Origin of the sequence: Actinotalea ferrariae, from assembly GCF_019733465.1 — a bacterium.
GTDB classification, from domain to species: domain Bacteria; phylum Actinomycetota; class Actinomycetes; order Actinomycetales; family Cellulomonadaceae; genus Actinotalea; species Actinotalea ferrariae_A.
Window position 1 is genome coordinate 1 of sequence record NZ_JACVQL010000081.1, and the last position, 45,975, is coordinate 45,975.

Below are 45,975 nucleotides of genomic sequence, written 5' to 3' on the forward strand. Positions count from 1 at the left end.
GTCGGGCGGCATGCCGGCCAGGCGCCAGCGGCACAGGTCCGCGACCGGGCACGCGGTGCAGCGCGGCGACCGCGCGGTGCAGACGAGCGCGCCGAGCTCCATGACCGCGGCGTTCCAGCGCGCCGACGTCGCGTCGTCGTCGGGCACGACGGCGCCCGCGCGACGCAGCTCGGCGATCGAGAGGTGCGGGGCGGGCAGGGCGCGGCCCTCGAGCGTGCGCGCGAGCACGCGCCGCACGTTGGTGTCCACGACGACGCTGCGTCGGCCGCGGGCGAAGGCCGTGACCGCCGCCGCGGTGTAGGTGCCGATGCCGGGCAGGGCGAGGAGCTCCGCCTCGTCCGCGGGCAGCTCGCCGCCGTGCCGCTCGACGACGGTCCGGGCACAGGCCTGGAGCCGGAGCGCGCGCCGCGGGTACCCCAGCCGGCCCCAGGCGCACAGGACGTCGTCCGGGCGGGCCGCGGCGAGGTCGGCCGCCGTCGGCCAGCGCGTCATCCACTCGCGCCACACCGGCTCCACGCGCACGACCGGCGTCTGCTGGAGCATGACCTCGCTGACGAGCACGCCCCACGGGGTGCGGTCGGGGGCGCGCCACGGGAGGTCGCGCGCGTGCTCGCCGAACCAGGTGACGACGGGTTCGACGAGGGCGTGCATCGACGCATCATGCCTGACTGTCTGCGACGAGGAGACGTGTCCCGGCGCGCCGACCGGGCCACGGGACGCGCCGGTCGTACCGTGACCGCGTAGGCCCTGATGAGGAGGCGACGAGCGGATGAGCACGATGCTGCACCCCGTCGGCCCACGGCCGCCGCAGGTGTACTGGGTCCGGCGGCTGGTGGTCCTCGCTGTGCTGGTCGGTGTGGTCGCGGTGCTGTGGGCGGTGCTCGGCCGCGGCGCGGCCCCGGCCGACGGCGCGTCCGGCGCCGACACGGACGCGGACGCCTCGCAGGACGCCGGCGCAGGTGACGGTGACGAGGCGACGACCGGCGCGTCCGACGACGCCGCCGATGCCACCGACGCTGCGGTCGACGCGCCGCAGGAGCAGGCGGCCGACCAGGGGCCGGTCGTGTGCGCGCCCGCAGACCTCACGCTCGCGCTCACGACCGACGCGCGTGCGTACGCGGCAGGTGTGCAGCCGACCTTCACCGTGGCCCTGACGAACGCCGGCGGCGCCGCCTGCACGGTCGACGCCGACGCCGCCCAGCGCGAGATCCTCATCACCTCCGGCAGCGACCGGATCTGGTCCTCGCTCGACTGCCCGCCGACGGCGGCCCCGAACCTCCTGCTGCTCGAGCCGGGGGCGAGGACGGACGCTCCCGTGGTCTGGGACCGGACCCGCTCGGCGGTGGGCTGCACGGGCGGCCTGCCGGAGCCGCGCCCCGGCACGTACAGCGCCGTCGTGACGATGCTCGGTGCGACGAGCGCGCCGGTGGTCTTCGAGCTCGGCTGACCCACGCGGAGGCGCCCGTCAGACCTCCGCGGACCCGCGCACCGCGGTACTCGGTGCCTCCGTGCGCTCCGCCTCAGCGCGCTCTGCCTCGGCGCGTTCTGCCGCGACGACGGCCGCCAGCTGAGCCGGGCTGTTGCGCAGCAGGCAGAACTCGTTGCCCTCGGGGTCGGCGAGCACGTGCCACGTCGCGTCGCGCTGCCCGACGTCGACCGTCGTCGCCCCGAGGCGCAGCAGGCGCTCCAGCTCCTCCTCCTGGCTCGACCCGTCCGGGGGACGCAGGTCCAGGTGGAGACGGTTCTTGACCGTCTTGGCGTCGGGCACGGTGATGAACAGGAGGCCGCCCGTGAGGTCGTCAGCGTGCGGCGCGACCCACACCTCGTCCTCGTCGTCGAGCGTCAGCTCCCACCCGAGCACCTCCGCCCACCACCGGCCGAGCCGCTCCGGGTCGGCGCTGTCCACGACGAGCTGGCTGATGATCGATCCCATGCCTCGCACGGTAGACCGACCACGTGGCGGCAGCCCAGGGAATCACGATGACCGACGTGCCCCTCCGGTCGTGCCCCGGCCGGTGGCGCCCCTCCGGTCGTGCCCCGCCGCTCGTGCGGCAACCAGAGAACCGTCGTCGGACGTAGCGCTCGAGGGTGCTCAACTCTCGGCGGGTCCGCTCCACTCGAGACACTCGAGGCGCGGCTCCGCGCGGAGGGCCGCCACGAGGGCGTGGTCGCCGCTCACCTTGGTGGCCTGCAGGTCGTAGTCCGTCGACACGAACCAGGCCCGGTCCGCAGGCCAGAGATTGGTCGGCGAGTAGCCGTACGCGCCGCCGTGCTCCTCGAGAAGGTCGCGGACGGACCCGAGCGGGCCGGTCCACAGATGGACGCTGTCGAAGTCTCCGGCGGGCAGGGACGCGTAGAACGCGAAGCACGGTGTGTCCTCGCCCTGCGGCGATCGGGACGCCAGCACGGCGAGGAGCGCCTCGAGGCTCAGGTCGTCGAGCGACCCCTCGGGCGGCGGCGCGACGGCGGCCGGCCAGTTCCCGGCGGGGAACCACCGGAAGCTCGGCGGGGCGTCCCGGCGCAGGTCACGGTCGGGGAGTCGCCCCAGGTACTCCGCCCACGTCACTCTCGTCCACTCCTCGCCGGGCCGCCCTACGACACCGAGCGGGATGCCGGACACCTCCGTGAGTGCGTCGAGGTCGACCTCGCCGACTAGCTGCGGTGTGGCGTCCCCCGTAGCGAGCCGCGCCCGGTGAAGGTCGTCGTGAGTCGTGGGCGCCATCAGGTCGGCGTGCTCGTACATGGCGTGAAGCACCCACGTCGACGTCGGCCAGCCCCCGGGGTCGAAGCCCGTCGAGGCGCCGCTGATCGGCAGGTGCGCCGACCACGCCATGGGAGCCGACGGGTCGTCGACGCGCGTCATCCCGCGCGAGGTGCTCGACACGTCAGGACGCCCCTCTGCGTCAGACGTAGCGCTCGAGGATGCTCGACTCGGCGAGCCGGGAGAGACCCTCGCGGACCGCCCGGGCGCGCTGCTCGCCGACGCCGTCGACCGCCATGAGCTCGTCGATCCCCGCCGCGAGAAGCTTCTGCAGCCCGCCGAAGTGGCCGACGAGCCGGTCGACGATCGTCCCGGGGAGCCGGGGGACCTTGGAGAGCAGGCGGTAGCCGCGAGGGCCGACCGCGCCGTCGAGCGAGTCCTCGACGCCGGTGAGGCCGAGGATGCGGGAGATGTGCGTGAGGTCCAGCAGCTCGTTGGCGTCGAGCCCGGCGAGCGCCGCCTGCACCTCGGCGAGCGTGCGGCCAGCGCGGCCCGCCTCGACGTAGTCCCGGATGACGAGCTGGCGGTCGGAGCCGATGCCGCCGACGAGCTCGTCGAGCTGCAGGGCCATGAGCCGACCGTCGGTGCCGAGCTCCACCACGTAGCCCGCGATCTCCTCCGAGATGCGCCGGACCATCTCGAGGCGCTGCACCACGGCGGCGACGTCGCGGACGGTGACGAGGTCCTCGATCTCGAGCGCGGACAGAGTGCCGCTCACCTCGTCCAGGCGTGACTTGTAGCGCTCGAGGGTCGCGAGCGCCTGGTTCGCGCGCGACTGGATGACGTCGGAGCCCTCGAGCACGTACCGGCTGCCACCCACGTAGAGCGCGATGATGCGCATGGACTGGCTCACCGACACCACGGGGAAGCCCGACTGCTTGGCGACGCGCTCGGCGGTGCGGTGCCGCGTGCCGGACTCGGTGGTCTCGATGGTCGGGTCCGGGAGGAGCTGCACCGCGGCCCTGAGGATCTTGGTGGCGTCGGCGTTGACCACCACCGCACCGTCCATCTTCGCGAGCTCACGCAGCCGCGTGGCGGAGAAGTCGACGTCGAGCGCGAAGCCGCCCGAGCACATGGACTCCACGACCCTGTCGTGGCCGAGCACGATGAGCGCCCCCGTGCGGCCGCGGAGGATGCGCTCGAGCCCGTCGCGGAGCTCGGTCCCGGGTGCGACCGCGGCGAGGGTGGAGCGCAGCAGGTCCTCGGCGGAGCGCTCGGTGTTGACCACGGGCGAATCCTACGTGACCTGGGGCGACGTCGGCCCTCTCCGGTCGTCGCGCGCGAGCATGAGCGCGCGGCCGAGGTCCGCCGCCTCGAGGAGCTCGAGACCCTCGGGCGCCTGCCCCCGCTCCACCCCGCCGGCCGGGACGAGCGCGCGCGTGAAGCCGAGCCGGCGTGCCTCCGCGAGTCGCTGCGTGAGCCCGACGACGGGCCGGATCTCGCCGGCGAGCCCGACCTCGCCGAGCGCGACCAGGCCCTCGACGAGCGGGACGTTCTCCATGCCGCTCGCCGTGGCGAGCGCGACGGCGAGGTCCGCCGCCGGCTCGACGACGCGGGCGCCGCCGATCGTCGAGACGTACACGTCCTTGTCCGCGAGCGGCACCCCGCCCCGGCGCTGCAGCACGGCGAGGATCATCGCGAGCCTGCTGCCGTCGACCCCGCTCGTGGTGCGCCGCGGGTTGCTCAGCAGCGAGGGCACCACGAGCGCCTGCAGCTCCGTCGCGAGCGGTCGTCGGCCCTCGAGCGTGACGGTCACGCACGTGCCCGGCACGTGGTGCAGCGTGTGCGACAGGAACAGGCCCGACGGGTCCGCGAGCCCGACGATCCCCGCCTCCGTGAGGTCGAAGCAGCCCACCTCGTCCGTGGGCCCGTACCGGTTCTTGGTCGCCCGCACGAGCCGCAGGCGCGAGTGCCGGTCCCCCTCGAACTGGCACACCACGTCGACGAGGTGCTCGAGCGTCCGCGGGCCCGCGACGCTGCCGTCCTTCGTCACGTGCCCCACGAGGACCGCGGGCAGGTCCCGCTCCTTGGCGGCGGCGATGAGCGCCGCCGCGACCTCGCGGACCTGGCCGACGCCGCCCGGTGCGCCGTCGACCTGCGCGGACGCGATGGTCTGCACGGAGTCGACGACGAGCATGGTCGGCGACGTGGCCTCGATGTGCCCGAGGACCGCGCCGAGGTCCGTCTCGGCCGCGAGCAGGAGGCCCGGCGCGAGCGCGCCGATGCGCTCGGCGCGCAGCCGCACCTGACCCGCCGACTCCTCGCCCGTGACGTAGAGCACGCGCTGCCCGGGAGACCGGGCCAGGCGCGCGGCGACGTCCAGCAGCAGGGTCGACTTGCCCACGCCCGGCTCGCCCGCGAGGAGCACGACCGCACCCGGGACGAGGCCGCCGCCGAGCACCCGGTCGAGCTCGTCGACCCCCGTGGGGCGGGCCCGCGCCGTCTCGACGTCGATCTCGGAGATGGGCCGCGCGGGCGTGCGCGACGTCGTGGCGACGGTGCGCGGCCCCGCGCTCGACGCGGCGTCCTCGACGACCGTCCCCCAGGCCTGGCACTCGCCGCAGCGGCCCGCCCACTTGGCCGCCGTCCAGCCGCACTCCAGGCACGTCCAGCCCGGCCGCTGGCTGCGTGCTGACCGGCCGGGGGAGCGCGTCGAGGCGCTGGGCGATGGCATGGCGCGACGGTAGCCGGACCCTCCGACACGACCCTGACCGACACGACTGCCGGACGCCGACGGCGTCACTAGGGTGCGTCCATGAGCGAGCCGAGCGCTGCTGGCGGACGGCGGCAGGACGGCACCCGGCCGCGGGGCCGTCGGGCCGACGGGAGCGCGGTCGAGGACATCCTGGCGGCTGCGCGGGCCGAGTTCGCCGAGCGCGGGTACGGCGGGACGAGCGTGCGCGGTGTCGCGCGCCGGGCCCACGTGGACCCCGGCCTCGTCCGCTACTACTTCGGCGGCGGCAAGCCGGAGCTCTTCGCGATGGCCCTCGCGCGACGGGAGATCGACCCGGCCGGCGTGGTCGCGACGCTCGTCGCGGACGGCCTCGACGGCCTCGGCGCGCGTCTGCTCGACGTCGTGGTCGGCACGTGGGACGCCCCGGGGGGCCGTGAGCGGTTCCGCATGGTGATCGCGGCGACCGCGAGCGGTCAGGACCACCTCGTCCGGGACTTCCTGGCGAGCGAGGTCTTCGGGCGGGTGCGTGCAGCGCTGCCCGCGCCCGACGCCGACCTGCGCGTCGGGCTGGTCGCCTCGCACCTGGTCGGCGTGCTCGTCACCCGGTACGTCCTCGAGCTCGAACCGGTCGCGTCCGCGCCGCGGGAAGAGCTCGTGGCCCTCGTCGGCCCGACGCTGCAGCGCTACCTCACGGGCGAGCTGCCGGGCGCCTGACCGGTCCCTGGCTGTTCGCGTCGGCACCAGACGCGCACCTCGACCGGGCACCTCGACCGGAGGTCGACCGGGCCGCACCCTTGCGCGGCGCCAGGGCGAGGAGCAGTATTCCTCACATGAGGAATAACGCGCCGGCGGCGGTCCGGGTCGCCGGGCTCCGGGTGGTCCGGGGCGGCACCGAGGTGCTCGGCGGTCTGCACCTGGCGGTGCCGGCCGGTCAGGTCGTCGGGCTCCTCGGCCCGAGCGGGAGCGGCAAGACGACGCTCATGCGAGCGGTCGTCGGCGTGCAGGAGACCGCGGGGGGCGAGGTCGAGGTGCTCGGGCTGCCCGCCGGCCACCGGGATCTCCGCCGCCGGGTCGGGTACGTGAGCCAGGCCCCGAGCGTCTACGCCGACCTCACGGTGGCCGAGAACCTCCGCTACTTCGCGACCGTGCTAGGCGCGGGCCGCGCGGACGTGGCCCGCGTGCTCGGCGAGGTGGACCTCGGCCGCATGGCCGGTCGGCGGGTCGGAGCGCTGTCCGGGGGCGAGCGGTCCCGCGTGTCCCTCGGCGTCGCGCTCCTCGCACGGCCGGAGCTCCTCGTGCTCGACGAGCCGACGGTCGGCCTCGACCCTGTCCTCCGGCGCGACCTGTGGCAGCTCTTCCACCGCCTGAGTGCCGACGGGACCTCGCTGCTGATCTCGAGCCACGTGATGGACGAGGCCCAGCGGTGCGACCGGCTCGTGCTGCTGCGCGACGGTCGCGTGCTCGCCGACTCGACGCTGCCCGACCTGCTGGCGTCGACGGGCGCTGCCGACGTGGAGGCGGCGTTCCTCCACCTCGTCGAGGACGGCGCCGCCCCCGCGGCGCACCTGGTCCAGGCGCCGGCGGGCCGGCACGCGGCGGCCCATGGGGAGGGGTCCCGATGAGCGCACGCCTGACGCTCGCGACCGCGGCCCGGGTCCTACGGCAGCTGCGTCACGACCACCGCACGATCGCCCTGCTCGTCGCCCTGCCCTGCGTGGTCCTCGGGCTCGTGGCGTGGATGTTCGAGGGCACGCCGGTGCTCGACAGCGTCGGGCCCCTCCTCCTCGGGCTCTTCCCGCTCGTCGTGATGTTCCTCGTCACGAGCGTGGCGACGCTGCGCGAGCGCCAGTCCGGCACGCTCGAGCGACTCATGACGACACCCGTCGGCAAGGGCGACGTCGTCGTCGGCTACGCGCTCGCCTTCGGGCTCATGGCCGTGCTGCAGGCGCTCGTGCTCACCGCGTTCGCGGTGTGGGTGTGCGGCATGGACGTCGCGGGCGTGCTCTGGGTCGTCGTGCTCGTCGCCGTGCTCGACGCGGTGCTGGGGACCGCCCTCGGGCTGGCCGCGTCGGCTGTCGCGCGCACGGAGTTCCAGGCGGTCCAGCTCATGCCGGTGATCATCTTCCCGCAGCTCGTCACGGCAGGTCTGTTCCTCCCCCGGGACGAGATGCCGGCGGTCCTCGAGGCGGTCTCCCGAGCGATGCCGCTCACGTACGGCCTCGAGGCGCTGCAGGAGCTCGCGGCCGGCGGGGGCCTCGCGGAGGTCCGCGGCGCGCTGGTCGTCGTCGTCGCGTTCATCGTCGGCGCGCTGCTCGTCGGCGCCACGACGCTGCGCCGGCGCACGCCCTGAGGGCCCTAGGCTGGCCGGGCACAGGACCGGCAGGGAGTGGCGATGACGAGCAGTGCAGACGGCCCTCGCGGCGGCGCGGGCGGCGGACGGCAGGACTGGCCGTTCGGTCCCGTCACGGGTGACCCCGCCGGGGCGCCCGGCTCCCAGGCGGCGGGCCGTCCCGGGATCGGGACCGGGTCCACGAGCGAGCGGTCCCAGACGGGCCGCGCGCCGCACGAGGGCTCGGGCGGCACGGGTGCCCGGACCCCGGATGAGCCCCCCGCGGCGCAGAGGCGTCCCCCGCTGTGGGTCCTCATCGGCGCGGCTGTGCTCGTCGTCGGCGGCGTGGTCGCGGGCGTGCTCCTGCTGGGTGACCGGGGCGGCAACCAGACCGTTCCGGAGGCCGACGTCGTGACGCTCCCCGTGCCCACGCCGACGGTCGAGCCGATCGCGCACGAGGGCGGCACGGCGTTCGCGGCCGCGCTGCCCGCGACCGTCCTCGCGCACGCGCTGAGCGAGGCCGGCGAGCACCTGCCCCTGCTCTCCGCGGGTGCGCTCGAGGGCTACCGCCACGTGTACACGGACGGCGCGACGTCGGTGACGCTCCTCGCGGGGCAGTGGGAGACGCCCGAGGAGGCCTCCGCCCGGTACACCGCGATGGTGCAGGAGCAGACGGCGGCGGTGGCCGCGGCGGGCGGCTCCGACGCGGGCGACGGCGCCGAGGAGGCCGAGGGCGACGCCGCGTCCACGGACACGACCGAGGGCCCCGTGACGACGGTCGACGGCACGGAGACCGGGCGGTACACGCTCGTCCCGCGGACCGACGGCACCGGGACGCTGACCTGGTGGAACGGCACCGCCGTGCTCCAGCTCGACGGGCCCACGGAGGAGCTGCTCGACCTGTTCACCGCCTTCCCGCTCTGAACGCGCGGCGACGGCCTGACCACCACCCGGCCCGGTAGCGAGGAGACACCATGTCCGAGGACACGCTGGGGCGGGTCGCCGTCCTGGGCGGCGGCGTCATGGGCGAGGCGATCGTGGGCGCCGTCCTGCGTGCGGGCGTCGACGTCGACGACGTGTCCGTGAGCGAGCGCTATGCCGCCCGCGCGACGGAGCTCTCCGAGCGCTACGGCGTCCGTGCCGCCGACTCGGCGGGCAAGGTCGCGAGCCGCGCGGACACCGTCGTCGTCGCGGTCAAGCCGGTCGACGTCGCCGGGGTCCTCGAGGAGATCGCGCCGCGGCTCCGCGAGGGCACGCTGGTCATGAGCGTCGCCGCGGGGCTGCCGCTGTCCTTCTACGAGTCGCGCCTGCCCGCGGGCACACCGGTCGTCCGCGTCATGCCGAACACACCGGCGACCGTGGGCCAGGGCGCGAGCGCGATCAGCGCGGGGGCGACGGCGACCGACGAGCACCTGGCTCGCACGGAGCGCCTCCTCGCGGCGACGGGCCTCGTGCTCCGCGTGCCCGAGCGCCTCCTGGACGCGGTGACCGCGATCTCGGGCAGTGGTCCCGCCTACGTGTTCTACCTCGTCGACGCGCTCGCGGAGGCCGGCGTGCTCCTCGGCCTCACGCGCGCCCAGTCGCTCGAGCTCGCCGTCGCGACCTTCCGCGGGTCGGCGACCCTGCTCGCCGAGACGGGCGAGCACCCCGTCGTGCTCCGCGAGCGCGTGTCCTCCCCGGGCGGCACGACGGTCGCGGGCCTGCGCGAGCTCGACGCGCACGGCGTCCGGGCGGGCGTGCTGGCCGCGGCCCAGGCGGCGCACGACCGGTCCCGCGCGCTCGCGCAGGAGCTCGGGTGAGCCTGCCCCGGCCACCGGCCATGAGCGACGTCGCCGCGGTCGCGGGGGTGTCGCACCAGACGGTCTCCCGCGTGCTCAACGGGCACCCGAGCGTGCGGCCCGAGACGCGGCAGCGCGTGCTCGACGCCATCGCCGAGCTGGGCTACCGCCGCAACACCGCCGCACGCGCGCTCGTGACCCGCCGGACGGACACCATCGGCGTCGTCGCCTCGGGATCGGCGCTGTTCGGGCCGACGAGCACCCTCATCGCGGTGGAGGGCGCCGCCCGGGACGCGGGCCTCTACGTCAGCGTCGCGACCGTCGCCCGGTGGGAGGCCGAGGGCATGCGCCAGGTGCTCGAGCACTTCATGGCGCAGGGGGTCGAGGGCGTCGTGGTCATCGCCGCCCACGACGAGGCTATCGAGGCCGTGCGGGCGTTCGACGCACCCGTCCCCGTAGTCATGGTCGGGCCCAAGGACCTGCCGGGCGGGCGGCTGCACTCGGTCGCGGTCGACCAGTACGCGGGCGCCCGTCTCGCGACGCGGCACCTGCTCGACCTCGGCCACCGCGACGTCGTGCACCTCGCCGGGCCGGAGGACTGGCTCGACGCGCGTGCGCGCATCCGGGGCTGGCGGGACGAGCTCGTCGCGGCGGGCATCGAGCCCGGCGAGCCGATCCACGGCGACTGGAGCGCCGGCCGCGGGTACGGCGTGGGCCGCGACCTCGTCCGGGCCGGCGTGCCCACCGCGGTCTTCGCCGCCAACGACCAGCTCGCGCTCGGCCTGCTGCGGGCGTTCGCGGAGACCGGCGTCTCCGTCCCCGGGGACGTCTCGGTGGTCGGCTTCGACGACGTGGACGGCTCGGCGCACTTCTACCCGCCCCTGACCACGGTGCGCCAGGAGTTCGGCGCACTCGGCCGGCGGTGCCTCGAGCTGCTGCTCACGGCGCTCGCGGGGGACGACCAGGCGCCCGAGCTCATCCCCCCGCGACTCGTCGTCCGTGCCAGCAGCGGCGCCCCGCGCGGGTGAGCCGCACCATTCTTGACAGAGGTCATGTGAACGCTAACATCGATGCCGTCGCACACGAGGAGACCGGCGGAGGACGCCGGGACGACGGCCTCGACCCCACCGCTGCGGCGCGACGAGGAGATGATCGGATGACGCCCGAGCCCCAGCCCGAGCGTGACGGCAGGGCCGCGATCGCCGACGGCCTGACCTCCCTGGGCATCGAGCTCGGGTCGACGCGCATCAAGGCCTGCCTCGTCGGTCCCGACGGCGAGGTCCTGGCGACGGGCAGCCACGACTGGGAGAACCAGTTCGTCGACCGGATGTGGACGTACGCGCTCGACGACGTCTGGTCCGGCCTCCAGGGATGCGTCGCGGCGCTCCGCGACGACGCCGAGCGACGCCACGGCGTGCGCCCCAGCACGGTCGGCGCCCTGGGCGTCTCCGCGATGATGCACGGCTACCTCGCGTTCGACGCCGACGGCGAGCTGCTCGTGCCCTTCCGCACGTGGCGCAACACCACGACCGAGCGTGCCGCGACCGAGCTGACCGAGGTCCTCGGGTACAACATCCCGCTGCGGTGGTCCGTCGCGCACCTCTACCAGGCGATCCTCGACGACGAGCCGCACGTGCCGCGCATCGCCCACCTCACGACGCTGGCCGGCTACGTCCACTGGCGCCTCACGGGTCGCACGGTGCTCGGGGTCGGCGACGCGTCGGGCATGTTCCCGATCGACCCGGCGACGCGGCGCTACGACGCCGACATGCTGGCGCGGTTCGACGAGCTCGTCGGCGCACGCCGTCCCGGGCTGCGTCTGGAGCCGCTGCTGCCCGAGGTGCTCGTGGCAGGGCAGGAGGCGGGAAGCCTCACCGAGGAGGGTGCGGCACTGCTCGACCCGACCGGCACGCTGCGCGCCGGCGTGCCGCTCTGCCCGCCCGAGGGCGATGCGGGGACCGGCATGGTCGCCACGAACGCGGTGGCACGGCGCACCGGCAACGTGAGCGTCGGCACGAGCATCTTCGCCATGGTCGTGCTCGAGAAGCCGCTCGAGCGGGTGCACCACGAGCTCGACGTCGTCACGACGCCCGCGGGCGACCTCGTCGCGATGGTCCACTGCAACAACGGCGCGAGCGAGCTCGGGGCCTGGGCCGAGGTGTTCGGCCGGTTCGCGGCCGTGCTGGGCCACCCGGCGGAGCCCGACGCCGTGTTCTCCGCCCTCCTGGGCGAGTCGCTCCACGGCGACGCCGACGGCGGCGGCCTGCTCGCCTACAACTACCTCTCCGGCGAGCCGATCACGGGCATGGCGGAGGGTCGGCCGCTCATCGTCCGGACGCCGGGCAGCAGGCTCACGCTCGCGAACGTCGTGCGGACCCAGGTCTACGGTGCCTTCGCCACGCTGAGCCTCGGCATGCGCGTGCTCGCCGGCGAGGGCGTCGAGATCGACACGCTCTTCGCGCACGGCGGCATGTTCCGCACGGCCGGGGTCGCGCAGCGCCTGCTCGCGGCGGCCGTGGGAGCCCCCGTGGCGGTCGCGCGCACGGCGAGCGAGGGCGGGCCGTGGGGCATGGCTGTGCTCGCCGGCTACCTCCGGGCGGCCGACCAGGACCTCGGCGAGTACCTCGACACCCACGTCTTCGCGGACGCCACCGTCGACGTCGCAGAGCCGGACCCCGCGGACGTCGAGGGCTTCACCGCCTTCCTCGAGCGCTACGTCGAGGGCCTCGCGATCGAGCGGGCCGCGACCGAGGCGCTCGGTCACGCGGGCTGAGCGGCGCCCCGCAGCCGGGGTGACCGTTTTCGAGCAGGACATCGACGAGGCAGGAGACAGCACATGACGGCGCGCACCCTGGACGCGTACCCCGGCACGGTCCGCGAGGCGGTCCAGCGCACCCGCGAGGTGGTGGCGGCGCTGCACGCGGAGCTGCCGCGCTGGGAGCTCGTGGTCTGGACCGCGGGGAACGTGTCCCAGCGCGTCGTCGTCGACCCCTCCACCGGCCCGGGCGAGGACGACCTCCTCGTCATCAAGCCGAGCGGCGTGACCTACGACCAGCTGAGCGCCGAGGCCATGGTGGTGTGCGACCTGGACGGCGAGCTCGTCGACGGCGATCGCTCGCCGTCGTCGGACACCGCGGCGCACGCCTACGTGTACCGGCACATGCCCGAGGTGGGCGGCGTCGTGCACACGCACTCGACCTACGCGACCGCCTGGGCGGCGCGCGGCGAGCCCGTGCCCTGCGTGCTCACGATGATGGCCGACGAGTTCGGCGGGGACATCCCCGTCGGCCCGTTCGCGCTCATCGGGGACGACTCGATCGGTCGCGGCATCGTCGAGACGCTGCGCGAGAGCCGCAGCCCGGCGGTGCTCATGCGCAACCACGGCCCCTTCACCATCGGCCGCGACGCGAAGGCGGCCGTCAAGGCCGCGGTGATGTGCGAGGAGGTCGCGCGGACAGTGCACGTCTCGCGCCAGCTGGGCGAGCCCCTGCCCATCGCGCAGGCCGACGTCGACCGCCTCTACGACCGCTACCAGAACGTCTACGGGCGCTGACGCCCACCACCGAGGAGAAGCGATGACCAAGCCCTACGCCGACCGCGAGGTCTGGTTCCTCACCGGGAGCCAGGACCTGTACGGCGAGGAGACCCTGCGGCAGGTCGCCGAGCAGTCCCAGGCGATCGCCCGGGAGCTCGAGGCTGCCGACGCCGTGCCCGTGCGGGTCGTGTGGAAGCCGGTCCTCAAGGACCGCGAGGCCATCCACCGCATGGCGCTCGAGGCGAACGCCGACCCCGCGTGCGTCGGCGTCATCGCGTGGATGCACACGTTCTCGCCCGCGAAGATGTGGATCGTCGGCCTCGACGCGCTGCGCACCCCGCTGCTGCACCTGCACACGCAGGCGAACGTCGAGCTGCCCTGGTCCACGATCGACATGGACTTCATGAACCTCAACCAGGCCGCCCACGGCGACCGGGAGTTCGGCTACATCCAGTCCCGCCTGGGCGTGGCGCGCAAGACGGTCGTCGGCCACGTCTCCAACCCGGCCGTGCAGGCGAAGGTCGGCACGTGGGTGCGCGCCGCCGCCGCGTGGGCCGCGACGCGAGAGCTGCGGCTCGCGCGCTTCGGCGACAACATGCGCAACGTCGCCGTCACCGAGGGCGACAAGACCGAGGCCGAGCTGCGGTTCGGCGTCTCGGTGAACACGTGGGGCGTCAACGACCTGGTCGCCGCGGTCGACGAGGTCACGGACGCCGCCGTCGACACGCTGGTCGCGGAGTACGAGGACACCTACGACGTCGCCGCGGAGCTGCGTCGCGGGGGTGAGCGCCACGACTCGCTGCGGTACGGGGCCAGGCAGGAGCTCGCGCTCCTCGCCCTGCTGGGCGAGATCGGGGCGACGGCCTTCACCACGACGTTCGAGGACCTCGGCGGGTTGCGCCAGCTCCCGGGCCTCGCGGTCCAGCGGCTCATGGCGCAGGGCTACGGCTTCGGCGCCGAGGGCGACTGGAAGACCGCGATCCTCGTGCGCGCGGCGAAGGTCATGGGCGCCGGGCTCGCAGGCGGCGCGTCGCTCATGGAGGACTACACGTACGACCTCGTGCCGGGCGACGAGAAGATCCTCGGCGCCCACATGCTCGAGATCTGCCCGACCCTCACGACGTCGAAGCCGTCGCTCGAGATCCACCCGCTGGGCATCGGCGGCAAGGAGGACCCGGTCCGCCTGGTCTTCGACACCGACGCCGGCCCGGGCGTCGTCGTCGCGCTCTCCGACATGCGGGACCGCTTCCGGCTCACGGCGAACGCGGTCGAGGTCGTGCCGCCCGACGCCGACCTGCCGAACCTGCCCGTGGCGCGTGCCGTGTGGAGGCCGGAGCCCGACTTCGCGACGTCGGCCGAGGCGTGGCTCATGGCCGGCGCGGCGCACCACACCGTCCTCACGACGCAGGTCGGGGTGGACGCGTGGGTCGACTTCGCCGACATCGCGCGGACGGAGCTCCTCGTCATCGACGACGCGACGACCTCGCGCGGGTTCGCGCAGGAGATCCGCTGGAACCAGGCCTACTACCGCCTCGCCCAGGGGTTCTGAGCAGCCTCGAGCACTGTGAGCACGACGGACGGGCGTCGCCGGGGGACCGGCGGCGCCCGTCCGTCGTTGCGCCGTCCGGGGGACGCGGTCCAGCGCTCTTGGGCCACCGGGCGGCGTCGCGCAGAGCGCCCCTGGTCGCCAAGTTTCTCCGGTGTTCTGCGTTAGCTTTCGCGATCGTCTTCCGAATGCTGGTCGTCCCTTTCGGAAACGCAGCGTCGACTTCAGCCACGGAACACGTGAGCGCAGTATGTCCGCAGGTCAGCGCGCTATGGACCGCTCCTGAGGCCGTGTCGACGGCGCCCGCAGCGCCGTTACTGTTTCGCAATCACAGGTTGTCTTCAGGAAGTTGACCCAACGCCGACGGGTCCCCGACAGTGGGGGCGTGCGCCGAGAGGTGTCCGGCCCCGGTCCCGACCGGGCCGCCGGCCCTCCGTCGGCACGCGGAACGCAGAACCCGGACCGTGGGGCCGGGGGTGCGGGTGGGGCTCCCGCCCACCCGCTCGTAGCAGGTCTCAAGGAGGAGACGCATGAGCACCAGGAAGTTCGCCGCGATCGCGACGGGCATGACGCTGGCCCTGACCCTCGCCGCCTGTGGCGGCGGTGGCGCCGGCACGACCGACGACGAGCAGCCCGCCGGCGACGACACCGCGGCCGAGGACACCGAGGGTGGTCTCATCGGCGTCTCGATGCCGACGCAGGTCTCCGAGCGCTGGATCGCCGACGGCGACGCCGTCAAGGCGGGCCTCGAGGAGGCCGGCTACGAGGTCGACCTCCAGTACGCCGGTGACGACATCCCCACCCAGTCGCAGCAGATCGACCAGATGATCACCAAGGGCGCGAAGCTCCTGATCATCGCCGCGATCGACGGCACCGCCCTCGCCGGCCAGCTCGACGCGGCCGCCGCGGCAGGCATCCCCGTCATCGCCTACGACCGGCTCATCCGGGACAGCGAGAACGTCGACTTCTACGTCACCTTCGACAACTACAACGTGGGTGTGCAGCAGGCCACCGCGCTCCTGGTCGGCCTCGGCCTGCTGGACGCCGAGGGCAACGAGGTCGCCGACGCCCCGGCCGGACCGTTCAACATCGAGGTCTTCGCGGGCTCGCTCGACGACAACAACGCGCACTTCTTCTTCGACGGCGCGATGGAGACCCTCAAGCCCTACCTCGACGACGGCACGCTCGTCATCAAGTCGGGCCAGGCGGAGATCGAGCAGGTCGCGACGCTCCGCTGGGCCGGCGAGACGGCCCAGAAGCGCATGGAGGACCTGCTGACGTCGTCGTACAGCGACGGCACGCAGGTGCAGGGCGTCCTCTCGCCGAACGACACGCTCGCGCGCGGCATCATCACGGCCCTGCAGAACGCCGGGTACACCGAGATGCCGCCCATCACGGGTCAGGACGCGGAGATCGCGTCGGTCAAGCTCATCGCCGACGGCGTGCAGTTCTCGACGATCTTCAAGGACACCCGCAAGCTCGCGGACCAGTCCGTCGCGGCCGCACAGGACTTCCTGGCCGGTGAGGAGCCGGAGGCGAACGACACCGAGACGTACGACAACGGCGTCAAGGTCGTCCCGTCGTACCTGCTGGAGTCGGACATCGTCTACGCCGACAACATCGAGGCGCTGCTCGTGGAGTCGGGCTACTGGACGGCCGAGGAGATCGCTGCCGGCCAGGCCGACGGCTGACGGTCGCACGATCGCGCGCCGCAGGGCGGCCGGCGGGCTCAGCTCGCCGGCCGCCCTTGCGGCGTCACGGGCCCGGCACCGTTCTTGACCCGTTGCGCGTGTGAGCGTTAACATCCGACGCGGCGTCTGCAGCGGCTCGAGGCCGCCCCCCGGACGTGACGCCGAGGAAGCCAGGCGGACCGACCTTTCGTCCGCTTTCGCTTTTCACCCGCCCCGACGCCTCAGGTCGTGGCCATGGTCGCGGCCTGACGCAGTCTTTACGCAGGTCGCGGGCCATCAAGGGCCGCAGAGGCGGGACCTTCGACCCGGGGTCACCCGACCGGCTCAGCCCGTTACTGTTTCGCAATCAAAAGTTGCCTTCACGAAGTTGACGCAAGGCCGTGAGCCCGGCGACAGTTGTCGCGTGCTCAAGGAAGAGGTGGAACAGCTGCCCGCGGCGGTGCGTCGCGAGCGCATGTTCCAGATGATCGGCGAACGGCGCTTCGTGCGCGTCGCCGACCTCGCCGGCGCCTTCGGCATCTCCGACGTGACCGTGCGGGCCGACCTCGCCGCGCTCCAGGGCAGCCACGGCGTGCGCCGGGTCCGCGGTGGCGCGATCGCCCCCGCTGCGCACCGGCTCGAGCCGTCCTTCGAGGAGTCGGCCGTCGAGTTCGCCCGCGAGAAGCAGCGCATCGGCGAGCACGCCGCCGCCATGGTCTCGTCGGGCATGAGCGTGCTCCTCGACGTGGGGACCACCACGAGCGCGATCGCCAAGGCGCTCGTCGCGCGCACCGACCTCGAGCAGGTCGTGGTCATCACGAACGGGCTCAACATCGCGCTCGAGCTCGAGGCCGCGATCGGCCGGCTGAGCGTGGTCGTCACCGGCGGCACGCTCCGCCACCTCCAGCACTCCCTGGTCAACCCCATGGCGACGGTCCTCTTCGACCGCCTGCACGCGGACCTGGGCTTCATCGGCTGCAACGGGATCGACGCCGACCACGGCATCACGAACCTGAACCTGCCCGAGGCCGAGGTCAAGCAGCGCATGATCGCCTCCGCCGAGCGCGCCGTCGTCGTCGCCGACGGCTCGAAGCTCGGTCAGGTCCACCTCGGCCGCATCGCGCGGCTGGAGGACGTCCACAGCGTGGTGACGGGGCCCTCGGCGCCCGCCCACGAGCTCGCACGGCTCCGCCGTGCCGGCGCCGAGGTCGTCCAGGTGGAGTAAGGCCGCACCACACACACTTCCTGACCCCTCCGGGCGGTCAGGCGGCCCCCGGGTCAGTCCTGGAAGTCCCAGGCTGCCCACTAGCAGGACCAGTTCTCGAGGAGGAGACATGAGCACCAGGAAGTTCGCCGCGGTCGCGGTGGGCATGACGCTCGCACTGTCGCTCGCCGCCTGCGGCGGCGAGGGCGCGGGTTCGGGCACGGACACGGACACCGGTGGCGACACCGGCTCGTCGGGCGAGGAGAGCGAGGGTGGTCTGATCGGCGTCTCGATGCCGACGCAGACCTCCGAGCGCTGGATCGCCGACGGCGACGCCGTCAAGGCGGGCCTGGAGGAGGCCGGCTACGAGGTCGACCTGCAGTTCGCCGGTGACGACATCCCGACCCAGTCGCAGCAGATCGACCAGATGATCACCAAGGGCGCCGAGGCGCTCATCATCGCGGCGATCGACGGCACGGCGCTGGCGAGCCAGCTCCAGGCCGCGGCCGACGCGGGCATCCCGGTCATCGCCTACGACCGCCTCATCCGTGACAGCGAGAACGTCAACTTCTACGTGACGTTCGACAACTTCAACGTCGGCGTCCAGCAGGCCACCTCGCTGCTCGTCGGCCTGGGCGTCCTCAACGCGGACGGCTCCGAGGGCACCGCCACCGGTCCGTTCAACATCGAGGTCCACGCGGGCTCGCTCGACGACAACAACGCCCACTTCTTCTTCGCGGGCGCCATGGAGACCCTCCAGCCGTACATCGACTCGGGTGTCCTGACGATCCCCTCGGGCAAGACCGAGATCGAGCAGGTCGCCATCCTCCGCTGGCAGCAGGAGGTCGCCCAGAAGAACATGGAGGACGTCCTCACGGCGGCCTACAACGACGGCACGCCGCTCCACGGCGTCCTGTCGCCGTTCGACGGCGCCTCGCGCGGCATCATCACGGCCCTCCAGAACGCCGGCTACGGCAGCGCGGACAAGCCGATGCCGGTCATCACGGGTCAGGACGCCGAGATCGCGTCGGTCAAGCTCATCGCCGACGGCGTGCAGTTCTCGACGATCTTCAAGGACACGCGCAAGCTCGCCGACCAGGCGGTCGTCGCAGCCGAGGCGTACCTGAGCGGCGAGGAGCCGGAGGCCAACGACACCGAGACGTACGACAACGGCGTCAAGGTCGTCCCGTCCTACCTGCTCGAGTCGGACATCGTCTACGCCGACAACATCGAGGCTCTCCTGGTCGACTCCGGCTACTACACGGCCGAAGAGGTCGCTGCAGGCCAGACCAGCTGATCCCCTACCGACGCCGGCCCGGCGGGACCATGTCCCGCCGGGCCGGCTCCGGCACGATCACCGGCCACCACACGAGGCAGGAAGAGGCCGTATGAGCAACACCATCCTGGAGATGCGCTCCATCACCAAGACCTTCCCCGGGGTCAAGGCGCTGCAGGACGTCAACCTGAGCGTCGAACGGGGCGAGATCCACGCGATCTGCGGCGAGAACGGCGCCGGCAAGTCGACCCTCATGAAGGTGCTCTCGGGCGTGTACCCGCACGGCACCTACGACGGTCAGATCGGGTTCGACGGCACGCTGGCCGAGTTCAGCTCGATCAACGACAGCGAAGCCGTCGGCATCGTGATCATCCACCAGGAGCTCGCGCTGGTGCCCTACCTCTCGGTGGCCGAGAACATCTTCCTCGGCAACGAGCAGCGTGGCCGAGGCGGTCTGATCGACTGGAACCACACCAACTCCGAGGCCGCGAAGCTCCTGGCGCGCGTCGGGCTCGACGAGAACCCCACGACCCCGGTGGGGCAGCTCGGCGTCGGCAAGCAGCAGCTCATCGAGATCGCCAAGGCGCTCTCGAAGGAGGTCAAGCTGCTGATCCTCGACGAGCCGACCGCGGCGCTGAACGACACCGACTCCGAGCACCTGCTCGACCTGCTCCGGCACCTCAAGGGCCAGGGCATCACCTCGATCATGATCTCCCACAAGCTCAACGAGATCGAGAAGATCGCGGACCGCACGACGATCATCCGCGACGGCCGGACCATCGAGACGCTCGACATGAGCGAACCCACCTCGACTCAGGACCGGATCATCAAGGGCATGGTCGGCCGCGACCTGGAGCACCGCTACCCCGAGCGCACCCCGAACATCGGTGAGGAGGTCCTCCGCGTCGAGAACTGGACGGTGAACCACCCCACCCAGCTCGGGCGCGTCGTCGTCGACGGGGCGTCGTTCGACGTGCGGGCCGGCGAGGTCGTCGGGATCGCGGGGCTCATGGGCGCGGGCCGCACCGAGCTCGCCATGAGCATCTTCGGGCGCAGCTACGGCCGCGACATCACGGGCCGTGTCTACAAGCGGGGCCAGGAGATCAAGATCCGCTCCGTGAGCGAGGCGATCGACCACGGCATCGCGTACGCGACCGAGGACCGCAAGAAGTACGGCCTCAACCTCATCGAGGACATCAAGCGGAACATCTCGGCGGCCGGTCTCCCCAAGCTGTCCAGCCGCGGCTGGGTCAACGGCAACGAGGAGATCAAGGTCGCCGAGGAGTACCGGGCGAGCATGAACATCAAGGCCCCGAGCGTCCTGTCGGTCGTGGGCAAGCTCTCGGGCGGCAACCAGCAGAAGGTCGTGCTGAGCAAGTGGATCTACACCGACGCGGACGTCCTGATCCTGGACGAGCCGACGCGTGGGATCGACGTCGGCGCGAAGTACGAGATCTACACGATCATCAACCGCCTGGTCGCCGCCGGTAAGGCCGTCGTCGTCATCTCGAGCGAGCTGCCCGAGCTCCTCGGCATCTGCGACCGCATCTACACCCTCGCCTTCGGGCGGATCACGGGCCAGGTCCCGGTCGCCGAGGCCAGCCAGGAGCGACTCATGGCGCTCATGACCCAGGAGAAGGAACAGGAACAGGCATGACTGGCATCGCAAGCATCCGGGAGCTGATGACCCGGAACATGCGGCAGAGCGGCATCTACATCGCCTTCGTGCTCATCATCGCGCTGTTCGCGATCCTGACCGACGGTCTGCTGCTCAGCCCCGGCAACATCTCCAACATCGTCCTGCAGTACTCCTACATCCTGATCCTCGCGATCGGCATGGTCATCGTGATCATCGCCGGTCACATCGACCTGTCGGTGGGCTCCGTCGTCGCCTTCACGGGTGCGGTCGCGGCCACGCTGGTGATCAAGGACGGTCAGCCCTGGTGGGTCGGCGTCGTCGCCGCGCTCGTCGTCGGCCTGCTGGTCGGTGCGTGGCAGGGCTTCTGGGTCGCCTTCGTCGGCATCCCCGCCTTCATCGTCACGCTCGCGGGCATGCTCCTCTTCCGCGGAGCGACGCTGCTGGTGCTCGACAACATCTCGCTCTCGCCGTTCCCGCGGGAGTACGGGCAGATCGCGTCGGGCTTCCAGAACGGGCTCATCGGCGGTCAGGGCTTCGACGCGTTCACGCTCGTCGTCTTCGGCATCGCCGTCGCCGGTTACGCGTTCAGCCAGTGGCGCAGCCGGCAGGCGAAGCTGCGCTACCAGCAGGTCGTCGAGGCCTTCCCGCTCTTCGTCCTGAAGATCGCGCTCACCGGTGCGGTGGTCATGTGGTTCGCCTACCAGCTCGCCACGAGCCGTGGCCTGCCCAACGTCCTGATCATCCTGGCCGTCCTCATCATCGTCTACGGCCTGGTGACGAACCGGACGGTCTTCGGCCGCCACGTCTACGCCATCGGCGGCAACCTGTCGGCGGCCCAGCTGTCCGGCGTGAAGGTCAAGTGGGTCAACTTCTGGATCATGACCAACATGGGCTTCCTGGCCGGTGTGGCGGGCGCGGTGTACTCGTCCCGGTCCAACGGCGCCCAGCCGGCTGCGGGCAACATGTTCGAGCTCGACGCCATCGCCGCGTGCTTCATCGGCGGCGCCGCCGTCACCGGCGGCGTGGGTCGTGTCTCGGGCGCCATGGTCGGTGGCCTGATCATGGGTGTCATGAGCAACGGCATGCAGCTCATGGGCATCGACCAGTCGGTGCAGCAGGTCGTCAAGGGCCTCGTGCTCCTGCTGGCCGTCGCGTTCGACGTCTACAACAAGCGTCGGGCCAGCGGCTCTCGCTGACCCCCGGCGAGAGACGGTCGCACGACCGACCCACAGGGCCCGGTCCGCCTCGGCGGACCGGGCCCTGTGCCGTCCGCCCCTGTGCCGTCCGCCCCTGTGCCGTCGGGCCCTGTGCCGTCGGGCCCTGTGCCGTCGGGCCCTGTGCCGTCGGGCCCTGTGCCGTCGGGCCCTGTGCCGTCGGGCCCTGTGCCGTAGGCCCCTGTGCCGTCGGGCCCTGTGCCGTGTTCGCCCCTGTGCCGTCGGCCCCTCCCTGCGCCGCCCCGTCCCCCCACGCTCCCGCCCGCACCGTCGGTGCGGGCGATGTGGTGGGTGGGACTGCTGTGGCGCAGGTGATTCCCAGGAGCCACGCCGGCACCACGACCACCATCGCCCGCACGGACGGCGCGCCGACCGGCGCGCGGACGAGCGCGTGGCCGGCGCCCGGCGACTCCGTGCTGATGAGTCGCGGGTGGCGCACGGACGCCCCGCCGGCGGTCGGCAGCCGTCCCGTCCGTGCGGGCGATGTGGCTGATGAGGTTGCTGGGGCGGCTGTTGCTCCCATGGGCCCCAGCAGTCCCAGAAGCACCATCGGCCGCTCGGACCGACGCTCGGGCGATGCTCGGCAGGTACGGAGCAACTCCTGGCGCCGGGTTCGGCTGAGGCGCGGAGCTGGGGTGCGGGGCTGAGGTGCGGGGCTGAGGTGCGGGGCTGAGGTGCGGGGCTGAGGCGCGGAGCTGAGGCGCGGGGCTGAGGCGCGGGGCTGAGGGGCGGGGCTGAGGCGCGGGGCTGAGGCGCGGAGCTGGGGCCCCGGGGGGCTTGCCCGCGCCGTACGCGAGCTGGGCAGCGGACCCGGCGTGACGCGATCACATCAGCGGGTGGCTGCGCCGCGCCGCAGGTGGGGGCCGACTGCGTTACAGAAACGTGACCCTGGGGACCTTGAATGTGATCGCCAAGTGAGCGCTAACATCACTCACACGCCCCGCGGTGCAGGGCGGCACAGCATCCACGGGCCGGCAGTGCTGCCGGTCCTGACGAGGAGGTCACAGATGCGGAAGCGACTGCTCACGGGGATCGCGCTGGCAGGTGCGATGGCCCTGGCGGTGACGGGTTGCTCGACGGACTCCGGCGGCGGTGACGGTGACGCGGGAGCGGGCGGCGGTGGCGGCGGCGACGTCATCACGGTCGGCTTCGCCCAGACCGGCTCGGAGAGCGGCTGGCGCAGCGCCAACACGGAGTCGATGAAGGAGGCGTTCTCGGAGGAGAACGGCTTCGAGCTGGTCTTCAACGCGGCGGACAACGACCCGGCCGCCCAGATCCAGGCCGTCCGGTCCTTCATCAACCAGGGCGTCGACGCCATCGTCATCGCGCCGATCGTCGAGGACGGCTGGGAGGACGTGCTCCAGGAGGCGAAGGACGCCGAGATCCCGGTGATCCTCGAGGACCGCACCGTCACGGCGTCGGAGGACCTCTACGAGACCTGGGTCGGCCTCGACTTCACGAAGGAAGGCGAGATGGCGGGGCAGTGGGCCGCCGAGACCTTCACCGAGCCGACGAAGATGGTCGTCCTCGAGGGGACGACGGGCTCCGCGCCGGCCAACGACCGCGCCGAGGGCTTCGACTCCGCCATCGAGGGCACCCCGATCGAGAAGATCGACTCGCAGACGGGCGACTTCACGCGTGACGGCGGCAAGTCGGTCATGGAGGGCTTCCTGTCCAAGTACGGCGCCGACGGCATCGACCTCGTCTACGCCCACAACGACGACATGGCGCTCGGCGCGATCGACGCGATCGAGGCCGCGGGTGCCGTGCCGGGCGAGGACATCAAGATCGTCTCGGTCGACGCCGTCCGCGACGGCATGCAGGCGCTGGCCGACGGGAAGATCAACTACATCGTCGAGTGCAACCCCCTGCTCGGCGAGAAGGCCGCGGAGCTCGTCAAGGCGGTCGTCGCCGGCGAGACCGTCGAGAAGCGGACGATCGTCGAGGACCAGGCGTTCGACCAGGCGGCGGCCGAGGAGGCGCTGCCGGACCGGAAGTACTGATCCCAGACCGGTCACCGATCCCGGCAGGATGACGTCGGGGGGCCGCCTCACCGGCCCCCCGACGTGGCTCCGTCCGGACGCCGACGAGAAAGCAGCCGAACCACATGCCTGCGGACACCGAAGTCCCACCCGTCGTCCAGATGCGCGGCATCACCATCCGCTTCCCCGGGGTGCTCGCGCTCGACCACGTCGACCTGACCCTGCGCCCCGGCGAGGTCCACTCGCTCATGGGCGAGAACGGTGCCGGGAAGTCGACGCTCATCAAGGCCCTCACCGGCGTGTACCCCGTCGACGGCGGCACGATCACCGTCACCGGCACCGACCGGACCTTCGCCTCCACGGCGGACGCCCAGGCGGCGGGCATCTCGACGGTCTACCAGGAGGTCAACCTCTGCCCGAACCTCTCGGTCGGGGAGAACGTCATGCTCGGGCACGAGCCCCGCCGGCGCGGCGTCATCGACTGGCGCGCCACGCACACCGAGGCGGCGCGCCACCTCGAGGCGCTGCACCTCGACATCGACACGCGCTCACCGCTCTCACGGCACTCCATCGCCGTCCAGCAGCTCGTCGCGATCAGCCGCGCCATGGTCCTCGACTCCAAGGTCCTGATCCTCGACGAGCCCACCTCGAGCCTGGACCGCGACGAGGTCGACCAGCTGTTCGGCGTGGTCCGCGACCTGCGGGACCGGGGCGTCGCGATCCTGTTCGTCTCGCACTTCCTGGACCAGGTCTACGAGATCTCGGACCGCATCACCGTGCTGCGCAACGGCGCGCTCGTGGGCGAGCACGCCGTCGCCGACCTGCCGCGCGACGCGCTCGTGACGAAGATGATCGGTCGGGAGCTGCACGACCTCGAGTCCCTCTCGCGCACGGCCCACCGCGCCGTCGACCGGTCGGGCGAGCCGCTGCTGAGTGCGCGCGGCATCGGTCGCCGCGGCGTGCTCGAGCCGGCCGACCTCGACGTGTACCCCGGCGAGGTCGTCGGCCTCGCGGGCCTCCTGGGCTCGGGCCGCACGGAGCTCGTGCGCCTGCTCTACGGGGCGGACCGGGCCGACGTCGGCCACGTGTCCGTGCGCGGGGAGCGTGCCCGCATGACGTCGCCGCGGCACGCGATCGACCGGCGGATGGCGTTCTCCTCGGAGGACCGGCGGGGCGAGGGAATCGTCGCCGACCTCACCGTCGCGGAGAACATCGTCCTCGGCATCCAGGCCCAGCGCGGCTGGGCCCGGCCGATCCGCCGCAGCGAGCGGGACGCCGTCGTCGCCGAGTACATCCAGGCGCTCGGCGTCCGCCCCGCGAACCCCGACGCGATCGTCGGCAACCTCTCGGGCGGCAACCAGCAGAAGGTGCTGCTCGCGCGCTGGCTCGCGACGGCGCCCGAGCTCCTCGTCCTGGACGAGCCCACGCGCGGCATCGACGTCGGCGCCAAGGCGGACATCCAGCACAAGGTCTCCGAGCTCTCCGCCCAGGGGCTCTCCGTCATCTTCATCTCGTCCGAGCTCGAGGAGGTGCTCCGGCTCGCGCAGCGGATCGCCGTCCTGCGGGACCGCCGCAAGATCGGCGAGCTCGACTCCGGGCAGGTCGACCTCGACGGGCTCGTCGACTACCTCGCGAACGCGGGCAAGGGGAGTGCGGCATGACCGGGATCCTCAGGCACCGGCTCTTCTGGCCGAGCGCGGCGCTCGTGCTGCTGATCGTCGTCAACTCGGTGGCGCGACCGAAGTTCCTCACGACGACGATGCGCGACGGCCAGCTCTACGGCGCCCTCGTCGACGTGCTGCGCGGCAGCGCGCCGCTCATGCTCGTCGCGCTCGGCATGACGATCGTCATCGCCACGCGCGGCATCGACCTCTCGGTCGGCGCGATCATGGCGGTCTCCGGCGCGGTCGCCCTGACGATCATCGACGGGTCGGGCGACCCCGAGAACGTCGGGACCGTGCTCGTCGCCGTGCTCGTCGCGGTGCTCGTCGCGCTCGTCCTGGGCGTGTGGAACGGGTTCCTCGTCTCGGTCCTCGGCATCCAGCCGATCATCGCGACGCTCGTCCTCATGCTCGCCGGCCGCGGCGTCGCGCTGCTCATCACGGGCGGCTTCATCACGACCGTGAACTCGGCGCCGTTCGCCTACATCGCGAGCGGCTACCTCACCCTCCTCCCGTTCGCGTTCTTCGTCTCCGTCGCCGCGATCGTCGCCATCGCCCTGGTCGAACGCCGAACGGCGCTCGGCGTGCTCACGGAGGCGGTCGGCGTGAACCCCGAGGCCAGCCGGCTCGCCGGCGTGCGGCGCCGGGGCATCGTGTGGGGCGCCTACGTCGTCAGCGGGGTCCTCGCGGGCCTCGCCGGCGTCATCTACGCGTCGAACATCAAGGCGGCCGACGCCAACGCGGCCGGGCTCTTCATCGAGCTCTACGCGATCCTCGCCGTCGTCCTGGGCGGCACGTCGCTCAACGGCGGCAAGTTCTCGATCGCCGGCACGGTGATCGGCGTCCTCATCATCCAGACCCTCGAGTCGACGATCCTCTTCCTCGGCGTGCCCTCCGCGGAGAGCCCGGTGTTCTTCGCCTTCGTGGTGGTGGCCGTCGTGGTCATCCAGTCGCCACGGGTGAGGGGTGCGCTGAGGTCGCTGACGGCGTCCCGACGCCGCGACGTCGCCGAGCCGACCACGGCGGAGGTGGCCCCGTGAGCACGACGACGACGCCCGAGGTGCGGACCCGGCGGTCCGCGCCCTCCTACCAGGGGTTCATCGCCCGGCACGCCGCCACGACGCCGACCTACGCGGCCGTGCTCATCCTCCTGGTGCTGCTCGCCGGCGCGGAGACCTTCCTGCCGGGGAACTTCCTCTCGCCCGGGAACCTGTCGGCGCTCCTGCTCGACAACGCGTACCTGCTGGTCCTGGCGGTGGGGATGACGTTCGTCATCCTCACCGCGGGGATCGACCTCTCGGTCGGCTCGGTCATGGCGTTCACCGGGGTGCTCGGTGCCCAGCTGCTCGCGCAGGGCACGCCGGCGGTGGTCGCGGTGCCCGCGATGCTCCTCGCGGGCGGTGCGATCGGCCTGCTCATCGGGGTGCTCGTGCAGTACTTCCACGTGCAGCCGTTCATCGCGTCGCTCGGCGGGCTGTTCCTCGCGCGCGGTCTGGCGTTCGTGGTGAGCCTGCAGTCGATCAAGGTCGAGGAGCCCACGGTGCTGTGGCTCCAGCAGACCCGCATCCGGCTGGACGGCTGGTACATCACGCCGACGGGGATCATCGCGCTGCTCGCGGTCGCATTCGCCGCGCTCGTCCTCCACCTCACGCGCTTCGGCCGCACCGTCTACGCCATCGGCGGCAACGAGGGCTCGGCGCGGCTCATGGGTCTCGCGGTCGCGCGCACCAAGGTGACGGCCTACGTCATCAGCGGCCTGTGCGGCGGCCTCGCGGGGCTGCTCCTCACGGCGTACTCCGGCGCCGGATACCCGCGCAACGGCATCGGCACCGAGCTCGACGCGATCGCCGCCGTCGTCATCGGCGGCACGCTGCTCACGGGCGGCCGGGGCTACGTGCTCGGGTCGCTGGTCGGCGTCCTCGTCTTCGGCACCATCAAGACGATCATCTCCTTCATGGGCGCCGAGCAGTCGTGGATGCAGATCATCATCGGAGGCCTGCTGCTGCTGTTCATCGTCGTGCAGCGGGCGATCGTCGCGCGCTCCGAACGACAACGCTAGGTGAGCTCGCCGACCCTGGCGGCCGCGCCCCACCCGCCCCGCGATAATGACGGGGTGGACGGGGCGCGGCCGCTGCTCGAGCTGACCGGCGCGACGGTGCGGTTCGGCGCCGACGCGGCGCTCGACGACGTCTCCTTCCGGATGTTCCCGGGCGAGGTGCACTCGCTCATGGGCGAGAACGGCGCCGGGAAGTCGACCCTGATCAAGGCGATCACGGGCGCGCTCCCGCTCGACGCCGGGACGCTGGTGCTCGAGGGCCGGCCCGTCCGCTTCGCGACGCCCTACGACGCCCAGCGCGCGGGCGTGAGCACGGTCTACCAGGAGATCGACCTGCTGCCGAACCTCTCGGTGGCCGAGAACGTGCTGCTCGGCCGCGAGCCGCGCGCCTTCGGGCTGGTCGACCACCGCCTCATGCGTCGCCGCGCCGCGGCCGTGCTGGCCGACCTCGGGCTCGACGTGGACCCCGCGTCGACGCTCGGCACGCACCCGGTGGCCGTCCAGCAGCTGGTCGCCATCGCGCGCGCCATCGCGACCGACGTCAAGGTGCTCGTGCTCGACGAGCCCACCTCGAGCCTGGACCTCGACGAGGTGGCCGAGCTGTTCGACGTCGTCCGGCGGTTGACCGCGCGCGGGGTCGCCGTGCTGTTCGTCTCGCACTTCCTCGACCAGGTCTACGAGCTGTGCGACCGGGTCACCGTGCTGCGCGACGGCCGGTTCGTCGGCGAGTACCTCACGCGCGAGCTGCTCCGGATCGACCTCGTGGCCAAGATGCTCGGGCGTGAGGTGTCGGAGCTCGCCGAGCGCCAGCGCGGCGCCGTCGCGGAGCCCGAGGCGGTACCGCTGTTGAGCGCCCGGGGCGTCACGACCGCGCGCGGGGTCCAGGGGGTCGACGTCGACGTCGCGGAGGGCGAGGTGGTCGGCGTCGCCGGCCTGCTCGGCTCGGGCCGCACGGCGCTGGCCCGCGCGGTCACGGGCGTCGCGCGGCTCGAGGCGGGAAGCGTCCGCGTCGACGGCGCGGGCGCGCGGCTGGACTCCCCGCGACGGGCGATCGGGCTGGGCCTCGTCTACTCGTCGGAGAACCGCCGCACCGAGGGGATCGTCGCCGAGCTCTCGGTGCTCGACAACATCACGCTCGCGCTCCAGGCGCAGCGCGGCGCCCTGCGGCCGATCCCCCTCGCTCGACGCCGCGAGCTCGCCCAGAGCTGGGTCGACGCGCTGGGCATCCGACCGCCCGACCTGGACCGGCCCGCCGGGACGTTGTCCGGCGGCAACCAGCAGAAGGTGCTGCTCGCACGGCTGCTCGCGCTCGCGCCGCGCGTGCTCGTGCTCGACGAGCCGACGCGCGGCATCGACGTCGGCGCCAAGGTCGAGATCCAGAACCTCGTGGGCGAGCTCGCGGACAACGGCCTGTCGGTCGTCTTCATCTCCGCCGAGCTCGAGGAGGTGCTGCGCGTCTCCGACCGCGTCGTCGTCCTGCGCGACGGGCGCGTGGTCGGCACCGTGGAGTCCGACGACGTCACGACCGGCTCGCTGCTCGCGCTGGTCGCCCGCCCCGACGAGGACGGGGGGTGAGCGTGGAGGACGGCAAGCCGGCCCGCGCCGCGACGATCTTCGACGTCGCGCGCCTCGCCGGCGTCTCCCACCAGACGGTCTCGCGCGTCGTCAACGGCGTGCCCAACGTCCGGCCCGCGACGCGCGAGCGGGTGCAGCACGCCATCGCGCAGCTGCGCTACAGCCCGTCGCCCGCCGCGCGCTCGCTCGTGACCCGGCGCTCGCGCACGCTCGGGCTCATCGCGCCGAACGTCTCCGACCACGGCCCGACGCGCATCGGCATGCACTTCTCGATGGCGGCCCGCGCGGCCAGGTACAGCGTGGACACCGTCACGACCGTCGACGACGACCCGGGTGCCGTGCAGTCGGCGATCGAGGGGCTGCTGCGCCAGCGCGTCGACGCGATCGTGCTCATCGTCATGGACATCGGCGTGGTGGAGATGGTCCGCACGCTCGACCTGTCCGTCCCCGTCGTCGCGGCGGCGTCGTCCGCGCGGCGCAGCCCCCTGCTCGTGCAGATCGACCAGTACCGCGGGGCGCGCGCGGCCGTCCGGCACCTCGCGGACCTCGGGCACACGCGCATCGCGCACCTCGCGGGTCCCGCCCGCGCGGCCGACGCCGTCGAGCGCGTGCGCGGCTGGCGCGACGAGCTCGCCGAGCGGGGCCTGCCCGTGGTCGACCTCGTGTACGGCGACTGGTCGGCGGCGTCCGGCTACCGGATCGGGCGCGAGATGGACGTCGAGCCGGGCATGGCGATCTTCGCCTCGAACGACCTCACGGCCCTGGGCCTGCTGTCCGCGCTGAGGGAGCGGTCGATCAGCGTGCCCGACGACGTCAGCGTCGTCGGGTTCGACGACATCCCCGAGGCGGCGTACCTCTACCCGCCGCTGACGACGGTGCGTCAGGACTTCGCCGCACTGGGCGGCCTCATGCTGCAGAAGGTGCTCGTCGCGCTCGAGGAGGGCGAGGACGAGACGACGGACACGCCGCTGCCGACCCAGCTCGTCGTGCGCGACTCGACCCGCGGCCTGGGCATCGGCGCGGTCGAGCCGCCCGCGTCGCAGCGCGCGGGCGGCGTCGCGCACGGCGCGCACGCACGCCCCGCCGACTGACCGCCCCCGCGCACCCAGCGTGGGGCTCGGCGCCGCCGTCGGTCAGGGCCGGGCGGCGAAGCGCTCCAGCAGGTCGGCGTGCCCCGAGACGATGAGCAGGTCGTTGGCCGAGATCCGGGTGTCGTCCGTCGCGTACACGAACTCCTCGCCCGGGGGCTTCACGCCGATCACCGTGACGCCGTAGCGCTTGCGGATCTGCGACTGCGCGATCGTGAAGCCCTGGGTCTCGCGCGGGGGCCGCATCTTGACGATCGTGAACCCGTCCTCGACCTCGATGTAGTCGAGCAGCTTGCCCGAGACGAGGTGCGCGACCCGGTTCCCCGCGTCCGCCTCGGGCAGCACCACGTGGTGGGCCCCGATGCGCTGCAGGATGCGCGAGTGCTCGACCGAGATCGCCTTCGCCCAGATCTGCGGCGTGCCCAGGTCGACGAGGTTGCCCGTGATGAGCACGCTCGCCTCGAGCGACGTGCCCACGCCGACGACGGCGACCGGGAAGTCCTTCGCGCCCAGCTGGACGAGCGCCTCGGGGTTCGTCGCGTCGGCCTCGACCAGCGGGAACCGGCCGGTGTAGTGCTGCACGAGCGAGGCCTCGCGCTCGACGGCGAGCACGTCGTGCCCGAGCCGGTCCAGCGTGAGCGCGATGGAGGAGCCGAAGCGCCCCAGGCCGACCACGAGCACGCCGCCGTCGCGGGCCTCCTCCTTCGCGGCGCCGCGCCGGCCTGCGGCGCGCGCGCTGCGGCCCGTCTCGGTGGGCGGTACCTCGAGGCCCTGGGGCCGGGCGTCGGGGCGGCGGTCGTCGTCAGCCAATGATCGGCCTCTCCTCGGGGTACCGGATGACCCGGCGCCGGTCGCGCAGCGCGAGTGCCGCTGCGAACGTGATGGTGCCCGTGCGGCCCACGAACATGAGGGCCGAGAGCACGTACTTGCCCTCCGCGGGCAGGTCGGGCGTGATGCCCGTGCTCAGACCCACGGTGGCGAACGCCGAGATCACCTCGAAGAGCACGACGTCGAGGCTGAGCCCGGTGATCTCGAGCAGGGCGAGGGTCGCGAGCAGCACCGCCGTCGCGCCGACGAAGACGACGGCGACCGCGAGGCGCAGCGTCTCGCGCGGGATCCGCCGGCCGAAGGCCTCGACGTCGCGGTCACCGCGCGCCTCGGCGACGATCGCGAGCAGCATCACCGCGAGGGTCGTCACCTTGATGCCGCCCGCGGTCGAGGCGCTGCCGCCGCCGACGAACATCAGCGCGTCGTTGATGAGCCACGTCGACTCCTTCATCTCGGCGATCTCCACGGTCGAGAAGCCGCCCGAGCGGGGCATCACACCTGCGAAGAGCGCCGCGAGCACCTTGCCCGACGTGTCCAGGGTGCCGAAGGTCGCCCGGTTGCCCCACTCGGCCGCGGCGATGAGAACGGTGCCGACGACGACGAGCGCGACCGACGTCGTCACGGTGAGCTTGGTGTGCAGGCTCCACCGGCCCACGTCCCGCCGGCGCTGCGCGATGTTGAGGATCACGGGGAACCCGAGGGACCCGATGAACACGCCGACGACGATGGGCAGGCCGATCCACCAGTCCGAGACGAACGGGTCCAGGCCCTCGGGCGTGGGGACGAAGCCCGCGTTGTTGAACGCCGAGACCGCGTAGAAGACGCCGTGCCACACCGCCTCGCCGAGGTCCTCGCCGACGATCGCGAACCGGGGGACGAGCGCGAGCGCGATGGCGACCTCGAGCGCGGTCGACGTGAGGATGACGACCCGGAGCAGCGAGCCGACCTCGCCCAGCCCGGCCGACCGCGTCTCGGTCGCCGTGAGCAGCTTCTGGGTGAGGCCGATGCGGCGCGAGACGGCGATGCCGAGGAGCGAGGCGAGCGTCATGACGCCCAGCCCGCCGACCTTGATGCCCACGAGGATGACGACCTGGCCGAACAACGACCAGTACGTGCCCGTGTCCACCGTGGTGAGACCGGTGACGCACACCGCGGAGACGGCGGTGAAGAGCGCGTCCTCGAACGGCGCCTGCGTGCCGTCGGCCGTCGCCTGGGGCAGCAGCAGCAGCCCGGTGAAGAGGGCGATCACGGCGGCGAACACGGTCAGCGCGAGACGGGCGGGGGACTGGCGGGCCACCCGGTCGACGAACTCGCGGCCCAGGTAGAGCGGGCGGGGCAGCTCCATCCCCGCACCTCCCCGTCCCGTGAGCGGTCCCGCCGCTCCTCGCGTGCCCGTGCCCGTGCCCGAACCGGCCAACTCTGGCACGCCCGGGCGCCGTCGGCCGTGTGGTCCGACGGCGTGGTGCGCAGCGGCGTTCGGCGCCCGGCCCGCCCCTGCTGAACCTGGCGCCCGGCCCGCCCCCGCTGAACCTGGCGCCCGGCCCACCCCCGCTGAACCTGGCGCCCGGCCCGCCCCCGCCGGGCTACGGTGAGGCATGGCATCGACCGCACCGGCCGTGCAGGCGCTCGTCGTGTGGTCCGACGCCATGCTCGGGTACGACTTCGGGCCCACGCACCCGATGAACCCCCTGCGGCTCGACCTCACGTTCCGCCTGGCGCGCGAGCTCGGGATCCTCGACGCCGAGGGGGTCCGCGTGGTCGGTGCCGAGCCCGCGGACGACGAGGTGCTCGCGACCGCCCACGACCGGAGCTACGTCGACGCCGTGCGCCGCGCGTCGACGACGGGTGAGCCCGACCTGGACCACGGCCTCGGCACCGACGACGACCCGGTCTTCCTGCACATGCACGAGGCGTCGGCGCGCATCGTCGCCGGCAGCGTCCGGTGCGCCGACGCCCTGTGGTCCGGCGAGGCGGAGCACGCGGTCAACGTCGCGGGCGGGATGCACCACGCCATGGCGGACCACGCGTCGGGCTTCTGCGTCTACAACGACGCGGTCGCCGCGATCCGCCGGCTCCTCGAGCGGGGTGCGACGAGGGTCGCCTACGTCGACCTCGATGCCCACCACGGGGACGGCGTCGAGAAGGCGTTCTGGGACGACCCCCGCGTCCTGACCATCTCGGTGCACGAGAGCGGTCGCACCCTCTTCCCGGGGACCGGCCACACGGCCGACCTCGGCGGGCCGGGCGCGCGCGGGACCGCCGTGAACGTCGAGCTGCCGCCGCACACGTCCGACACCCGGTGGCTGCGCGCCGTGACGGCCGTGGTGGACCCGCTCGTCCGCGCGTTCCGGCCCGACGTCGTCGTGAGCCAGCACGGGTGCGACGCGCACGGCTCGGACCCCCTGACCAACCTGGACGTCTCGGTCGACGCGCAGCGGGCCGCGGCCGAGCTCGTCCACGGCCTCGCGCACGACGTGGCCGGCGGCCGGTGGCTCGCCCTCGGTGGCGGCGGTTACGCCGTCGCGCAGGTCGTCCCTCGGGCCTGGAGCCACGTCCTGGGCATCGCCGCGCACGTGCCGGTACCGCTCGACGCACCCGTCCCGGAGCCGTGGCGCGAGCACGCCGCGGCGGTGTTCGGCTTCCCGCTGCCGACCCACATGGGCGACGACGGCGACGTCCGCGTCCGGCCCTGGAGCGAGGGCTACGACCCCGCGGACGACGTCGACCGGGTGGTCCTGGCCACGCGTCAGGCGGTCTTCGTGTGGCACGACCTCGACCCGCTGTACGACTGACGGCGCCGGACGGGTGAGTCCCACCCGTCACCCCTTTCACTCCAGTCACGCCGACCACTACGGTGGGCGCTGCGCGGCGACCGCCGCAGCAGTTCGGCAGCCGTCCCGACCAGCGCCCGAGGCGCCGCGGGGCGGGAGGGGCAGGGCCAGCATGAGCGGTGGGCCGGAGAGGCCGCGGCTGCGGTACTACACGGTCGCCGAGGTGGCCGAGACGATGCGGCTGTCGAAGATGACGGTGTACCGCCTCGTGCACTCGGGCGAGCTGCCGGCCGTCCGCGTCGGTCGCTCGTACCGCGTCCCGGAGGACGCCCTCGAGGCGTACCTGGCGGCGTCGTCGGTCGAGGGTGACCGCCTGAGCTCCTGAGCCGAGCGCTCCCCACCCGGGACCCGAGGTCTCCCGACCTCGGTGGACGCGGTAGAGTGACGCCGGACTTTCCTGAGCGCCGGGCCGACCGGCAGCCGTCGGCTGCCTGAACGCGTCGGTCCAGCGCCCTTCCGACCACACGCACGACCGATCACAGCTGCGAGGACACGTGGGCTCCGTCATCAAGAAGCGCCGCAAGCGCATGGCCAAGAAGAAGCACCGCAAGCTGCTGCGCAAGACGCGCCACCAGCGCCGCAACAAGAAGTGACGTGCGCGCCCCCCGGGGCGCGGCACGGCACGGTGCGCTTCGCGGTGCACCACGAGGTGTGCAGCACAGCGAGACGTTCATGACGACGACGGGTCCGGCTCCGGCCGGGCCCGTCGTCGTGTCGTACGGGGCCAGTCACAGCTGCGGACAGGCCCTGCCGGGACGGTCTACAACGATGTAGCCTGTGGCCCGCATCCGCCCGTGGGGGCGGGCGCGGGCGGGAGCCCGGGCAGGAGGCAGAGGCCATGGCCGCGACCATGAACGACGTCGCGCAGCGCGCCGGGGTCTCCGTCAAGACCGTCTCGAACGTCGTCAACGGCTACCCGCACATCCGCGAGACGACCCGCGCGCGGGTGCTCGCCGCGATCGAGGAGCTCGACTACCAGCTCAACGTCGCGGCGCGGAACCTGCGCACCGGGCGCACCGGGATCATCGCGCTCGCGGTGCCCGAGCTGAGCCTGCCGTACTTCGCCGAGCTCGCGGACTCGGTGATCCAGGCCGCGGACGCGCAGGGGCTGACGGTGCTGATCGAGCAGACCGGAAGCCGGCGCGAGCGCGAGCTCGAGGTGCTCTCGGGGGCGCGCCGGCACCTGACCGACGGCCTGCTGTTCAGCCCGCTCGCGCTCGGCGACGGCGACGAGCAGCTGCTCGACGTCGACTTCCCGATGGTCCTCCTCGGCGAGCGGCTGTTCCCCGACACCGTCGACCACGTGACGATGCAGAACGTCGAGGGTGCGCGTGCGGCGACCGAGCACCTGCTGGGTCTCGGCCGGCGGCGCGTCGCCGTCGTCGGCGTCCACCCGGGTGAGGTCGTGGGCTCGGCCGGGCTGCGCCTGACCGGCTACCGACAGGCGCTCGAGGCGGCCGGCGTGCCGTGGGACGAGTCGCTGCTCGGCGAGGCAGGGCTCTGGCACCGCTCGACGGGCGCCTCGGCGATGGCGCACCTGCTCGACTCGGGCGCCGCGCCCGACGCCGTCTTCGCGATGAACGACGCGATGGCTCTCGGAGTGCTCCACGAGCTGCAGGTCCGCGGGATCCGCGTGCCCGACGACGTCGCGGTCATCGGCTTCGACGCCGTCGACGAGGGCGAGTACTCGAACCCGTCGCTGACGACGGTCGACCCCGGGCGCGAGCAGATCGCCGAGACCGCCGTGCGCCTGCTGGTCGAGCAGATCGCCGACAAGCGCGGCACCCACCGTCCGCGCCGCGTCTACGCCGACTTCCGCATCCTCGAGCGCCGCTCCACCCTCCCGGCCTGACCCCCGGCTGCGCCGCCGTCGACGGGCGCCGGGGATCATCCCATGTGAGCGATAACATCCGTGACCGTTCCGTGACACGGCCAGCGCTTGACCTCACCCGCATCCCGGGTCCATGGTTCTCTTCATCGATGTAGTACAACGATGTAGATCGGTCGCCGGGCACCACCGAGGCGGTCCGACGGCGGCGTGAGCCGGTGCATCGGAGGAGGACCTGCAACGACCCGCGGCACGAGCCCGGGAACCGGATCAAGGAGGATTCGCATGCGCAGCATCCGTGGGCAGCGGCGACGCCGCTGGCTCGCCGCCGGGATCGGGGCCGCCGTGGCGGTCACCGGCCTGACCGCCTGCTCGGGCGGGGGCGGGACGACCGAGGGCGCCGAGGGCGCCGAGGGTGGCGAGACGGCCGAGGGTGACGCCAGCGGTGGCGGCGAGGCGGGGTGCACCAACCAGATCAAGGTGCCCGACGCCGAGCAGGTCACCGTGTGGGCCTGGTACCCGGCCTTCGAGAGCGTCGTCGACCTCTTCAACGAGAGCCACGAGGACATCCAGATCTGCTGGAGCAACGCCGGCCAGGGCAACGACGAGTACACGAAGTTCAGCACCACGATCGAGGCCGGCAGCGGCGCCCCGGACGTGATCATGCTCGAGACCGAGGTGCTCCCGAGCTTCATCATCCGCGACGCGCTCGTCGACCTGAACGAGTACGGCGCCGACGAGGTCAAGGACAACTACAGCGAGGGCGTCTGGGAGGACCACAGCGCCCAGGGCGGCGTCTACGCGATCCCGGTCGACGGCGGCCCGATGGGCATGCTCTACCGCGAGGACCTCTTCCAGGCCGCGGGCATCACGGCCCCGCCCACCACGTGGGACGAGTTCGCCGCCGCCGCGCAGCAGCTCAAGGACTCGGGCAGCGAGGCGGTCATGGCCGACTTCCCGACCAACGGCCGGGCGTTCCTCCAGGCGCTCTTCGCGCAGGCGGGGTCGGAGCCCTACGTCTTCGACCCGGACAACCCGACCGAGGTCGAGATCAACCTCGACGACGAGGGCACCAAGAAGGTCGTCGACTACTGGTTCGACCTCGTCGACAAGGGCCTCGTCGGCACCGACGACGCGTTCACGACCGACTACAACACCAAGCTGGTCGACGGCTCCTACGCGACCTATCTCGCGGCGGCCTGGGGGCCGGGCTACCTCTCGGGCCTCGAGGGTGCGGACCCCGACGCCGTGTGGCGCGCCGCCCCGCTCCCGCAGTGGGACGCGGCGGACCCGGTCCAGGTGAACTGGGGCGGCTCGGCCTTCGCCGTGACGTCGCAGTCGGACAACCCCGAGGCGGCCGCCGTCGTCGCCAAGGAGATCTTCGGCACCGAGGAGGCCTGGAAGATCGGCATCGAGGAGGGCGCCCTGTTCCCGCTGTGGCTCCCGATCCTCGAGTCGGACTACTTCCGCGACCTCGAGTACCCGTTCTTCGGCGGGCAGAAGATCAACCAGGACGTGTTCATGGAGGCCGCCGCGGGCTACGAGGGCTTCACGTTCAGCCCGTTCCAGAACTTCGCCTACGACAAGCTCACGGAGCAGATGTTCGCGGCGCTCCAGGGTGAGAAGGAGCCCGAGCAGGCGGTCGACGACCTCCACCAGCAGGTCGTCGACTACGCCACCAGCCAGGGCTTCACCGTCAACTGACGCCCCAGGACCGGCCGGACCCGTGTCCGGCCGGCCCACCGGTCAGGCCCAGCCCGGTCCGGTCCCGCCTCGCGGGACCGGACCGGCCGCCGAAGGAGTCACCATGTCCCAGACCCTCAGCGTCGAGGGCGCCGCACCGCCGGCCCGCCCGACGACGCCCGCACCTCGGCGACGCAACGCGCCGGGCGGTGTCGCCCGCGCCCGTCAGCGCTTCGGCTGGCTGTTCGTCGCCCCGTTCCTCGTCGTCTTCGTGACGTTCCTCATCGTGCCGCTCGTCTACGCGTTCTGGATGAGCCTGCACACCAAGACGCTCGCGCTCGGGGAGCGGTTCACCGGGTTCGACAACTACGCCCAGGCGTTCAGCGACCCGCAGTTCCTGCAGGGTGTCGGCTTCGTGATCCGCTTCTCGCTCGTGCTCATCCCCGTGCAGATGCTCGTGTCGCTCGCCGTCGCGCTCGTGCTCGACGCGCTCACCGACCGCCTGGCCAAGTTCGCCCGGCTCATGATCTTCGTGCCGTACGCGATCCCGGTCGTCATCGGCGCCATGATGTGGGGCTTCCTCTACAGCCCGCGCTTCGGCCCGATGGCGGACATCTTCGGCCTCGTCGGCCTCGACGCCCCGGTGATGCTGAGCCCGGACAACGTCTTCGCGGGCCTGCTCAACGTCGTGACGTGGCAGTGGGCCGGCTACTACATGATCATCATCTACGCGGCGCTGCGCGGCATCGACCCGTCGATCTACGAGGCGGCACGGATCGACGGCGCGACGAACACCCAGATCGCGCTCCGGATCAAGGTGCCGATGATCTCCTCGGCCCTCGTCCTCATCCTCGTCTTCGCCCTGATCGGGACGCTGCAGTTCTTCACCGAGCCGCAGATCCTCCGGTCGGTCGCGGCCGGGTCGATCGACGCCGCCTTCACCCCGAACCTCTACGCGTTCACGCTCGCGTTCTCGTACTCGCAGTTCAACTACGCGTCCGCGATCTCGTTCGCGCTCGGCGTCGTGGTGTTCGCCGGGTCCTACCTGTTCCTGTTCCTGACCCGCAAGAAGAGCGGACTGAGCTGATGGCACTCAACGTCGCGGAAGTCGCACCCGAGACGGTGCGCCAGGCCCCCACCCGCCGCCGGCGCGCGGGCGGTCCCGGTGCGCGCCGGCCCGTGCTGGCCCACACCTTCCTCGTCCTCCTCGTCCTGTACTTCGCGCTGCCGCTGTGGTGGCTCGTCGTCGGCAGCACGAAGAACATCAACGGCCTGTTCGCGGGCAGCGGCGGGCCGCTGTGGTTCGACGACGAGTTCCACCTGTTCGACAACGTCGCGCAGCTGTTCACGCAGGGCGGCGGCCTCTACTGGCGCTGGCTCGGCAACTCGTTCCTCTACGCGTTCTCGGGCGGCATCGGCGCCACCGTCCTGTCGATCCTCGCGGGCTACGGGTTCGCCAAGTACCGGTTCCGCGGGCGCAACCTGCTGTTCGCGGCCGTGCTCGGCTCGGTGATGGTGCCCATGACGGCGCTCGTGATCCCGACCTTCATGCTGCTCGCCCAGATGGAGCTCACCAACACGATCTGGGCGGTCATCCTGCCGTCGCTGCTGAGCCCGTTCGGCGTCTACCTCATGCGCGTCTACACGCAGGAGGCGGTTCCCGACGAGCTGCTCGACGCCGCGCGCGTCGACGGCGCGGGGGACCTGCGGACGTTCTTCAACGTCGCGCTGCCGCTGCTGCGGCCGGCGATCGTCACGGTGCTGCTGCTCTCGACCGTCGCGACCTGGAACAACTACTTCCTACCGCTCGCGGTGCTCTCGGACACCCGGCTGCTGCCGGTCACCGTGGGCCTCGGCCAGTGGCAGGCGCAGTCCCAGTCCGGCGCCGCGGGGTCCCAGCTCTGGAACCTCGTCGTGACCGGCGCGCTCATCTCGATCATCCCGCTGATCATCTCGTTCCTGTCCCTGCAGAAGTACTGGCAGGGGGGCCTGTCCCTCGGCAGCCTCAAGTGACACCGCACGCACCAGCACCACGAGCCACAGCCCTGCAAGGAGAAGCATGCGCACCGCGTCCCTGACCCTCGACCCTGCCTTCACGGTCTCGCCCGTGCACCGGCGCACGTTCGGCAGCTTCGTCGAGCACCTCGGGCGGTGCGTCTACACCGGCATCCACGACCCCGAGCACCCGACCGCGGACGAGGACGGCTTCCGCAAGGACGTCATCGAGCTCACGGCCGAGCTCGGCGTCAGCACGGTGCGCTACCCGGGCGGCAACTTCGTCTCCGGCTACCGGTGGGAGGACGGCATCGGGCCGGTCGACCAGCGGCCCGCGCGGCTGGACCTCGCCTGGCACTCGACCGAGCCGAACACGGTCGGCGTCGACGAGTTCATGCGCTGGACCCGCCGGGCCGGCGTCGAGCCGATGATGGCGGTGAACCTCGGCACGCGCGGCGTGCAGGAGGCGCTCGACCTCCTCGAGTACTGCAACGTCGAGGGCGGCACCTACTGGTCCGACCTGCGCCGCGCGAACGGGACCGAGGCGCCCCACGACGTGCGCATGTGGTGCCTGGGCAACGAGATGGACGGGCCCTGGCAGATCGGCCACAAGACGGCGCACGAGTACGGCCGCCTCGCGGCGGAGACGGCGCGCGCCATGCGGATGATCGACCCGCGCCTCGAGCTCGTCGCGTGCGGAAGCTCGAGCTCGGCGATGCCGACCTTCGGGGAGTGGGAGGCCACGGTCCTGGCGGAGACGTACGAGTTCGTCGACTTCGTCTCGGCGCACGCCTACTACTTCGAGACCGACGGCGACCTGGCGAGCTTCCTCGGCTCGGCCATCAACATGGACCACTTCATCGAGGACGTCGTCGCGACCGCCGACGCGGTGCGCGCCGCCAAGGGCCTGAGCAAGCGGATCCACATCTCGTTCGACGAGTGGAACGTCTGGTACCAGCACGCGACGCCGTCCGTGCCGCCGAAGGACTCGTGGCCGGTGGCGCCCGTGCTGCTCGAGGACCACTACAACGTGGCCGACGCCGTCGTCGTCGGGAACCTGCTCATCTCGCTCCTGCGGCACAGCGACCGCGTGCAGGCCGCGAGCCTCGCGCAGCTCGTCAACGTCATCGCGCCGATCATGACCGAGCCCGGCGGGCGCATCTGGCGGCAGACGACCTTCCACCCGTTCGCGCTGACGTCGAAGCACGCCGTCGGCGAGGTGCTGCGGGTGGAGCTCGCGACGCCGGCGCACGACACGGCGAAGTTCGGCGAGACGCCGCTGGTCGACGCGGTCGCGACCCACGACGCCGAGACGGGTGCGCTCGCCGTCTTCGCGGTCAACCGCTCGCTCACGGAGCCGCTCGTGGTCGCGGTCGACACGCGCGCCTTCGGCGGCGCCGAGGTCGTCGAGGCCGTGACCCTCGCCAACCCGGAGGACCCGTACGCCCGCTCGACGGTCGACGACGACGCCTCGCTCGCCCCGCGCGAGAACGCGACGGCCCGTCGGGACGGCGACGTCGTGCACGTCGAGCTGCCGCCCGTCTCGTGGACGATGCTCCGGCTGGCCACGCGATGACCGTGCGGCCGCCCCGGCCCCTCCTCGCCGGGGCGGCCGTCGTCGCCGTCGTCGCCCTGGCCGCGTGCTCCGCGTCGGGCTCGGAGGCGGGCTCGCAGGCGGGCTCCGCAGCGACGTCCGCGACGGCCCTCGACCTCGGCGGCGACCTGAGGACGCACGACCCGGCGCTCGTCGCGGGGGAGGAGGGTGAGCCCTGGTACGTGTTCTCCACGGGCGACGAGCGCGAGGGCGGTGGGTCGGTCCAGATCCGCACCTCGCCTGACGGCCACGAGTGGACGTACGCCGGCACGGTCTGGGATGCCGACGACGCCCCCGCGTGGGTGGCCGACGTCGTCCCGGGCGTGAAGAACTACTGGGCGCCCGAGGTCTACGAGCACGACGGCACGTACTACCTGTACTGGTCGGCGTCGACGTTCGGCAGCAACACCTCCGTCATCGGCCTGCACACGAACACGACGCTCGACCCGGAGGACCCCGACTACGCGTGGGTCGACCGCGGCCCCGTCGTGGCGACGACCTCCGGCGACGACCACAACGCGATCGACCCGGGCATCGTCGAGGACGCGGACGGAACGCCGTGGATGGCGTTCGGCTCGTTCTGGAGCGGCATCCGGATGGTCGAGCTCGAGTGGCCGTCCGGCCTGCGTGCCGACCCGGAGGCCGAGCCGCTGCGGATCGCCGACCGCGGCGCACCGCCGAACGCGATCGAAGCGCCGTACGTCGTGCCGCGCGACGGCTGGTACTACCTGTTCGTCTCGAAGGACGGGTGCTGCAAGGGCGTCGCGAGCACGTACCGGATCGTCGTCGGGCGCTCGCGCGACGTGACGGGCCCGTACGAGGACGCCGAGGGCCGGTCGATGCTCGAGGACGGCGGCACGGCGGTGTTCGCCACGAACGGGCCGATGATCGGCCCGGGCGGGCAGTCGGTCTCGCGCGACCACCTGGCGTTCCACTTCTACGACGAGCGGCTCGGCGGGGAGTTCCAGCTCGCGATCCGCGAGCTCGCGTGGGTGGACGGCTGGCCCGTCGCGACGACGTCGGGCTGAGGTGGCGCGGCGCCCAGACCGCCCAGCCCGTTCGGCCCGTTCGGCCCGTCAGCCGCGCAGCTGGCGGCGCGCGGCCCGCAGGACGAGCCCGAGGACCCAGGCGCCGCCCGCCCAGCTCGCGGTGAGCATGCTGCGCCGGGCCGTGGTGCGCCGTCGGCCGCGGAACTCGCGCACGGGCCAGCCCACCTCGCGCGCGTGCCGGCGCAGGCGCGCGTCCGGGTTGATCGCCACCGGGTGGCCGACGGAGGAGAGGATCGCGACGTCGTTGGTGGAGTCGCCGTAGGCGTAGCACCGCGAGAGGTCCAGGCCCTCCTGCCGCGCGAGCGTCGCCACCGCGCTCTCCTTCGCGCGGCCGTGCAGCAGGTCGCCCACGAGGCGGCCGGTGTAGAAGCCGTCCCTGTGCTCGGCGACCGTGCCGAGCGCCCCCGTCACGCCGAGCCGGCGGCCGATGAGCTCGCCGATCTCGACCGGGCTCGCGGTGATGATCCACACCTGGTGCCCGGCCTCAAGGTGCCGGTTGAGGAGGGCCTGGGTGCCCGCGAAGATGCGGAGCGAGAGCACCTCGTCCCAGATCTCCTCGCCGATCGCGGCGATCTCCGCGACCGACTTGCCCGCGACGATCGAGAGGCCGCGGGAGCGCACCTCGTCGATCTGCTCGGCGTCCTCGCCGAAGAGCAGGTACTTGGCCTGGATGAACGCGAAGCGCACGAAGTCGCGATAGCCGAAGAACCCGCGCCGGCGCAGGCCCACGGCCAGGTGGAACGCGCTCGCGCCGCGGATGATCGTGTTGTCGAGGTCGAAGAACGCCGCGACGCCGCCCACCGGCCGGTCGGACGCGGGGGCGTCCTCGTGCCGTGTCGTCGGGCTCGTCGAGAGGTGGTGGTGGGCCGCCGCGGCCGCCTGCCCGGACTCGACCTCGGAGGGCACGCCGGACGCGTCGGGCGGGAGCGCCACGTCCGGTGCGCCGACGGAGGGAGTCGGCTCTGCCACCCGGCCACTGTAACGACTCCCCTAGGGTTGGCCTCATGGGTGGTCAGGCCGACGAGCGGGTGGTCCTCTACGTCCGCGAGGGCTGCCACCTGTGCGAGGCCGCGCGCGACGTCGTCGTCCCGCTCGCGGCCGAGGCGGGCACGCGCGTGCGCGAGGTCGACATCGACGCGGGCCCCGATGCGGCCGAGCTGACGGACCGGTACGGCGAGCTCGTGCCCGTCGTCACGGTCGACGGCGTGCAGCAGGGCTACTGGCGGATCGACGCCGGGCGGGTGCGCCGGGCGCTCGCGGGCGGGCGCGGATGACCGCTCGGCCCGTGCCCGCGTCCACCGTGGCGCGGCTGCCCATCTACCTGCGCGCGCTCGAGCAGCTGGCCGACGGCGGCGTCGAGCGCACGTCGTCCGGCGAGCTCGCGGAGCTCGCGGGCGTGGGGCCGGCGCAGCTGCGACGCGACCTGTCGTTCCTCGGCTCGCACGGCGTCCGGGGCGTCGGGTACGACGTCGAGCACCTGCAGGCGCAGGTGGCCGCGGCCCTCGGCGTCACGGGCGACCTCGCCGTCGTCATCGTCGGCATCGGCAACCTGGGCCACGCGCTCGCCAACTACGTCGCGGGCGCGGGCAAGGGGTTCCGCGTCGCGGCGCTCGTCGACGCGGTCCCCGAGGTGGTCGGCACGACGGTCGCCGGGCTCGTCGTCGAGCACGGGCGCGACCTCGAGGCCATCGTCCGGCGCGAGCGCGCGACGCTCGCGGTGCTCGCGACGCCGGCCGACGTCGCGCAGGAGCTGTGCGACCGGCTCGTCGCGAGCGGCGTGACGGGGATCCTCACGTTCGTCCCGCGCGTGCTCCAGGTGCCCGACGGCGTCGACCTCCGCTCGGTCGACCTCGCGACCGAGCTGCAGATCCTCGCCTTCCACGAGCGCCGCAAGGACGCCGCCCGGGGGTGACGGGGCGCTCCCGGAGAGACGGCTGTGCAGGCGCGGCCGTGCAGAGAGATGGCTGTGCCGGGGACATGGCTGTGCCGGGACACGGCTGTGCAGAGATCGCTGTGCCGGGACACGGCTGTGCCGGGACACGGCTGTGCCCCCTGCCAGGGGGCGGGCAGGGGGCACAGGTCCGTGGGCGGGCAGAAGCCCGCTGGTGCGGCGGAGGCCGCGAGGGGTCAGGCCTTGATGGCCTCGATCTCGAGGGAGACCTTGACCTTGTCCGAGACCAGCACGCCGCCGGTCTCGAGCGCGGCGTTCCAGGTCAGGCCGAAGTCCTTGCGGGAGAACTCGGTCTTCGCCGAGAAGCCGAGGCGCGCGTTGCCGAACGGGTCGGTCGCCGCGCCGTTGAACTCGACCTCGAGCTCGACCTGCTTGGTCACGCCGTGGATGGTGAGGTCGCCGACGACGACGTACTCGTCGCCGCGGGCCTCGACCGCCGTCGACGTGAAGGTCCACGTCGGGAAGGCCTCGACCTCGAAGAAGTCAGCGCTCTTGAGGTGGCCGTCGCGGTTGGCGTCACGCGTGTCGACCGTGGCGGGGTCGAGCGTCGCGGTCACGGACGACGACGCGAGGTCCTCGCCGATCGTGATCGCGCCGTCGGTGATGGCGATCGTGCCGCGCGTCTTGGAGATGCCGGCGTGGCGCACCGTGAACGACGCCGAGCTGTGCGACGCCTCGATGGTCCAGGTGCCGGTCGTGACGCCGGCGGGAAGGGTGGTGGTCGTGGTGCTCATGAGTGTCTCCTCTGTCGTGGCGATGTCGGACGATGCTCATTTGGTTGAACCATCAAGCACCTCGTTGATATTTCTACTACACTCGGGGACGGGGCACAAGCGTTCGTCCGACATCCGTGACACCGGGCGTGGGACGCTCGTCACAGACGGAGGGAGCCACCATGACCACGACCGACGCCGCACCTCGCGCGGCCGTGCCCGACGAGTCCGGCGAGCCCGTGCGCTGGCTCACGGTCGAGCAGCAGCGGGCGTGGCGGTCGTACCTCTCGGGCACGGCCCGGCTCACCGAGGCCCTCACGCGACAGCTCGAGCAGGACGCGGGCCTCTCGCTCAGCGAGTACGAGATCCTCGTCCGCCTGTCCGAGACGGACGGCCGCACGCTCCGCATGTCCGAGCTCGCGTCGTCGCTCGTGCACTCCCGCAGCCGGCTGACGCACACCGTCTCCCGCCTCGAGCGCCGGGGCCTCGTGCGGCGCGAGAACTGCCTCGCCGACGGCCGCGGCGTGAACTGCGTCATGACCGACGGGGGCTACGCGCTCCTCGTCGACACGGCTCCCGGTCACGTGCGCGCCGTGCGGGCGAACCTCGTCGACCTCCTCACCGACGACCAGATGCTCGCGCTCGGTGCCGCGATGGCGCGCATCGCCGAGGGGCCCGCCGACCCCGACGAGGGGTGAGCGGGCGCACACCCCGCACGTGACGGGGCATGCGCCGTCGTACGGGACAATCGACCCATGCCGACGACCACCGTCCACCTCATGCGCCACGGCGAGGTGCACAACCCCGACGGCGTCCTCTACGGGCGGCTGACCGGGTTCCGCCTCTCCGAGCGCGGCGTGGCCATGGCCGAGCGCATGGCCGACCACCTCGCGGGTCGCGGACCGCTCGGCGAGGCCCGCCGCGACGTCGTGCACGTCGTCGCCTCGCCGCTCCAGCGCGCGCAGGAGACGGCGACGCCGATCGCGGCCGCGTTCGACCTGGACATCGCGACCGACGAGCGGCTCGTCGAGGCCGCGAACCACTTCGAGGGGCGCACCTTCGGCGTGGGCGACGGGTCCCTGCGTCGGCCGGCGCACTGGCCGTACCTGTGGAACCCGTTCCGGCCGTCGTGGGGCGAGCCGTACCGCGAGCAGGTCGCGCGGATGCTCGCCGCCGTCGCCGCCGCGCGCGACGCAGCCAGCGGCCACGAGGCCGTCGTCGTCTCGCACCAGCTGCCGATCTGGGTGACCCGGCAGTCCCTCGAGGGGCGGCGGCTGTGGCACGACCCGCGCAGGCGCGAGTGCTCGGTCGCGTCGCTGACGTCGCTGCACTACGACGGCGACCGCCTCACCGGGATCACGTACACCGAGCCCGCGGGCGACCTCCTGCCGCAGGCGAAGACGGTCCCGGGCGCCTGATGACCGGCCCGCTGCGCCCCGCCGACCCGCGCCACCCTGCCGGTGACGCCGATGCCCGGCGCCCTGCCGTCCGGCGCGGCGTCGCCGGGCGCGCGGT

The 45,975-nt window shown here is 72.6% G+C and carries 43 protein-coding genes; 34 read left to right on the forward strand and 9 right to left on the reverse strand.

Translation table 11 applies throughout. The features are described 5' to 3' along the window. Window positions 1–651, reverse strand: a 651-nt coding sequence (locus ICW40_RS07120; RefSeq protein WP_221653137.1) for an A/G-specific adenine glycosylase, incomplete at its 3' end; no start/stop codon positions are given. Window positions 652–769: 118 nt separating this feature from the next. On the opposite strand from ICW40_RS07120, the gene ICW40_RS07125 reads away from it, so the two are divergent. Continuing rightward, window positions 770–1,447 (forward strand): hypothetical protein, encoded by a 678-nt coding sequence (locus ICW40_RS07125; RefSeq protein WP_221653138.1) that lies wholly within the window; start codon window positions 770–772, stop codon window positions 1,445–1,447. Between the two features lie 18 nt (window positions 1,448–1,465). On the opposite strand, the gene ICW40_RS07130 is transcribed toward ICW40_RS07125, so the two are convergent. The 4 genes from ICW40_RS07130 to radA all read right to left on the reverse strand — a co-directional run bounded on the left by ICW40_RS07130 (window position 1,466) and on the right by radA (window position 5,435). Continuing rightward, window positions 1,466–1,933 carry a VOC family protein gene (locus ICW40_RS07130; RefSeq protein ID WP_221653139.1) on the reverse strand — a complete coding sequence of 156 codons (468 nt, stop codon included), beginning with the start codon at window positions 1,931–1,933 and terminating at the stop codon, window positions 1,466–1,468. A 159-nt stretch (window positions 1,934–2,092) separates the two neighbouring features. Then, window positions 2,093–2,884: a hypothetical protein gene (locus ICW40_RS07135; protein WP_221653140.1), complete on the reverse strand. Its 792-nt coding sequence runs from the start codon at window positions 2,882–2,884 to the stop codon at window positions 2,093–2,095. 19 nt (window positions 2,885–2,903) lie between these two features. Then, the gene (gene disA, locus ICW40_RS07140) at window positions 2,904–3,989 is read right to left on the reverse strand and encodes a DNA integrity scanning diadenylate cyclase DisA (protein ID WP_221653141.1); all 1,086 of its coding nucleotides are present in this window, start codon (window positions 3,987–3,989) and stop codon (window positions 2,904–2,906) included. A gap of 9 nt (window positions 3,990–3,998) precedes the next feature. Further along, window positions 3,999–5,435: a DNA repair protein RadA gene (gene radA / locus ICW40_RS07145; protein WP_221653142.1), complete on the reverse strand. Its 1,437-nt coding sequence runs from the start codon at window positions 5,433–5,435 to the stop codon at window positions 3,999–4,001. A gap of 81 nt (window positions 5,436–5,516) precedes the next feature. Here radA and ICW40_RS07150 point away from each other — a divergent pair, with 81 nt between their 5' ends. The 20 genes from ICW40_RS07150 to ICW40_RS07245 all read left to right on the forward strand — a co-directional run bounded on the left by ICW40_RS07150 (window position 5,517) and on the right by ICW40_RS07245 (window position 29,991). After that, window positions 5,517–6,149, forward strand: coding sequence for a TetR/AcrR family transcriptional regulator (locus ICW40_RS07150; protein ID WP_221653143.1), 633 nt, complete (start codon window positions 5,517–5,519; stop codon window positions 6,147–6,149). A 116-nt stretch (window positions 6,150–6,265) separates the two neighbouring features. Continuing rightward, complete coding sequence (locus ICW40_RS07155; RefSeq protein WP_221653144.1) at window positions 6,266–7,057, forward strand: ABC transporter ATP-binding protein; 792 nt, start codon at window positions 6,266–6,268, stop codon at window positions 7,055–7,057. Further along, window positions 7,054–7,785: an ABC transporter permease gene (locus tag ICW40_RS07160; RefSeq protein ID WP_221653145.1), complete on the forward strand. Its 732-nt coding sequence runs from the start codon at window positions 7,054–7,056 to the stop codon at window positions 7,783–7,785. Before ICW40_RS07155 ends, ICW40_RS07160 begins: the two co-directional genes overlap by 4 nt. A gap of 42 nt (window positions 7,786–7,827) precedes the next feature. Next, entirely contained in the window at window positions 7,828–8,688 is an 861-nt protein-coding gene (locus ICW40_RS07165; protein WP_221653146.1) for a hypothetical protein, read from the forward strand. A 50-nt stretch (window positions 8,689–8,738) separates the two neighbouring features. Continuing rightward, window positions 8,739–9,563 carry a pyrroline-5-carboxylate reductase gene (gene proC / locus ICW40_RS07170; protein WP_221653147.1) on the forward strand — a complete coding sequence of 275 codons (825 nt, stop codon included), beginning with the start codon at window positions 8,739–8,741 and terminating at the stop codon, window positions 9,561–9,563. A gap of 20 nt (window positions 9,564–9,583) precedes the next feature. Next, window positions 9,584–10,570 (forward strand): LacI family DNA-binding transcriptional regulator, encoded by a 987-nt coding sequence (locus ICW40_RS07175; protein WP_221653173.1) that lies wholly within the window; start codon window positions 9,584–9,586, stop codon window positions 10,568–10,570. A 128-nt stretch (window positions 10,571–10,698) separates the two neighbouring features. Continuing rightward, window positions 10,699–12,315: a xylulokinase gene (locus ICW40_RS07180; RefSeq protein WP_221653148.1), complete on the forward strand. Its 1,617-nt coding sequence runs from the start codon at window positions 10,699–10,701 to the stop codon at window positions 12,313–12,315. A 63-nt stretch (window positions 12,316–12,378) separates the two neighbouring features. Further along, on the forward strand, window positions 12,379–13,095 hold the full coding sequence (locus ICW40_RS07185; protein ID WP_221653149.1) for an L-ribulose-5-phosphate 4-epimerase: 717 nt from the start codon (window positions 12,379–12,381) through the stop codon (window positions 13,093–13,095). Between the two features lie 22 nt (window positions 13,096–13,117). Then, a complete protein-coding gene (gene araA, locus ICW40_RS07190) occupies window positions 13,118–14,626 on the forward strand; it encodes an L-arabinose isomerase (RefSeq protein ID WP_221653150.1) in 1,509 nt (502 codons plus the stop codon). 527 nt (window positions 14,627–15,153) lie between these two features. After that, window positions 15,154–16,314, forward strand: coding sequence for a multiple monosaccharide ABC transporter substrate-binding protein (gene chvE, locus ICW40_RS07195; protein WP_221653151.1), 1,161 nt, complete (start codon window positions 15,154–15,156; stop codon window positions 16,312–16,314). 403 nt (window positions 16,315–16,717) lie between these two features. Further along, window positions 16,718–17,518 (forward strand): DeoR/GlpR family DNA-binding transcription regulator, encoded by an 801-nt coding sequence (locus ICW40_RS07200; protein ID WP_308121684.1) that lies wholly within the window; start codon window positions 16,718–16,720, stop codon window positions 17,516–17,518. Window positions 17,519–17,627: 109 nt separating this feature from the next. Beyond that, entirely contained in the window at window positions 17,628–18,794 is a 1,167-nt protein-coding gene (chvE, locus tag ICW40_RS07205) for a multiple monosaccharide ABC transporter substrate-binding protein (protein WP_221653152.1), read from the forward strand. Between the two features lie 91 nt (window positions 18,795–18,885). After that, entirely contained in the window at window positions 18,886–20,430 is a 1,545-nt protein-coding gene (gene mmsA / locus ICW40_RS07210; protein WP_221653153.1) for a multiple monosaccharide ABC transporter ATP-binding protein, read from the forward strand. Next, window positions 20,427–21,608, forward strand: a complete 1,182-nt coding sequence (gene mmsB / locus ICW40_RS07215) for a multiple monosaccharide ABC transporter permease (RefSeq protein WP_221653154.1) — start codon at window positions 20,427–20,429, stop codon at window positions 21,606–21,608. Before mmsA ends, mmsB begins: the two co-directional genes overlap by 4 nt. A gap of 1,025 nt (window positions 21,609–22,633) precedes the next feature. Next, window positions 22,634–23,629, forward strand: coding sequence for an ABC transporter substrate-binding protein (locus tag ICW40_RS07220; protein WP_221653155.1), 996 nt, complete (start codon window positions 22,634–22,636; stop codon window positions 23,627–23,629). Between the two features lie 104 nt (window positions 23,630–23,733). After that, window positions 23,734–25,269, forward strand: a complete 1,536-nt coding sequence (locus ICW40_RS07225; RefSeq protein ID WP_221653156.1) for a sugar ABC transporter ATP-binding protein — start codon at window positions 23,734–23,736, stop codon at window positions 25,267–25,269. After that, window positions 25,266–26,309, forward strand: coding sequence for an ABC transporter permease (locus tag ICW40_RS07230; RefSeq protein WP_221653157.1), 1,044 nt, complete (start codon window positions 25,266–25,268; stop codon window positions 26,307–26,309). The genes ICW40_RS07225 and ICW40_RS07230 overlap by 4 nt, the downstream gene beginning before the upstream one ends. After that, entirely contained in the window at window positions 26,306–27,328 is a 1,023-nt protein-coding gene (locus tag ICW40_RS07235) for an ABC transporter permease subunit (RefSeq protein WP_221653158.1), read from the forward strand. Before ICW40_RS07230 ends, ICW40_RS07235 begins: the two co-directional genes overlap by 4 nt. A 54-nt stretch (window positions 27,329–27,382) precedes the next feature. Continuing rightward, a complete protein-coding gene (locus ICW40_RS07240; protein WP_221653175.1) occupies window positions 27,383–28,900 on the forward strand; it encodes a sugar ABC transporter ATP-binding protein in 1,518 nt (505 codons plus the stop codon). Next, window positions 28,897–29,991, forward strand: a complete 1,095-nt coding sequence (locus tag ICW40_RS07245; protein WP_308121685.1) for a LacI family DNA-binding transcriptional regulator — start codon at window positions 28,897–28,899, stop codon at window positions 29,989–29,991. Before ICW40_RS07240 ends, ICW40_RS07245 begins: the two co-directional genes overlap by 4 nt. A gap of 42 nt (window positions 29,992–30,033) precedes the next feature. Here the strand turns inward: ICW40_RS07245 and ICW40_RS07250 are convergent, their stop codons facing one another. Together ICW40_RS07250 and ICW40_RS07255 are read right to left on the reverse strand one after the other, a co-directional pair. Beyond that, window positions 30,034–30,669, reverse strand: a complete 636-nt coding sequence (locus ICW40_RS07250; protein WP_308121688.1) for a potassium channel family protein — start codon at window positions 30,667–30,669, stop codon at window positions 30,034–30,036. 121 nt (window positions 30,670–30,790) lie between these two features. Beyond that, on the reverse strand, window positions 30,791–32,161 hold the full coding sequence (locus ICW40_RS07255) for a TrkH family potassium uptake protein (protein WP_221653160.1): 1,371 nt from the start codon (window positions 32,159–32,161) through the stop codon (window positions 30,791–30,793). Between the two features lie 250 nt (window positions 32,162–32,411). Here ICW40_RS07255 and ICW40_RS07260 point away from each other — a divergent pair, with 250 nt between their 5' ends. From ICW40_RS07260 to ICW40_RS07300, 9 genes are all read left to right on the forward strand, one after another. Next, window positions 32,412–33,608 carry an acetoin utilization protein AcuC gene (locus tag ICW40_RS07260; protein ID WP_260458906.1) on the forward strand — a complete coding sequence of 399 codons (1,197 nt, stop codon included), beginning with the start codon at window positions 32,412–32,414 and terminating at the stop codon, window positions 33,606–33,608. A gap of 151 nt (window positions 33,609–33,759) precedes the next feature. Further along, window positions 33,760–33,972, forward strand: coding sequence for a helix-turn-helix domain-containing protein (locus ICW40_RS07265; RefSeq protein WP_221653161.1), 213 nt, complete (start codon window positions 33,760–33,762; stop codon window positions 33,970–33,972). Between the two features lie 169 nt (window positions 33,973–34,141). Further along, window positions 34,142–34,240, forward strand: a complete 99-nt coding sequence (locus ICW40_RS07270; RefSeq protein ID WP_003792170.1) for a 30S ribosomal protein bS22 — start codon at window positions 34,142–34,144, stop codon at window positions 34,238–34,240. A 245-nt stretch (window positions 34,241–34,485) separates the two neighbouring features. Beyond that, a complete protein-coding gene (locus ICW40_RS07275) occupies window positions 34,486–35,499 on the forward strand; it encodes a LacI family DNA-binding transcriptional regulator (RefSeq protein ID WP_221653162.1) in 1,014 nt (337 codons plus the stop codon). Between the two features lie 261 nt (window positions 35,500–35,760). Beyond that, window positions 35,761–37,179 carry an ABC transporter substrate-binding protein gene (locus ICW40_RS07280; protein WP_221653163.1) on the forward strand — a complete coding sequence of 473 codons (1,419 nt, stop codon included), beginning with the start codon at window positions 35,761–35,763 and terminating at the stop codon, window positions 37,177–37,179. 103 nt (window positions 37,180–37,282) lie between these two features. Next, on the forward strand, window positions 37,283–38,245 hold the full coding sequence (locus ICW40_RS07285; protein WP_221653164.1) for a carbohydrate ABC transporter permease: 963 nt from the start codon (window positions 37,283–37,285) through the stop codon (window positions 38,243–38,245). Beyond that, on the forward strand, window positions 38,245–39,171 hold the full coding sequence (locus ICW40_RS07290; RefSeq protein ID WP_221653165.1) for a carbohydrate ABC transporter permease: 927 nt from the start codon (window positions 38,245–38,247) through the stop codon (window positions 39,169–39,171). Before ICW40_RS07285 ends, ICW40_RS07290 begins: the two co-directional genes overlap by 1 nt. A gap of 46 nt (window positions 39,172–39,217) precedes the next feature. Then, complete coding sequence (gene arfA, locus ICW40_RS07295) at window positions 39,218–40,729, forward strand: arabinosylfuranosidase ArfA (RefSeq protein WP_221653166.1); 1,512 nt, start codon at window positions 39,218–39,220, stop codon at window positions 40,727–40,729. Beyond that, the gene (locus tag ICW40_RS07300) at window positions 40,726–41,775 is read left to right on the forward strand and encodes an arabinan endo-1,5-alpha-L-arabinosidase (protein ID WP_221653167.1); all 1,050 of its coding nucleotides are present in this window, start codon (window positions 40,726–40,728) and stop codon (window positions 41,773–41,775) included. Before arfA ends, ICW40_RS07300 begins: the two co-directional genes overlap by 4 nt. A 48-nt stretch (window positions 41,776–41,823) precedes the next feature. Here the strand turns inward: ICW40_RS07300 and ICW40_RS07305 are convergent, their stop codons facing one another. Next, the gene (locus ICW40_RS07305; protein ID WP_308121689.1) at window positions 41,824–42,597 is read right to left on the reverse strand and encodes an HAD family hydrolase; all 774 of its coding nucleotides are present in this window, start codon (window positions 42,595–42,597) and stop codon (window positions 41,824–41,826) included. Between the two features lie 203 nt (window positions 42,598–42,800). On the opposite strand from ICW40_RS07305, the gene ICW40_RS07310 reads away from it, so the two are divergent. Both ICW40_RS07310 and ICW40_RS07315 read left to right on the forward strand, forming a co-directional pair. Next, window positions 42,801–43,070, forward strand: coding sequence for a glutaredoxin family protein (locus ICW40_RS07310; protein WP_221653168.1), 270 nt, complete (start codon window positions 42,801–42,803; stop codon window positions 43,068–43,070). Between the two features lie 11 nt (window positions 43,071–43,081). Continuing rightward, entirely contained in the window at window positions 43,082–43,708 is a 627-nt protein-coding gene (locus ICW40_RS07315) for a redox-sensing transcriptional repressor Rex (protein ID WP_308121687.1), read from the forward strand. A 215-nt stretch (window positions 43,709–43,923) separates the two neighbouring features. Here ICW40_RS07315 and ICW40_RS07320 read toward each other — a convergent pair whose 3' ends face one another. Further along, window positions 43,924–44,481, reverse strand: a complete 558-nt coding sequence (locus ICW40_RS07320; protein ID WP_221653170.1) for a YceI family protein — start codon at window positions 44,479–44,481, stop codon at window positions 43,924–43,926. Between the two features lie 161 nt (window positions 44,482–44,642). Here ICW40_RS07320 and ICW40_RS07325 point away from each other — a divergent pair, with 161 nt between their 5' ends. Both ICW40_RS07325 and ICW40_RS07330 read left to right on the forward strand, forming a co-directional pair. Continuing rightward, complete coding sequence (locus ICW40_RS07325) at window positions 44,643–45,158, forward strand: MarR family winged helix-turn-helix transcriptional regulator (RefSeq protein ID WP_221653171.1); 516 nt, start codon at window positions 44,643–44,645, stop codon at window positions 45,156–45,158. Window positions 45,159–45,215: 57 nt separating this feature from the next. Further along, entirely contained in the window at window positions 45,216–45,878 is a 663-nt protein-coding gene (locus ICW40_RS07330; protein WP_221653172.1) for a histidine phosphatase family protein, read from the forward strand. Window positions 45,879–45,975: the final 97 nt, after the last annotated feature.

Bases quoted from the DNA above. Each gene is read 5' to 3' on its own strand.
- ICW40_RS07125 (WP_221653138.1), top strand. From the start codon at position 770: ATGAGCACGATGCTGCACCCCGTCGGCCCACGGCCGCCGCAGGTGTAC.
- ICW40_RS07130 (WP_221653139.1), bottom strand. From the start codon at position 1,933: ATGGGATCGATCATCAGCCAGCTCGTCGTGGACAGCGCCGACCCGGAG.
- radA (WP_221653142.1), bottom strand. From the start codon at position 5,435: ATGCCATCGCCCAGCGCCTCGACGCGCTCCCCCGGCCGGTCAGCACGC.
- ICW40_RS07150 (WP_221653143.1), top strand. From the start codon at position 5,517: ATGAGCGAGCCGAGCGCTGCTGGCGGACGGCGGCAGGACGGCACCCGG.
- ICW40_RS07155 (WP_221653144.1), top strand. From the start codon at position 6,266: ATGAGGAATAACGCGCCGGCGGCGGTCCGGGTCGCCGGGCTCCGGGTG.
- ICW40_RS07160 (WP_221653145.1), top strand. From the start codon at position 7,054: ATGAGCGCACGCCTGACGCTCGCGACCGCGGCCCGGGTCCTACGGCAG.
- ICW40_RS07165 (WP_221653146.1), top strand. From the start codon at position 7,828: ATGACGAGCAGTGCAGACGGCCCTCGCGGCGGCGCGGGCGGCGGACGG.
- proC (WP_221653147.1), top strand. From the start codon at position 8,739: ATGTCCGAGGACACGCTGGGGCGGGTCGCCGTCCTGGGCGGCGGCGTC.
- ICW40_RS07175 (WP_221653173.1), top strand. From the start codon at position 9,584: ATGAGCGACGTCGCCGCGGTCGCGGGGGTGTCGCACCAGACGGTCTCC.
- ICW40_RS07180 (WP_221653148.1), top strand. From the start codon at position 10,699: ATGACGCCCGAGCCCCAGCCCGAGCGTGACGGCAGGGCCGCGATCGCC.
- ICW40_RS07185 (WP_221653149.1), top strand. From the start codon at position 12,379: ATGACGGCGCGCACCCTGGACGCGTACCCCGGCACGGTCCGCGAGGCG.
- araA (WP_221653150.1), top strand. From the start codon at position 13,118: ATGACCAAGCCCTACGCCGACCGCGAGGTCTGGTTCCTCACCGGGAGC.
- chvE (WP_221653151.1), top strand. From the start codon at position 15,154: ATGAGCACCAGGAAGTTCGCCGCGATCGCGACGGGCATGACGCTGGCC.
- chvE (WP_221653152.1), top strand. From the start codon at position 17,628: ATGAGCACCAGGAAGTTCGCCGCGGTCGCGGTGGGCATGACGCTCGCA.
- mmsA (WP_221653153.1), top strand. From the start codon at position 18,886: ATGAGCAACACCATCCTGGAGATGCGCTCCATCACCAAGACCTTCCCC.
- mmsB (WP_221653154.1), top strand. From the start codon at position 20,427: ATGACTGGCATCGCAAGCATCCGGGAGCTGATGACCCGGAACATGCGG.
- ICW40_RS07220 (WP_221653155.1), top strand. From the start codon at position 22,634: ATGCGGAAGCGACTGCTCACGGGGATCGCGCTGGCAGGTGCGATGGCC.
- ICW40_RS07225 (WP_221653156.1), top strand. From the start codon at position 23,734: ATGCCTGCGGACACCGAAGTCCCACCCGTCGTCCAGATGCGCGGCATC.
- ICW40_RS07230 (WP_221653157.1), top strand. From the start codon at position 25,266: ATGACCGGGATCCTCAGGCACCGGCTCTTCTGGCCGAGCGCGGCGCTC.
- ICW40_RS07255 (WP_221653160.1), bottom strand. From the start codon at position 32,161: ATGGAGCTGCCCCGCCCGCTCTACCTGGGCCGCGAGTTCGTCGACCGG.
- ICW40_RS07260 (WP_260458906.1), top strand. From the start codon at position 32,412: ATGGCATCGACCGCACCGGCCGTGCAGGCGCTCGTCGTGTGGTCCGAC.
- ICW40_RS07265 (WP_221653161.1), top strand. From the start codon at position 33,760: ATGAGCGGTGGGCCGGAGAGGCCGCGGCTGCGGTACTACACGGTCGCC.
- ICW40_RS07275 (WP_221653162.1), top strand. From the start codon at position 34,486: ATGGCCGCGACCATGAACGACGTCGCGCAGCGCGCCGGGGTCTCCGTC.
- ICW40_RS07280 (WP_221653163.1), top strand. From the start codon at position 35,761: ATGCGCAGCATCCGTGGGCAGCGGCGACGCCGCTGGCTCGCCGCCGGG.
- ICW40_RS07285 (WP_221653164.1), top strand. From the start codon at position 37,283: ATGTCCCAGACCCTCAGCGTCGAGGGCGCCGCACCGCCGGCCCGCCCG.
- ICW40_RS07290 (WP_221653165.1), top strand. From the start codon at position 38,245: ATGGCACTCAACGTCGCGGAAGTCGCACCCGAGACGGTGCGCCAGGCC.
- arfA (WP_221653166.1), top strand. From the start codon at position 39,218: ATGCGCACCGCGTCCCTGACCCTCGACCCTGCCTTCACGGTCTCGCCC.
- ICW40_RS07300 (WP_221653167.1), top strand. From the start codon at position 40,726: ATGACCGTGCGGCCGCCCCGGCCCCTCCTCGCCGGGGCGGCCGTCGTC.
- ICW40_RS07310 (WP_221653168.1), top strand. From the start codon at position 42,801: ATGGGTGGTCAGGCCGACGAGCGGGTGGTCCTCTACGTCCGCGAGGGC.
- ICW40_RS07320 (WP_221653170.1), bottom strand. From the start codon at position 44,481: ATGAGCACCACGACCACCACCCTTCCCGCCGGCGTCACGACCGGCACC.
- ICW40_RS07325 (WP_221653171.1), top strand. From the start codon at position 44,643: ATGACCACGACCGACGCCGCACCTCGCGCGGCCGTGCCCGACGAGTCC.
- ICW40_RS07330 (WP_221653172.1), top strand. From the start codon at position 45,216: ATGCCGACGACCACCGTCCACCTCATGCGCCACGGCGAGGTGCACAAC.